44 protein-coding genes (1 of these 44 running past the window's edge) are annotated in these 57,671 nt (G+C 58.3%); 24 read left to right on the forward strand and 20 right to left on the reverse strand.

Going from position 1 to position 57,671, the window contains the following annotated elements; genetic code table 11:
- Window positions 1–330: 330 nt before the first annotated feature.
- The 4 genes from MSL71_RS25215 to MSL71_RS25230 form a co-directional block, all read right to left on the reverse strand.
- Entirely contained in the window at window positions 331–657 is a 327-nt protein-coding gene (locus tag MSL71_RS25215) for a hypothetical protein (protein ID WP_180146916.1), read from the reverse strand.
- Window positions 658–746: 89 nt separating this feature from the next.
- Window positions 747–1,202 (reverse strand): hypothetical protein, encoded by a 456-nt coding sequence (locus tag MSL71_RS25220; protein WP_180146919.1) that lies wholly within the window; start codon window positions 1,200–1,202, stop codon window positions 747–749.
- A gap of 873 nt (window positions 1,203–2,075) precedes the next feature.
- Window positions 2,076–2,930 (reverse strand): Bax inhibitor-1 family protein, encoded by an 855-nt coding sequence (locus MSL71_RS25225; protein WP_180146921.1) that lies wholly within the window; start codon window positions 2,928–2,930, stop codon window positions 2,076–2,078.
- A 621-nt stretch (window positions 2,931–3,551) separates the two neighbouring features.
- A complete protein-coding gene (locus MSL71_RS25230; protein ID WP_180146924.1) occupies window positions 3,552–4,058 on the reverse strand; it encodes an SF0329 family protein in 507 nt (168 codons plus the stop codon).
- 1,405 nt (window positions 4,059–5,463) lie between these two features.
- Here MSL71_RS25230 and MSL71_RS25235 point away from each other — a divergent pair.
- Window positions 5,464–5,790: a hypothetical protein gene (locus MSL71_RS25235; protein WP_180146928.1), complete on the forward strand. Its 327-nt coding sequence runs from the start codon at window positions 5,464–5,466 to the stop codon at window positions 5,788–5,790.
- Between the two features lie 213 nt (window positions 5,791–6,003).
- On the opposite strand, the gene MSL71_RS25240 is transcribed toward MSL71_RS25235, so the two are convergent.
- The 7 genes from MSL71_RS25240 to MSL71_RS25270 form a co-directional block, all read right to left on the reverse strand.
- Complete coding sequence (locus MSL71_RS25240) at window positions 6,004–7,944, reverse strand: hypothetical protein (RefSeq protein ID WP_180146930.1); 1,941 nt, start codon at window positions 7,942–7,944, stop codon at window positions 6,004–6,006.
- Between the two features lie 223 nt (window positions 7,945–8,167).
- Window positions 8,168–11,959 (reverse strand): DUF2339 domain-containing protein, encoded by a 3,792-nt coding sequence (locus MSL71_RS25245; protein ID WP_180146933.1) that lies wholly within the window; start codon window positions 11,957–11,959, stop codon window positions 8,168–8,170.
- A gap of 404 nt (window positions 11,960–12,363) precedes the next feature.
- Window positions 12,364–14,217 (reverse strand): bifunctional acetyl-CoA hydrolase/transferase family protein/GNAT family N-acetyltransferase, encoded by a 1,854-nt coding sequence (locus MSL71_RS25250; protein WP_180146936.1) that lies wholly within the window; start codon window positions 14,215–14,217, stop codon window positions 12,364–12,366.
- 220 nt (window positions 14,218–14,437) lie between these two features.
- Entirely contained in the window at window positions 14,438–14,722 is a 285-nt protein-coding gene (locus MSL71_RS25255) for a hypothetical protein (RefSeq protein ID WP_180146939.1), read from the reverse strand.
- Between the two features lie 210 nt (window positions 14,723–14,932).
- Complete coding sequence (locus MSL71_RS25260) at window positions 14,933–16,489, reverse strand: formylglycine-generating enzyme family protein (protein WP_180146942.1); 1,557 nt, start codon at window positions 16,487–16,489, stop codon at window positions 14,933–14,935.
- 7 nt (window positions 16,490–16,496) lie between these two features.
- A complete protein-coding gene (locus MSL71_RS25265) occupies window positions 16,497–16,853 on the reverse strand; it encodes a roadblock/LC7 domain-containing protein (protein WP_180146945.1) in 357 nt (118 codons plus the stop codon).
- On the reverse strand, window positions 16,850–17,488 hold the full coding sequence (locus tag MSL71_RS25270; protein WP_180146948.1) for a hypothetical protein: 639 nt from the start codon (window positions 17,486–17,488) through the stop codon (window positions 16,850–16,852). Before MSL71_RS25270 ends, MSL71_RS25265 begins: the two co-directional genes overlap by 4 nt.
- A gap of 370 nt (window positions 17,489–17,858) precedes the next feature.
- On the opposite strand from MSL71_RS25270, the gene MSL71_RS25275 reads away from it, so the two are divergent.
- On the forward strand, window positions 17,859–20,912 hold the full coding sequence (locus tag MSL71_RS25275; RefSeq protein WP_180146950.1) for an ATP-binding protein: 3,054 nt from the start codon (window positions 17,859–17,861) through the stop codon (window positions 20,910–20,912).
- Window positions 20,913–20,926: 14 nt separating this feature from the next.
- Window positions 20,927–23,887 (forward strand): hybrid sensor histidine kinase/response regulator, encoded by a 2,961-nt coding sequence (locus MSL71_RS25280; RefSeq protein ID WP_180146954.1) that lies wholly within the window; start codon window positions 20,927–20,929, stop codon window positions 23,885–23,887.
- A gap of 89 nt (window positions 23,888–23,976) precedes the next feature.
- Here the strand turns inward: MSL71_RS25280 and MSL71_RS25285 are convergent, their stop codons facing one another.
- The 5 genes from MSL71_RS25285 to MSL71_RS25305 form a co-directional block, all read right to left on the reverse strand.
- Entirely contained in the window at window positions 23,977–25,794 is a 1,818-nt protein-coding gene (locus MSL71_RS25285; RefSeq protein ID WP_180146958.1) for a YgiQ family radical SAM protein, read from the reverse strand.
- A gap of 249 nt (window positions 25,795–26,043) precedes the next feature.
- Window positions 26,044–26,415, reverse strand: a complete 372-nt coding sequence (locus MSL71_RS25290) for a hypothetical protein (protein ID WP_180146961.1) — start codon at window positions 26,413–26,415, stop codon at window positions 26,044–26,046.
- Window positions 26,416–26,434: 19 nt separating this feature from the next.
- Window positions 26,435–27,601, reverse strand: coding sequence for a bifunctional glutamate N-acetyltransferase/amino-acid acetyltransferase ArgJ (argJ, locus tag MSL71_RS25295; protein WP_180146965.1), 1,167 nt, complete (start codon window positions 27,599–27,601; stop codon window positions 26,435–26,437).
- Between the two features lie 173 nt (window positions 27,602–27,774).
- Window positions 27,775–28,611, reverse strand: a complete 837-nt coding sequence (locus tag MSL71_RS25300) for a glucosaminidase domain-containing protein (protein ID WP_218951141.1) — start codon at window positions 28,609–28,611, stop codon at window positions 27,775–27,777.
- Between the two features lie 356 nt (window positions 28,612–28,967).
- Window positions 28,968–30,152 (reverse strand): RtcB family protein, encoded by a 1,185-nt coding sequence (locus MSL71_RS25305; RefSeq protein ID WP_180146968.1) that lies wholly within the window; start codon window positions 30,150–30,152, stop codon window positions 28,968–28,970.
- Window positions 30,153–30,569: 417 nt separating this feature from the next.
- On the opposite strand from MSL71_RS25305, the gene MSL71_RS25310 reads away from it, so the two are divergent.
- The 8 genes from MSL71_RS25310 to MSL71_RS25345 all read left to right on the forward strand — a co-directional run bounded on the left by MSL71_RS25310 (window position 30,570) and on the right by MSL71_RS25345 (window position 41,116).
- A complete protein-coding gene (locus tag MSL71_RS25310; RefSeq protein ID WP_180146971.1) occupies window positions 30,570–31,451 on the forward strand; it encodes a DMT family transporter in 882 nt (293 codons plus the stop codon).
- A 169-nt stretch (window positions 31,452–31,620) separates the two neighbouring features.
- Window positions 31,621–33,765, forward strand: a complete 2,145-nt coding sequence (locus MSL71_RS25315; protein ID WP_180146973.1) for a response regulator — start codon at window positions 31,621–31,623, stop codon at window positions 33,763–33,765.
- Between the two features lie 736 nt (window positions 33,766–34,501).
- Window positions 34,502–35,110, forward strand: coding sequence for a TetR/AcrR family transcriptional regulator (locus MSL71_RS25320; RefSeq protein WP_180146976.1), 609 nt, complete (start codon window positions 34,502–34,504; stop codon window positions 35,108–35,110).
- Window positions 35,111–35,443: 333 nt separating this feature from the next.
- Window positions 35,444–35,971, forward strand: a complete 528-nt coding sequence (locus MSL71_RS25325; protein ID WP_180146979.1) for a hypothetical protein — start codon at window positions 35,444–35,446, stop codon at window positions 35,969–35,971.
- Window positions 35,972–35,994: 23 nt separating this feature from the next.
- On the forward strand, window positions 35,995–37,239 hold the full coding sequence (locus tag MSL71_RS25330; protein WP_180146982.1) for an iron-containing alcohol dehydrogenase: 1,245 nt from the start codon (window positions 35,995–35,997) through the stop codon (window positions 37,237–37,239).
- On the forward strand, window positions 37,239–38,486 hold the full coding sequence (locus tag MSL71_RS25335) for an iron-containing alcohol dehydrogenase (protein WP_180146985.1): 1,248 nt from the start codon (window positions 37,239–37,241) through the stop codon (window positions 38,484–38,486). The genes MSL71_RS25330 and MSL71_RS25335 overlap by 1 nt, the downstream gene beginning before the upstream one ends.
- Before the next feature lie 239 nt (window positions 38,487–38,725).
- The gene (locus MSL71_RS25340; RefSeq protein ID WP_180146987.1) at window positions 38,726–40,681 is read left to right on the forward strand and encodes an aldehyde ferredoxin oxidoreductase family protein; all 1,956 of its coding nucleotides are present in this window, start codon (window positions 38,726–38,728) and stop codon (window positions 40,679–40,681) included.
- Between the two features lie 12 nt (window positions 40,682–40,693).
- Complete coding sequence (locus MSL71_RS25345; RefSeq protein WP_180146990.1) at window positions 40,694–41,116, forward strand: 4Fe-4S binding protein; 423 nt, start codon at window positions 40,694–40,696, stop codon at window positions 41,114–41,116.
- Window positions 41,117–41,362: 246 nt separating this feature from the next.
- Here MSL71_RS25345 and MSL71_RS25350 read toward each other — a convergent pair whose 3' ends face one another.
- Window positions 41,363–41,812, reverse strand: a complete 450-nt coding sequence (locus tag MSL71_RS25350; RefSeq protein ID WP_180146993.1) for a hypothetical protein — start codon at window positions 41,810–41,812, stop codon at window positions 41,363–41,365.
- Between the two features lie 365 nt (window positions 41,813–42,177).
- On the opposite strand from MSL71_RS25350, the gene MSL71_RS25355 reads away from it, so the two are divergent.
- From MSL71_RS25355 to MSL71_RS25365, 3 genes are all read left to right on the forward strand, one after another.
- Window positions 42,178–43,992 (forward strand): ABC-F family ATP-binding cassette domain-containing protein, encoded by a 1,815-nt coding sequence (locus MSL71_RS25355; protein ID WP_180146995.1) that lies wholly within the window; start codon window positions 42,178–42,180, stop codon window positions 43,990–43,992.
- A gap of 273 nt (window positions 43,993–44,265) precedes the next feature.
- A complete protein-coding gene (locus tag MSL71_RS25360; RefSeq protein WP_180146998.1) occupies window positions 44,266–44,595 on the forward strand; it encodes a PilZ domain-containing protein in 330 nt (109 codons plus the stop codon).
- 54 nt (window positions 44,596–44,649) lie between these two features.
- Window positions 44,650–45,246, forward strand: a complete 597-nt coding sequence (locus MSL71_RS25365; protein ID WP_180147001.1) for a TetR/AcrR family transcriptional regulator — start codon at window positions 44,650–44,652, stop codon at window positions 45,244–45,246.
- Between the two features lie 164 nt (window positions 45,247–45,410).
- Here MSL71_RS25365 and MSL71_RS25370 read toward each other — a convergent pair whose 3' ends face one another.
- Entirely contained in the window at window positions 45,411–45,977 is a 567-nt protein-coding gene (locus MSL71_RS25370) for a recombinase family protein (RefSeq protein WP_180147004.1), read from the reverse strand.
- Between the two features lie 657 nt (window positions 45,978–46,634).
- On the opposite strand from MSL71_RS25370, the gene MSL71_RS25375 reads away from it, so the two are divergent.
- Window positions 46,635–46,931: a hypothetical protein gene (locus MSL71_RS25375; protein ID WP_180147007.1), complete on the forward strand. Its 297-nt coding sequence runs from the start codon at window positions 46,635–46,637 to the stop codon at window positions 46,929–46,931.
- Window positions 46,932–47,155: 224 nt separating this feature from the next.
- On the forward strand, window positions 47,156–47,833 hold the full coding sequence (locus MSL71_RS25380) for a response regulator (protein ID WP_180147010.1): 678 nt from the start codon (window positions 47,156–47,158) through the stop codon (window positions 47,831–47,833).
- A gap of 84 nt (window positions 47,834–47,917) precedes the next feature.
- On the opposite strand, the gene MSL71_RS25385 is transcribed toward MSL71_RS25380, so the two are convergent.
- Window positions 47,918–49,708, reverse strand: a complete 1,791-nt coding sequence (locus MSL71_RS25385; RefSeq protein WP_180147014.1) for an ARMT1-like domain-containing protein — start codon at window positions 49,706–49,708, stop codon at window positions 47,918–47,920.
- A gap of 147 nt (window positions 49,709–49,855) precedes the next feature.
- Entirely contained in the window at window positions 49,856–50,110 is a 255-nt protein-coding gene (locus MSL71_RS25390; RefSeq protein ID WP_180147017.1) for a cytoplasmic protein, read from the reverse strand.
- 77 nt (window positions 50,111–50,187) lie between these two features.
- On the opposite strand from MSL71_RS25390, the gene MSL71_RS25395 reads away from it, so the two are divergent.
- The 8 genes from MSL71_RS25395 to MSL71_RS25430 all read left to right on the forward strand — a co-directional run.
- Complete coding sequence (locus tag MSL71_RS25395) at window positions 50,188–50,931, forward strand: LysM peptidoglycan-binding domain-containing protein (protein WP_180147020.1); 744 nt, start codon at window positions 50,188–50,190, stop codon at window positions 50,929–50,931.
- Between the two features lie 134 nt (window positions 50,932–51,065).
- Window positions 51,066–51,449 (forward strand): hypothetical protein, encoded by a 384-nt coding sequence (locus MSL71_RS25400; RefSeq protein ID WP_180147022.1) that lies wholly within the window; start codon window positions 51,066–51,068, stop codon window positions 51,447–51,449.
- Between the two features lie 393 nt (window positions 51,450–51,842).
- Entirely contained in the window at window positions 51,843–53,003 is a 1,161-nt protein-coding gene (locus tag MSL71_RS25405; protein WP_180147025.1) for a poly(R)-hydroxyalkanoic acid synthase subunit PhaE, read from the forward strand.
- A gap of 12 nt (window positions 53,004–53,015) precedes the next feature.
- The gene (gene phaC, locus MSL71_RS25410; protein WP_246317953.1) at window positions 53,016–54,131 is read left to right on the forward strand and encodes a class III poly(R)-hydroxyalkanoic acid synthase subunit PhaC; all 1,116 of its coding nucleotides are present in this window, start codon (window positions 53,016–53,018) and stop codon (window positions 54,129–54,131) included.
- Window positions 54,132–54,222: 91 nt separating this feature from the next.
- The gene (locus tag MSL71_RS25415; RefSeq protein ID WP_180147028.1) at window positions 54,223–54,660 is read left to right on the forward strand and encodes a MaoC family dehydratase; all 438 of its coding nucleotides are present in this window, start codon (window positions 54,223–54,225) and stop codon (window positions 54,658–54,660) included.
- Window positions 54,661–54,874: 214 nt separating this feature from the next.
- Window positions 54,875–56,749 carry an ABC-F family ATP-binding cassette domain-containing protein gene (locus MSL71_RS25420; RefSeq protein WP_180147031.1) on the forward strand — a complete coding sequence of 625 codons (1,875 nt, stop codon included), beginning with the start codon at window positions 54,875–54,877 and terminating at the stop codon, window positions 56,747–56,749.
- A 121-nt stretch (window positions 56,750–56,870) separates the two neighbouring features.
- Window positions 56,871–57,077 (forward strand): hypothetical protein, encoded by a 207-nt coding sequence (locus MSL71_RS25425; RefSeq protein WP_180147034.1) that lies wholly within the window; start codon window positions 56,871–56,873, stop codon window positions 57,075–57,077.
- Window positions 57,078–57,404: 327 nt separating this feature from the next.
- On the forward strand, window positions 57,405–57,671 hold the 5' portion of the coding sequence (locus tag MSL71_RS25430) for a GspE/PulE family protein (RefSeq protein ID WP_180147037.1). 2,031 nt of this gene lie beyond the right edge of the window; the window shows 267 of its 2,298 coding nt (coding positions 1–267); it begins with the start codon at window positions 57,405–57,407; the stop codon falls past the right edge of the window.

Below are 57,671 nucleotides of genomic sequence, written 5' to 3' on the forward strand. Positions count from 1 at the left end.
AAGGATATGGAACACAAAAAACACGTTTACCTTAACCCTGAAAAGGTTGTTTCTGAGGGCCTCGGATTGGTCGCGGCTTGATGTGTATAGGCGACAACTATCTTGACAGCCACCGGTATTGAAACGACCTGAATTTATGTGTTTTATAGGCTTCCGATGCTGATGCGTGGTTTTTGTAGAGGCGGTTCAGTGCCCACCTCTCAAACACAATTAGGATTGGTATCAATTTTCTCAGCATAAAACGCTGATCAGATGGCAAGAATGTCAAATATGTAGGTTCGCCCCTTTACTGCTTGAACCCGGTTGGCGAGAAAACAATTGATCAAGTAATCAAAAGGTTATGCTTCTAAGAACGCGCTGGGCTTCTTTAATAATTTCTTCCCACTGAAGATTTATATGCATTTCAGATAGTGTTTCAGGGAGTTCACCAACACGAGACTCATAAAAAGTGTTGAAAGAATCTAAAATCTGTTGTTCATCATCTGAAAAAGCCTCTTGATGTAGCTTTGACTGTGGATGATAAAGGTCATCAAACCACGTGCAAATCAATTCGGCAGGTACATTTGCAATAGGTACCTCTTTTTCATATTTAATCTGTTCTTCTTTTGAAGAAATCAAATCAAGAATTTCTTTAATGTTTTTTCGAATTGAATTCATTGTATGTGCTTGAACGCAGCGCATGTGTTGCCGCTGAACGAATCGAGGGCACTGGCGCGGAGCGCCAGCGGTCCCTTACTATTCGTTTGTTAGATCTCTGTAATTTTGAAAGATACGTTTCTATAAGGGACGGAAATTATTAATCCTGTTTTAAGGCATTGACCAGTGACAAATGATAAACTGGTTTTCGAATATGGCTCACTTGGGTTTGCAAATTCCCGGAAGACAAACTCATTATCATCATTAAACTTATCTGTTTTCCATTCTATCATGTTTGATAATCCATTATCTGACTTATCGTTTGTACCAATGAGAACTTTCGCATCATGAGGAATTACCAAAATGATCTTACTTTTGGTCTCCTCGTTGTAAAAAGCATACCGACCAAAGTCTTTATCGAGTGGGATGCAAACCAAATTGGCAAATAGAGTTTCTGTAATATCATCCCATTCATCATCTCCAGGTGATATATTGGCGACCCTTAGATTGTCCCATATCGAATCAATGGCATTTCTAAAGTTATAAAGAGCTTTGCTTATATCCATCTTGTGGCCTACCGTTTCGCTTCAGCCGCGCGAGGAACGAGCGTCAACTGGAAGCGATGGTGTACGCGCGGCATAGGCGTAACCTTATGATGTGATCCGTAAGTTAACCGGGAAGTCCTCTGTGCGTGAATTCTGTCGACTAAACAACGGTTTAGCATAAGCACTGTCCTAAGACAAGGGCTGCATCGCGAGGCTCCGTCTGGAGGAGATGGAGCGGAGTGGAATCACGAGCGTCAGCGAGAACGACCGGAGGGCGTGGTCACTCTACGGCAAATCTATGAGCCGACGAACAGAAACAGCATACAAGGCCAAGTCTCTGGATGAGTCAGCACAACATGACGAAGCCCAGGATTCGAGGAAATATGGTAAATGCTGCGGTTGTGTAGAGACAGATCACGCAATTACACCCCTCAAGGGGGTACTGAAAAGAGTCCGGGGAGACCTGATCGACATCGCGGCTGCATAGGGCAGCAGTGCCCGTCGTAGTAATACGGGGGGGCGTTCAGGAGTCAGCAGAGGTCATAGTAGGTGTGAAATAGTGTTCAATTGTTCCGCAAACGCCAATGAAACGAGCCGTGAGACACCCCGAGGTGTCGCTGGAGGATTCACCCTGCCGAAGGACCGAACATGAAGAACTACGGCGCAACCATGTGCTCGGTTGCTACAATAAATCCGACAGGAGGAGTATGGAACAGGCGCGGCGTGGGTTATCTTGAAGGGTTAAAAGTGGAAACCGTCATCTTGGTATAAGATTCGCTTTTAACACTTTTTCCTGGCTAAGGCCCGGATATCTTAGTGAACCGCCCGGTGCGGACCCGCATGCCGGGTGGTGTGTGGGATGGGGGAGAGAGACTCCAGACTACCCGATTATAATCAATCAAACTCAGCTAATATTTCTAATAATCTTATAAATAAATTAATTACATCAAGGTAAATATTTACAGCAATATCTATAGAAGTCGACCAGGAGGAATCTTTAATCGTCATCTTTTTTTCTAAGATGTTTATGTCGTAGAGAAGATATAGAGTGAAAATGATTATCCCAAAAAATGATTGATAAACTCTTATCATCCTCGCTCTAAATATAAACGTATTTAGTAGACTGATTGTAATTAATGTGCATAAAGATATAAATAAAAAATGACCTAAAAACCCGAAGTCTAAGTCAAATAAATAATTAACTGTTCCAGCAGCAAAAACCGCCATTGTTGTGCCGAATAAAGCCAGAAAGACTATATTTTGCCATTCTTGATTATATTTATCATTTGACAAAACTTCATTGTCAAATTCAATTTCTATTGCCAAATACCTCTTGTCTTTTGAATCGAAATATTCATTTTTATTTTTTTGGGAAAAAAATACAGTTTTCTTTTCATCTTCAGCTCCGAATAGTTTCGCGATAAATGACCTTTTTTCAGTTACTATTTGTTTTGATTTTATTTCTTTTGACTTTAAAAATTTTCTGAATTTATATCTATTTCCAATGTAGCCAATTGTTGGGCCTAAAGACCAACCAATGAAACCAGAAAAAATAGCTACTGAAAATAGATTTGCAGGAAATTTTTCTGCGGTCCCCATAATAACAAATATAAAAAAGAAAGACCCTGCTATTGTAAATATCGCTTCCCCCGTTGTTTCATAGGCTTTGTTAATTCTGGCGAAAAAAGATGTTATTAATAGCATCCCACTGAGTATGAAAAAGACTTTTGATAATAGAACATTCTCCATTCCTATTTCCTGTACTTAATTACTTTTTTAAAAGAATTGTTCATTTCATCATACCATTTGATTATAACGCGTGGCTAAGCGGCCCCAAAATGCAGAATGGGACGGCGGTTGAAGTTACGGAAGACGTAGCCAGCATATTAGGGGCGGCCTTGAGCCAATTGTTATGTTTTGCAAATTTCGACACATGTATCAAAGTATATCTCCGAGTATGAATCACCTGTGAAACTAAGTGTAAAGCGGCCAAACTCTTTTTGAGATTCTACATCTTCTGTAATTTCTATGCGCCAAGCATGTAAAATTGACATAAGCTCGTCAACATCACGAGAACCGTGAAACCGAAATGATCGAGTGTCTGAGCCATCAGAGATGGCTAAAGTAACATCAATTACACCATCTCGAATTGGTTTTTTGATCAAAATTTCGGTCGTCTTCCAATCTTCATTAAAGATAATATTCATATGATTTTAGAAATATAGTGCGCGATTCATACGCCGGCAGCGCATCACCAAATCCTTTGGTAAAATTAAAAACGCCGTTAAAGAACAGTGTTTAAAAAAGAGCCGTAGTAGCGCGGTCGGCTGTGAAAGCGTATGTTGAACAAAGGATTGATGTGACCTTCGGTCACGAGCAATCCTTAATGTTAAATGGTAAGCCTTCACATTGGCACCGAATTTTAAAAAACTGGATTACTTTATCATGCTCATTAGACACATCTAATGACTTTAATTTGCGCTTACCAAGCCTGTAATCAAGCATTGCAATGCATTTTATCAGGAGGCTTTTTGATGACAGTGACTCTTCAATTGAATTATTGCAATACTCTCGAAGAGCCACATAAAAACCATACTGGTTAAACTCTCCTTTGTTGGCAAGTTCTTGGTAAGCAAGCGATTGAGCTTCATATGGAATAATTTTGTCTCTTTTTACAATTTCATCTACCTGTTTATATTCTTTTGGATAGAATGATATTGTACTCATATTCCAAATTTCTTTTTTATCGAAGGTAATATAGCCACGGCCTTCCCGATCGTGGCTTTCACGGTAGCTGGTAGAGCGTAGTTCTACACGACCTTGTATCGAATCAGAGAAAAAAGCCTCAACTTTTTTCTTTAATTTACTCCATTGCATTACGTCATTGTTTCCATTTAACAATTATTGATGTGCAAAAAAGCTTCATAAAACCCCATATCATGGGTATTAGAATGCATTAGCGCTCACTAAGATGTGAAAAATCATTTTCGTGTGCAAAAAAGCGCAATAAGTGTCTATGACGCGCCATAAACTCCATAATGGCGTGTTATTGAGCAGTAATGCACAATCAAACGATAAAGCTTGTTTTATGCGCGATTATGCATCATAAAGCCGTATATTGTCGAAAAAAGAGCATTCTGTTTTTTCAACCACGTCCTCAAACACCTTTCAGTTGAGCCATACCATGAACCCAGCGTCAGCGATTCCGCCTCCGGCTCATCAAGCCAATGTTTTAAGTCATACTCCTGACATCTCAATTTTTCAATTCAAAAAGCTGGTCAATCCCTGGGAGAGGACTTTGGACAACATTCTTAAAATGCATGGCATGTCTTGTCGTATTGTACTTCTGGCAATTGCAGCCATGGATGACGTTGAAATCATCTTGAGTCGGAGGCCGTCTTATGGAAAGGGAGTGTTGCGGCGGAGATGGGAGAGCGAAGAGTTCATGCAATTGTGGTTATTATCATAAGGGGGTATGGACGATACTTCTGCTTATTTCGAAATGAATAACCATGGGATTTGTCAGTAAAAAAGTGTTGACACATGAAAAAGATGGATTTAGGGTGGGCTGTAATAACTAGTTATTACGGAGGTCATGGAATTCATGAAGCGACCCGACAGGATGTCCTACCATCCTGCCAGGCCTGACCAAAAACAACCTTCCGAGGAGGTCGTCATGGCTACACGGTTTTTTACAACACACTCACCCCCTTTTCAAGTCGTATTTTCCTCACCACGCGCAACCTTGCGCTCCCTCAACAGGCGGTACAGCTGTTTTAAATGGCCCATGAACACAGGTGGTTCTGACTGACGGGCGGGAAAACGCCCCTTCGGATTTCTGCGTGCGTTCAAACAGCATGGGCAATAGCGGTGTTGCGTCTGGTTTCCTCCTGCGTTTTGCCGAAGGTGCGTTTTCCTTTTCCTGATGTCTGAGCAGGGCCTTTTGTTTTCGGGCAGGGCGATTTTTTTCCACAAAATCTTATGAAGATATCTATGCGTGGAATCAGGATCCGTGAATAGGGATTGATCAGCTTATAGGTGACACGGAGGCTTCGTGCTGCATGGCGTGATTTTGAAGGATCGACATTTGTGGGTTCTTCTGGTGCATGGAGTGCACCCTACGGGCTGAGGGGTATTGGAGCGCTGGGTACCATCGGGGTGACTTCTTTCACTATTTCTCTTCAGGGCCGGTGGCTTGTTGTTATTTGTCGATGGGTGAAACGGTGGCTTCACATTCTATTCACTACTCCCCAATCACTACTGACTAAAAAAGGTTTCCACCATGACCTCATCAAACAGCCACTCCCCCGGCATGTTTTCCGGGTCGGAGATTTCAGAGTTGTGTGATTCCATCAAGGATATACATCGGTTGCTGCAATCTGTGGGTGACTTTATTGCGGAGCTGGAAGGGGCCGAAGATCCTGGCGGCAACGGCCTGCAACTGGATTTCAAACGGTGGGGGATTCGTACCATCACTGAAGATCTGCTGGCCCGGCAGTATGCCAAGATCGACCGCATGGCGGCCATTTACAAAGAAGAGCAGGAGAGGATGAAAGGGCGGGGGGGCAGAGTTCGGGGTGATCATGGCTTTCGAGCGTCTGAGGGGTGAGATGCTCCGCCCGTTGTGCCGTATGGCGGTAGAGCGCCGTGAATCGTTCCCAGGCAGAGCCTGGGAACGAAAGATAGCCTGACACAATTGATTGCCCCTTGTCCTGGTCTTCATCACGGGCGCAGCCCGTCAGCACATGCGAAGGGGCGAAGCCCCGGAGCATGTGCGAACCTGGGCTCCAAGGGCTCAGCCCTTGGCTGCCGGAGGTTTTTTTTATTCGGTTTCCTTCCCTCCCTCAGCTGCCGGAAGGATCTTTGCGATAATACCGAGGAGCACCAGGGCCACGAGGCCCAGGGCGGCGTAGAGGCCCCAGCCGTTGGCCTGGAAGTGTTTGATCCAGCTGCCGGACCAGGTTGTTGTCTTGGAGGCCACGGGCTGGGCCGCAACCTGGGTGGGCAGGGTTTCCATGAGCTTTGTACGGACCAGTGAGAGGTCGTAGTCCGGGGCGGGGAGGGTCGGGTGTCCGCCGTGGAGGGTGAGGGGGCCGGGCTCATAGGCAAGAAAGCAGATGGATGGAGCGGTATAGACTGCCTCGGCTGTTGTGATGGACAGGGGCTCGTTGTCGTTGTGGTCCATGAGGATGCGGATCTTGTTCTGGCCTTCGGGGAGGCGGGCCAGGGGGATCCTGAGGGTGGTTTCGCTGTCGAGGGTGTTTCTCCAGGTGACGGTCTTCCAGGTTTCCCAGCCCACCTGCCCGGGTTTGGGAAGCTGGATGGTTACGGTGCGCCTGAAGATGCCCTCGGCCGACAGGTTGAGGGCCACCCACCAGGGGGAAGGCTGGGGCAGGGTGAGGTCCCAGGTGGTCCTGTTCTGGGCTTTGTCATAGTCCGGGGCAAGGGGCAGGGGGGTCGGCACGTTTTCAGTGCGGTCCATAAAAAAGGGCACCTGGGTCTCACCTTTTGCCAAGCGGATTCCTGCACGGTTGGGGGAAAGGCTTGCTTCCATGGGAAAGGGGAGCCGGTAGTAGCCGGGAGCACTTACGGCAACGGAGGCAGCCCAGGTAAAACCCTCGTTGGTAAAGGGCCCGCCTTTGAGTTTATAGGTGTCGGTGAGGGCCTGTTTTGTGAGATCCGGGTTTGCTTTGGCCTCTGAAAAGGAGACGATCTGATAGGGGGGGCGGTTCCTGTTTCCGAGGCTTGTTAGGATCTGGGCTTCGGAGCCGGTGCCGGAAAGGGCGGTGTAGGCCCCCTCTTTGTCTGCTGAGAAGACGATCCGGGGGAGGAAAAGCTCCACGGAAAGAGCCGATGGGCTGCCGAGGTAGCGGCCCTTGGGATCCAGTTTGATGACCAGGGACTTGCCTTTCCACCTGTCTCTGATGGGCAGGGTGAGCTCATGGATCTTGTCGGAGACGTGCCTTACCGAGCCTTCAGCTATGGGCACGAAGGTGCGCTGGCCGTTGCGGATCTCTTCCCTGCCGACCAGCCAGTCGCCCAGAAACTGGGTTTCGGTTGTGAGGCGCAGGGTGTTGATATAAAGGCCGGAGCCGGGCAACAGGGCACGAAGCTCGGTGATGTCGCCGGACTCTGATACCTGGAATTTCGGTGTGACGTTCTGCTTTGCGTAGTCCGTGCCTTTGGTGACGGAAAGGGCTGTGACGCGCTCCACAGAGATCACTTTTTTATCAAAGTCACGGTCAAAGCCTTTGAAGATCAGGTCGAACTCCTGGTACGTGTCGGGCTTGATGGGGATCTCGCTCCGGGTCTGCCTGCCGGACCTTACAAGGGCTGCGTCTTTGACCAGAATGATCCAGATGTCGTTAACCCGTGCCCTGACCTCCACCTTGCCTATTATCCTCGGATTGTCCAACGTCACATGAAGGGCGTTCACCTCATGGTCCGGGGCATTGCACCGCCAGATAAATTCCCCCCTGTTGTTGAATTTTTTGCTGTAGGCCTTTAACTCGTATCGTTCCGTGGTGTCCGGCTCCCGCCAGTACAATTCAAAGGCGCGACGGTTGCCGTCCGGGCCTTCCAGGGCAAGGTCCACGGCGTTGGAACCGTTTTTTTTCATCAACTCCGGCGGCAGGACGGCTTCGGCAATACCCGGCTCGGGCACAAGGACCGAGGCCCGGTTCTCCCATATGTCGGCAGCATGGAGGGACAGGGGCGTCCCAAGAAGGGCAACGCAGAGGATAAGGGCATGAATCGGTTTCATATCAACTCCTGAGAACGAGAAAAATCTATTTAGTTTATGCCTCCGGCGGCCCTGCCGGAGGCTAAGCTTTTAAAAAAAGTTTAACAAACAGATTATAAAAAACCGTTTGAATGAATGTCGTTTTAAGGCGGGTGTGATTTGACCCGAGGAACGAGGGGCAAAACGCATCCGCTACCTGCTTTCAAGGTGGCACACCTTGCCGCCGGAGGCTTTTTTCCCTTATTTACCCATCCCCTTTGTCTTCACCGGCCAGAAATTTCTGATAGATGACGGAGACGAGGATCATGACCACGGCCAGGCCTGCAAAGGAGCCCACCCGGTAGAGGTGGCCGAGGGACCAGAGGTCCCGGGTGAATATCTTCAGGGACGTAACGCCCAGAAGGGCGATGGCGGCCCATCGGGTCTGGTTGTTCCTGGTTCTGACGCCCACGGCCAGAAGGCCAATGGCAAAGAGCATCCATCCGATGCTGTAGGCCAGCTGTTTGGGAAGGCTTCCATTGGTGAGGAAGCTGAAGGGCTCGTCTGGTCCTCCGAACACGCTTGCGATCTCGATGTTGAGGATGGCAAAGGCCGTGACGGCAAGGGCCACACCCCAGAATGCACTTGGCTCAGGCCTGGGCAGGGGCCAGGGGGTGGGGCGGGGCTTTACGGTGAGAAAGGTCAACAGGCCCAGGGCTCCGATGTAAAGGAGGGTAGGGGTGTTGGCCAGTGGCGTCATGAGACCGAAGGCCTCGCTGAACCGCAGGGGAAAGAGAAGGGCCTTGGCCAGGCCAATGATGGCCAGGACGAGACCGGCAAGGCGAAAGGGGCGATCCAGGGCTTTGGGCCAGTGGAGCATGGCCGTGCCGTAGAGGATCCACAGGGCGGCCGAGGCCACAGCGCGGTAAGGCGTCTGGCTGAAAAAGAGGGTGAAGGGCTGTCCCGTGGCCAGGCCGGTGCTTAAGGCCAGGGCCGGGAGGGCAAACCCTGCCACGAGCAGCACGGCCAGGAGCAGGTTACGGGAATAGCCGTTGAAGGCGTCCGGGGACTCCTTTTTAAAGGTGAACCAGGCCATGACCACAAGGGCCAGGCACGCAAAGATGGCCGGGTTGGCCCAGGGGCCCATGGTGGCGATGGCCTTGGGCATGAAAATGGGCAACAGGACAAGGCCGGTGCTGCCGGAGACAAAGAGAAGGAGCCCTGCAAGGCGCATGGCGATGTGAAGCCGCGGCACGCGCCAGGTGGCGGCGCCGAACCCGGCCCAGGCCAGGGCGCAGGCTGCCCAGTGGGCATAGGAGTTGTCGGGGATGAGGCTGTGGGAGGAGCCGGACCCGGAGAAGAGGTCGGCCACGGCCAGGTTGGCCAGGTAGAATCCCGTGACAAGGCTCATCCAGAGAAAGACGTTGGGCAGGTCCATGCGGCCCAGCTTGCGCTCGGGCCAGGGGCTGAGCTTGACGGCGGCTCCCAGGGCCGCGGTGCAGGCAGCCACGGAGAAAAATGCCGGGTTGAGCAAGGGCAGGACGCCCTCTGCGCTCATCCGAGGCAGGGCTGTGTAGAGGACCAGGAGCCCGGACGGGGCCAGGCCCAGGGAGACCCATCTGAGGCCCGGGTGTTCGATGCGTCTGTTGAGCCAGAGCAAAAGGGCAGACTCAAAGACCAGGGCCACCCCGAGCCATCCGTGGGGAAGCAGGAGCACGGGCAGGGCGGAGATGTAAAAGAGAAGGACCCCGCCGTGAAACGCGAGAATGCTGTTGCGGTGGGGGCTTGCCTCCAGCCGTTTTAACAGGATGGTGACGGGTCCAATTTTAAGAAGGGCAGGGACCAGGGGCAGCCAGCCCGAGAGGTCTCCGGGCCAGAGGATCTTTGCGGCATACAGGGCAAAGAGCATTTGGGCCAGCTCAAAGAGAGCGGCCGCGTGCCAGACCACGGGCCATTTCTTTTGCTGAGAGAACAGGGGAAAGGGAAGGGCCAGGGCGGCAACAAAGAGCACCGAGGACCAGGTAACGGCGGAAAAGAGAAGGGGCGCCCCCCACTGGCTGAAGACCCAGACAGACTGGGCCGCGGTCGTGGCCACAAGGGCGATGGCCCCGGTGGGCTGAAAGCCCGTCCGTCTGCACATGAACAGGCAGAGCCCCAGAAAGGCCGTAAGGGTCACCATGCCTGCGTGGGGGTAGTGGGGATGGCGCACGGCAAAGGCGGCCCCCATGAGGAGAAAGAGCCCCACGGACGGTGCTGCGGTGAGCCACTCCTCCAGTTTGAAGAAGGGGGTGGCAAAGCCCTTGGCAGGGGGAAGGTCCAGCCGGGCCAGAAGGGCGGGCATGGACCTGATCAAAAGGATCATGGCGGCCATGAGGAGGGCGCCCGCCATGAGGGCAAAGGCGAAGAACCCAAAGCCGATGAAGGAGGTGGGGACGGCAAAGAGCCAGTAGAGACCGCCACCGACAAAAAGTCCCAGGAGGAGCAGCACCTGGAGAAAGGCGCCGACAAGAAGGCTTATGGCAATACCCGCGATCTGGAGGATCAGCAGCACGGGCCAGAAGAGGGGGCCGGCAAAGGGCGTTCCCGCAAGGGCCAGGACCGTGGCCGCCACAACAGCCGTAGGAAAGAGCTTGAGCCAGCGGAGCATCATGTCGGAGTGGCCGTGGCGCAGGATGAGGGCCACGGGCCCTAAGCCTCCGGTCACACCGTAGACAAGCAGGAGAAGGGTTCCTGCCGGGGCGGTCTCGGCACCAAACCGCATGGCGACCCAGGCCAGCACCGGAAGAAAGGTGATGGCAATGCAGGGGACAACCCGGTGGTGCCATGCGTTGTTGAAAAATCCCAGGGCCAGGGCGGCAGCCGAGGTGGCGGTGAGGATGAAAAGGGGCTCCCAGCCCGGTTTGGCAAAGGTGAGGAGCAGGGCCACGGCAATGGGCGGCAAAAAGGAGAGGAACCCCGCCCACCTGGCGGACTGGTTTGTTTCGGGGTTGAGCTGTTTCGGCGCGAGAAAAAAGGCGAACAGCCCAGGAATGGCGCCCCACATCACGGCCATGGGAAAGGCAGGGCTTGAACCAAGGGTGGCAAAGGTGGCGCATCCTGCGGTGATGAGGGTGCCTGTTGCGGCCACAAAGAGAAGGGAGGGCGCGGCAAGGAACGCCGAGACCCTCTGAAGTCCCACACCCACCACGGCCAGGTAGGCAAAGAGCAGGATGAGGCTCCCCTGGCCGCTGCCCAGGAGCAGGGGGGTGACATAGGCGCCCACGGCTCCCAGAATGGCGATGGAGATGCGCCGGTAAAAAGCGGAGAGGGCAAAGGCCGCTGCCGAGATAAGGGAGAGGATCCCGAAGCCCATGGGATTGGGGATGTAGTGATAATAGAGGGTGGCTGCAAAGACCACACTGTACAGAACCCCGATGCCCCCTGACGCCAGGGTCTGCCTGAGGATATCAAACCGCAGGCTTTTGACCCGTCCCGAGGCGATGAGCAGGGCCGTGCCCGTGGCCGCGCCGATGGCCAGGCGAAGCTGGGCCGGGATGAGGTTGTTGTCGATGGAGTACTTGACGAAGAACCCGGCGGCAATGAAGAGGGCCAGCCCCCCGAGCCAGGCAAAGAGCCGGGCGCCTGCAAAGAGTTCCCAGTCCACGTTTTCCTTGAACCGCTGCCATTGAGCGGCCCAGGTGCTGCGCAGGGTGGGGCTGGGGGCAGGGGCGGGCTTGGGCGCGGCAGGTGTTGCCTGGGGCTCCCTGATGAAGAGGGCTGGCGGCGCAAGCAGGATGCGGCCCTTTTGAAAGCGCGGGCGGGCCGGTTTCTTTTTCGATGGCGCCCTTTGGGGCTCCGGTGGAAGGTCAAGGAGCATCTCGTCCAGGATCTCGTCATGGGAAGGCGCCTGTGGGGCGGCGGTCGCCCGGGGCGTCCTTACTTCATGGGCCGCTTCTGCGGCAGACAAGTCCTTCAGGGCTGTTTCAAGGGCATCGATACGCCTGGAGAGCTGCTTGTTGACGTTATTGAGCCGTGTAAACACGCAGATCGCGAGGATGGCTAAGAGCAGGAAATACATGGGACACCGAAGTAGCAGACGTTAAACATGCGCGCCGGAATGATGGGCATGGGGTGAACCGGGCGCATGCAGTGCAAGTGTGTGAGTTACGGAGGCCGACACAAACGTGTGTGACAGATAAAATCGGCGTGGTGGCACAGACCGGGCAGATGGGCAGGTGCTGCCGGGCGTTATCACGTGGGCGTGTTCCCGGTGCTGCGACACATGGTTTGTCACTTTATGGGGTTATCAGGAACATTGCAAGATCAAAGGGATGGGCGGTTGAGGCGGGGTTGCCTATGAACGGCTTGTCAACGGGATGTCACGGCAAGCGACGCCGGAACGGACAGGGAACACTGTGCGGGGCGCCGCCTGCCCGGCAGCGCGGGGCTGTGTCGGGCAGGGCGGATAATAGCCATGTAAATTCAAAATGTCACGGCGATTTCATACACACCGTCGCTCATGGTCACCTTGCAGCTCTCTCCGAGCTTTTTGAAGACGGCGAGCATCTGGCGGTTGGAGCTGAGTACATCGGCGGTAAAGCCTTTAAGTCCCCTTTTTTTTGCGATGTCCGTGAGCATGTCCAGCATGCCGGTGGCAATGCCCATGTTCTGGAAGGCTTCGTCCACAACAAAGGCCACCTCGGCGTACCCCTCCTTCCTTCCCTTGACGAACCGGCCTTCGGCCACCAGGCGCTCCTTGTCGGCCCGGCCCGTAACGCCCACGATGGCCATGGTGTCGGTGTAGTCGATGTTGACGTACTCCTGCATCCTGGCGTGGGGCATGGCCGTTACCGGGGTGAAGTAACGGTAATAGACGGCGGTGTCCGAGAACCGGTAGAAGAGTTTTCTCATGCCCTCTTCGTCGGAGGGGCGGATGGGGCGGAAGTGGATCACCTTGCCCCCCTTGAAGGTCCGGGTGCGGTGGATCTCCGAGGGATAGGAGTGGGCGGAGTCTTCCAGGAAGATCTGGTCCGGGTAGAGGATGTGGCTCTCCCGGGCGGCGGCCACCAGGGCGGCGCGGTCGTCGGGATGGGCGATCTCGATGAGGGCCTGGGCCCGTTCCCGCACGGTGCGCCCTTTAAGGCTGGCCACCCCGTATTCGGTGATGACCAGGTCCACGGACTCATGGAGGGAGAACTGGTTGGGGTAGTTGTCCACGCTGCAGGTGACGTTGGGCTTGCCCTCCAGGTTTCGGCTGGACAGGGCAAAGATGGTGCATCCGCCCCGGGAGATCTCGGCGCCGTTGAAAAAGTCGATGACCTCCGAGGGGCCGGTGGCCACGTTGCCTTTGCCGGTGTGCAGGGCAAAGCGGCCTTTTAAGTCCACCTTCCGGGCGTGGACGATGGTGACCACCGAGGGGTTCTTGCCGATCTGCATGGGGCTGAAGACCCGGTTGATGGCCTGGAACTCCACCATGGGGTTGCCGTCGAGCCACTTTAAAAGCTCTTTGGACCCCAGGGCGTAGGAGGTCAGGGATTTTCCCTGGTAGATTTTTTTGTTCCGGTTGGTCACAGCCCCGCTGTTGATGAGGTCCATGAGGGCATCGGTGACAAAGGGGCTGTGGATGCCCAGGTTCTTTTTGCCCCGCAGGTGGCGGGGAAGGGCCTCGAAGAGGGGGCCGATGGAGTAGGAGATGCAGCTGCCGTCTTCGATGACCGAGGCCACCTTCTGGGCCACCACGTCAAAGACCTTGTCCACGGGCCAGCGGTCAAAGGTGAAGGGCGGGTCGTCGGAGAGGACAAAACAGTCGAAATCCGAGATGGGCACAAAGGTGTCCCCGAAGGTGCGGGGGACGTTTTCATTGATCTCGCCGATGACCACGGTGGCCTTGTCGATGGCCTGCCGGGCCACGTCTACGGCGGTGCCCAGGCTGCAATAACCCGAGTCGTTGGGCGGGGAGACCTGGATCATGGCCACGTGGACGTCGATGTGGTCCGAGGCAAAAAGGTTGGGGATTTCAGAATAGCGGCTGGGGATGTAGTCCACATGGCCCTTGGAGATGGCGTCGTCGGCCACCCATCCGGAGAAGAAGGTCTTCAGGCGAAAGCGGTCTGCCGAAAAATTCTTGGAGTTGACGGCATCGCCGAAGCTGATGATCTGGATCAGCTCCAGATCCTGGATGTTCGGCGCTGCAGAGGCCAGGAGGGCCCGGACCATGGTGCGGGGTTCGGCCGCACCGGTGCCGATAAAGATACTCATCCCGGGTTCGAGCTCTTCTAAGGCCACTTCCGGGGTCACGATCATCTCTTGAAGCACTGTGGAGTAGTCTCGTACCATGGGCAACGTGTCTCACTGGGAAGGGAAGGGCAACCAGCCGACACCCCGGTGACGGGGGCGGTTATCGAACGGTGACGTCCGTTTCGCCACCGTTCGGGTGATCATTGTTTTATTAAGGTAGTCGTTGCCGAGGGGAAAAGGAAGCAAAAAGTGTGGGGAAAGGGGATATTCCGTTTGACGGGTGGTGTCCCGGGACTCCGTCGGGCCGTGGGTCGAAGGATCAGGCCTGGAGGGGGTGACTGCGCTTTCGGTCGGCGGCCAGCTCTTCCAGGCGGGCCTCTACCCAGGCCCGGAGCTTGCGGGTTTTATCGAAGTTTTCCGAATGATAGTTCAGGACCCACCAGAGCTTGTTCAGGGCCTGGGGATCGGACTCAAAGTGGCTGATGGTCTCCTTGAGAGACTGGTAGCGCTTGGGGTGCCGGGAGAGTTCCTCATAAAGATCCCGGCAGGACCGGATGGTGTGGGGCGGGAGCTTGAATGAGGCGATGGCTGATTTGCTGATCATGGGGCCTCCGAAAACGTCAAAGGGTGATCCCGCGCCAAAAGGGCCTGAAAGGCCCTGGGGTGCGCCTGTGGCGCGGGAGATCCGTCTTGTTCATCTGAAGACACGGGAAAAACTCAGTGCATGGCTGAATTGTATGTCTGGGGTAGTCGGGATGTCTATAGGGGAGATTCCCGATTTTCAGATCGGTTTCCCGGGTCGATCGGGGGATGATCACGGGGTGTGGTTCAGGGCCTCGGTGGGGATCTCCAGGACCAGGCGGAAGCCGATGTATCCGCCTTTGTCCCCGGCGTTGTCGCTGTTGCGGTGGGCACCCCGGATGCTGTCGATGCCGTGGAACCAGCTGCCGCCCCGGCTGACGCGGAAGTCTCCCCGCACGGGCCCCTTGGGGTTGCGGGCCATGGGAAGTTCGGGGTAGGGGCCGTACCAGTCGCTGCACCACTCCGAGACGTTGCCGTTCATGTCGTAGATGTTCCACAGGTTGGACCGTCTGGTGGCCACCTTGTGGGGGGCGTCCCCTGAGTTGGAGCGGAACCAGGCATAGGCTCCGGCGTCTCCGCCGGGCTGGTCCCAGGGGTCTGTGGAACCTGTGCGGGCGGTGTACTCCCATTCGGCTTCCGTGGGAAGGCGGAAGCGGCCCTTGCCTTTATACCGGGCGTTGAGCCGGGTGATAAAGCGCTGGGCGTCCTGCCAGTAGATGTTCTCCACCGGGCAGTCCCCGCCGCAGTAGGGAAAGGCCGAGGGGTTCTCGCCCATGACGGTCTCCCACTGGGCCTGGGTGACCTCGGTGGTCTGCATGTAAAAGGGGCGTGTGAGCCGGACCTTGTGGAGCCGTTCGTCCGGGAGGCGGCCCGGGGTGTCCTTGGGGCTGCCCATGGTAAAGGTACGCGGAGAAATAAAGACAAAGCGCATGCCGGGCAGGGGACCTTCCACCGAGTTGCTCAGGGCCAGGAGCACCCGGGCTGCGGGGAGCTCGTCCGATCGGATGCGGGCAAGGCGTTTCACCTCGTCAAAGGGCTCAGCGGTGTCCACGGGAAAGCGCATCAGGGGGACATTGTCCGGCCCGGTAACCATAAAGGCGGTGAGGTTCAGCTCAATGCCGTCGTTTTCTGCAGGGACGGGGGTGTAGTAGGGGAACACCTTGAGGTCGTGGCGGAGGCGCCAGATGGTTTCGGCGCGGTCACGGTCCGGGTAGGTCCAGGTGTCCCGGTAGAGGGTGCCGTTGTGGTTGATGGTGACGGGAAAACGAAAGGTGTCGGCGTCGGGGCGCTGCACCGTGATGGTGGCGGAGTCCCGGGAGACGATGCACCCTTTCTCCTGGAGCAGGTCGATGGTTTCGGCCAGGGGGGCCAGGCGGGTGAGCTGGGATTCGAGCCAGTCGACCTCCACCTCGGCCACCTGGATGCGCAGAACACCCCGCTGCTCCATGTCGGCCAGGGTGTCGTGGTTGGCGGTGCGTACCTTGTCGAGCTTCTTGCGGTAACTGGCCAGGCGCTCCTTATATTCTTCGGTGGTCTCGAACATGCCCCTGGGTTTGGGGGGCTTCGGGCTCTCCAGTCTGAGGCTGTTGAGCTTCAGGTAATAGGCGCGCTCAATCTCCTGGAGCCGGGCACGGCGTGTCTCGTCAAGGGCGCGGTTCAGGTCCCGGTATCGCGTCAGGGCTTCGGTGAGGTCGGGCAGGACCCGGGAGCTGACATCGGGCAGTTCGGCGGCGAAGCAGGGGGTGACCAGCAGGAATACGGCGATAAGCGGCAGGATCAATCGGGGCATGGCAAGACTAACTCTTCTGGCTGACGGTATGTTGGTGACGGATGCGCCGGAGAAAGGCCATGACATCGTCGATGAGGGGGCCCTCCGGGGTCTTTGCCGCAGTGGTGATGCCCAGGGCGTACCCGCCCACGGGAATGACAATAAGCGAGGTCTCCGGCCCTCGGATGGAGACGCTTGCCGGAGGGGCGAAGGTCGTCTCCTCGGTAACCCGGGCACTCTCCCCTGCAAACCGGGCCAGATCCTCGCAGAAGGCGTCGCTATGGGCGGTGTTGCCCGCCATGCGGCGGCCGTCGGCGGAGACCAGGCAATAGGAGTCCACACCCTGTATCCGGGCGATTTTGATAAAGTCCAGTATGGTGGTCATGGTGTCCGGTTCCCTTTAGCCGGTTTTTCGCCGGAAGTGAAGATCTCTTTAGCTTTTTCGGCAAAAACCCGCCGCTGGCCCGGATCGGTGATGCCCTTGGCCAGAATGGCGGCAAAACGGGGCAATCCCTTAAGGTCCGGGTCCTCCCGGTCGATCCATGTGTTGAGGGCCCCGTGGAAGGGGGCCTGGGGCGGGGCGCCTGTCACCCGCTCCAGAAGCTTCATCAGGGGCAGGAGCCAGGGGCTCATGGGGCCTGCGATGAGGGCTTCGGGGGTGATGATGGACAGTGTCTCCTCCTCGAGCATCTCGGGGCTTTTGGGCAGGCTGCGGGTAGCTTCCTGGAGGGCGTCGATGGGGGCTGTTCCGCATTCGGGCTGGTGGTGTACAGCCAGGACCCAGGAGAGGGGCAGCGGTCGCAGGGTGAGTCCGGTGTCCCCCAGGGAGAGGTGGACCTCATGTCCTCCGGGGAGGAGCCGTACAGCCTCGTGGTACAACCGGTTGAGGTCTGGCAGGGGGCAGGAAGGCGCCTGATTTGTGCCACCGGACCGGGAGTGGTCCACGGTTTCGTCGGGGGTGATGACAAAGAGGCTCAGGAGGGCCGGATGTTTGCTGAAGATGGCGTTGATTGTGTCCATAATGTCCGGATCGGCCAGGGCCGCGGCGGGGTCGGGGTACAGTCGTCGGATCAGGAGAGGGGAATGTTTCCAATTTCCATCAACGGTAAACTGCAGGGGTATCCGCCCGGGAACCTCTGAGTTGAAAGCGTAAGAATGGTTGATAGCCACTCGAAAGTGTATTATCTCAAATCATCGTGAAACAGCCGTCGGCGGGCGAAAAGACGCCTGCCGGGGGCTTTTTGTTCTTTAAATATTAAATCGGCCGTCGGTTTTGCCGATGAAGGTAGTATATATGAACGCCAGGAACGAGTCAAACGAGTGATTACATGGTGGAAGGGGCACCGACGGTCAGGTCCGCGTCGGTCATGCCGCAGAAGGAGGGATGCAGATGGATCAGTTTGATGTGAGGCTGATACCGCCCCTGTTGTCTGTCTATTTTGGGGTGTGTCTCTCTTTGTTTTCACTGTTCAGGAGCCGGTTGAAAAAAGAGACCGTTCTTTTTACCATCCTGTTTTTACTGGCGTCTGTAAGGCCGATCCAATATCTCCTCCAGCACGTCGTTTCGGACACCGGGCTGCTGCTCCTCATGGAGAGGTGCATCCTGATGGCCTATGCCCTCATGCCCTATGTGGGGGTTCTTTTTTTCCATCGCATTCTCAAGGTACGCAAGCCCCTGCTGGAATATGGGGTGTGCGCACTCAGCACCCTCATGGCCTTGGCCTGCCTCGGCCCGTGGTTCCTTTCCGGGCTCCACACCCACCCCTGGGGCGTCATCGGCAAGGCCGGGCCCTTTTTCCCTGTGTATGTGGCCTATGGCGTGGTCTCCTTCGGGTACACCCTGTTCTGCATCATCTCGGTGATGAGGGGACGGCAGGACCTTGATACGCGCCGAAAGCAGCACTACCTGTTCGCCGCCCTTGTGGGGGGACCGAGCCTGATCCTGGTGACGGCCTTCTCTTTTACCGGCAGCCCCACCTACCCCGCCTCCAATTTCATGTTCGTGCCCATGGGGGTGATGGCCTACGGAGTGCTCCGCCATCGCATCCAGGATATCTTCAGCGTGGCCCGGTTTCTGTTGTACCGGGTGGTCTATGCCCTGGTGTTTCTTCTTCCCAATCTGTTTGTCTTTGTGTTGCTCAAGCCCCTGCTGTACAGCGGTGAGATGGTTCCCCTGGCCCCTGCACTGCTCTGCTGGTATGCGGCCAACCACCTGGCGGTTACCAGGCTGCACCCCAAGGTGAGCAGGCGGTTCAATCGCTACAGGCATCACCTGAAGACCGTGGAGAGCAAGTTTGCCCGTGACCTCCTGATATTGCGGGACACCCGGAGTCTGGTGGCCGAGTTCGGAGAGCTGGTGCGGTCCACCCTTCAGTTCCGGTCCATCCGGTTTTTCTTTGCCCCTGTGGAAGATCCGGGGCGGCTCATGGACATGGACGGGGAGGAGATCTTTCTGGATGAGGCCACCACGGCCTTTCTTGTGGCCGAGGACTGCCTCATCGACCACTACTTTCTGAACAACGAGATCCTTATGCCCGACGAAGGGGTGCGCGCCGATGTGGAGGCGTTGTTTCATGCCTGCAACGGGATGTGCACGGTGCCTCTGGTCCAGTACGATCAGCTCATCGGGCTGGTGGTGTTTTCCGACAAGCAGGGGAGCGCGCCCGTAACCCCTGTGGAGATTGAGTTCCTGGAGAAGGTGAGCCGGTACCTCTCCATTGCCCTGTACAACTCCCGGGTATACCAGGCCGTCACCTCGGTGAAGGACCAGCTGGAGCTCAGGCGCCGGGAGCTGTCCCGGGAGATCCTGGAGCGCCGCAGAGCCGAGGAGAGCCTCCGGCGAAGCGAGAAGCACTACAGGCTCTTGTCCGACAACATTCTCGACACCCTGGTGGTGGTGGAGGTGGAACGGGAAACCATTCAGTACGCCAGCCCCTCCTGCCTCAAGATCAGCGGGTACACCCCCAAGGAGGTTGTGGGGGCGCGTTTCAGGGATTTTCTGACCAAAAGTTCCGGCCGGGAGCTGGCCCGGGTGATTCCTCCCCCGGAGGAGGGGGCGGCTTTTCTGGTGGAGCTGGAGCACCGTCGAAAGGACGGTGAACTTGCCTGGGTGGAGGTGTCCGGCCACTTTATCGCCGCCGGAAACGGGCGCATGGAGGTGGTGGGCCTTGCCCGGGACATCTCCGAGCGCCGGGTGGCGGAGATGGAAAAAGAGGAGCTGAGCCAGAAGCTTCGGCAGGCCCAGAAGATGGAATCCATCGGGGTGCTGGCCGGGGGCATTGCCCACGACTTCAACAACATTCTCATGGCCATTTTGGGATACGCCCAGCTCGGGGCCATGTACCTGGGGGAGGCCGACGGAAAGGCCCCGGAGGTGGTGGCACAGATCGAAACCGCGGGGGTCCGGGCCAAGGAGCTGGTCTCCCAGATCCTGGCCTTCAGCCGTCAGGACGAACAGGCCCGCAAGGCCGTGGACCTGGTGGAGATCACCCGGGAATCCCTTTCCCTCATGCGGCCCGTGGTTCCCGACGGGGTCTCCATCGAAGCCGATTTTCCGGACACGCCCATGATGGTGGTGGCCGACCCCGTGCAGATTCACCAGATCGTGGTCAACCTGTTTACCAACGCCTCCCATGCCATGGAAGAGGCGGCCGGGGCGATCCGCGTGTCCGTGAGTCAGACCTCCCTGGACGCGGGGGAGGCGCGGCGTTACGGGCTGGAACCCGGCGCCTTCGTGCTTCTGCGTGTTTCGGACCCCGGGGGCGGCATGGATGACGAAGTGCGGGCCCGGATTTTTGAACCCTATTTCACCACCAAGGAGCCGGACAAAGGCACGGGCATGGGCCTGGCGGTTGTCCAGGGCATTATCCTGAGCCACAACGGGGCCGTGGTGGTGGACTCCGGCAAAGGGCGCGGGACCACCGTGGATGTATACCTTCCCAGGGCCGAAGGGGGGACCGACGTGGCCCTCCTCAGCGGGGACCCGGGGGACGTGTGCCGGGGCCGGGTGCTTTTTGTGGACGATGAGTCCATGCTGGTGGCCCTGGCTGATGAAGCCCTGGTCCGCATGGGCTTTGACGTGGTGGCTCTGGAGGACCCGGTGGAGGCTCTGGACCGTTTTGCCGAGGATCCCATGGGGTTTGACGTGGTGGTGACGGACATGACCATGCCCCGGATGTCCGGGCTGAAGCTGGCCGAAAGCGTGCGGGCCCACAATGCCGGGGTGCCGGTGATTCTCTGCACCGGATTCAGCAACGAACTGGTGGGCAGGCGCCACGAGGAGATGGGGGTGTCGGCGGTGCTGTTCAAGCCGGTGCCCATGAAGGAGCTGGCAGAGGCCATCCACGCGGTCCGCGTGGGCCAACATGCCGCGGAGAGGGAGCCGTCTGAGTATCTTCAGGCAGGGACGGTGCCGGAGTCGGCATTGCAACAGGCAGGACGATGATGAGAGATGCGCAATTGATATTTTATGTACCGGCAGTCATGACGGTGTTTTCCGGCCTTTTTCTGGCCCTGGCCTCCAGATTCAAGGGGCGGTTCCGGGTGGAAAACCCGTTTTTTCCCTTTGTCTGCCTGCTCTGGTCCTTGAACGCCCTGGTTTTTGTTCTCCAGCCCATGGTGTCGGTGACCTTGTCCGTGGCGGTGGAGCGGTTGCATTATCTCTTCCTGGCCTGGGCCTCCCTTGCCCATCTCTATTTCTTCTACAGTTGGCTTGACCTCAGGAACGAACAGCTGGAGCGCATCGGACTGGTATTGACCCTGGTGTTGTCCGGGGTGAGCCTGACCCCCTGGTATGTGCAGGGGGTGCATCGGTACTCCTGGGGGGTGGTGGCGGACGCCGGACCGCTTTTTTGCCTTCACCTGCTGGTGTGCGGCTTGACCGCCGGGTACCTGATCCGGCTCTGCAGCGGCCGCATGGGGTGGGTGTACTCCGTGGAAGAGCGACGGAACCTTCGGCTTGCCGTGGGCTCCGTGGTGTGCGCGGTGGTGCTTTGGGTCCTGAACCTGATCCCCATGTCCGGGTTTTCCTTTTATACTCCCGGGAACTGGCTCTTTTTTCCCATGGCGACCCTGGCCTGTGCCGTGTTTCGGGATCGCCTGCCGAACCTTTGCGCCGTGGTCCGTTTCCTGGTGGCAGGCGGTGCGGCAGCCGTGGTGCTCCTGGCCCCGAACCTGGGCCTGCTCTACCTGATTCACCCCTATTTCCCCTCCATCGACCCTTTGAGCCTCTTTTTCTTTCTCCTTTGCTGGTTTTATCTCAATTACCGGGTTCTGCTGGTGATGTTGCCCGTGATCCACGGGCTCCAGGGGCTGCAGCGGTTTGACCTGAAAAAGGTGGAATCCCATTTTTCCGAGAACATCCTGCTTTTACGTCGCACCGACGAGATGATCAACGAGTTCCGAAGGACCGTGGGGGAGACCCTGCGCATCCGGGGCATGGTCTTTTTCACCCGGAAAGGGGAGGGGTTTCTGGAGGAGGACACGGGGCGGGCCCTGGAGCTGTCTGAGGCAACCCATCGCTGGCTTTCGCTGCTGCAGGTGCCCCTGGACCGGCGGGAGGTGGAACGGCGCGCCGGAAATCAGGAAGTCCGACGGGAGGTGGTGGCCCTTCTGGACCAGTGCGGGTGCGGGTACATCGTCTCTCTTTCACGGTACGGGGAGCTTCTGGGGCTGGTTCTCTTTCCCCAGAAATCGGCGCGGCTGGGCCTGACCCTCGGGGAGGAGCGTTTTGTCAGCCGCATCAAGGAATTTGTCTCCATCGCCCTGTACAACTCCACGGTCTACCAGAACCTGAGCCGCCTCCAGGAGGAGCTTTCCCGGCATACCGGGGCCCTGGTGGAGGAGGCCGCCGAGAGAAAACGGACCCAGGAGGAGGCGGAGCAGAGCGAGAAACGCTCCCGGCTCCTGGCGGACAACGTCATGGAGACCATCGGCATTCTGAGCATCGATCCCCTGGAGTTTACCTACCTGAGCCCTTCGGTGGTCAAGCACCTGGGGTATGAAGGGGAAGAACTCATAGGGCAGGGGGTGGATGTGGTGCTCTCCGAGGAGTCGGAGCGGGAGATTCGCTCGGTCCTGAGCCATGCCCTTTCTGTGCGGGGCGGCCACCCCCGCAATGCCTTTATTTTTGAAACCGAGCTCACCAGAAAGGACGGCTCCCCGGTGTGGAGCGAGCTGTCGGCCCGTTTTCTCCGGGACGGGGAGGGCAAGGCGCGGGAGATCCTGCTGGTCTCCCGGGACATCACGGAACGCCGTCACCTGGAGCGGGAGCGCGAAGCCCTTCAGCGCAAGCTGAGGCAGGCCCAGAAGATGGAGTCCATCGGGGTGCTGGCAGGGGGCATCGCCCACGATTTCAACAGCATCCTCATGGCGGTGATGGGCTACACGCGCCTGGCCCTTATGTACATTTCCGAAGAGAACGTCAAGGCCCGGGAAAAGATCATGCAGATCGAGAAGGCGGGCCAGAGGGCCCGGGATCTGGTGGCCCAGATCCTTGCCTTCAGCCGGAGGAACAAGCAGAAACGGGAGCCCTGTTACCTTCGGGAACACCTCAAGGAGACGGTGGGCTTTCTCAGCGCGTCCCTGCCCTCCACCATCGATGTCCGGTTCACGGCAGGGGAGGGCAAGCTGCGGGTGGTGGCCGACGCCGTGCAGATTCATCAGATCATCATCAACCTGGCCACCAACGCCTTTCACGCCATCGGCGAGGGGGGCGGCACCATCTGGGTTCACGCCGAGGAGGTGACGGTGGAGGAGAGCCTTTCGCTGGCCCTGCACCTGCCGGAAGGGCCCTATGTGCGCTTAAGTGTTTCGGACACGGGCCACGGGGTGGACCCGGAGATTGCCTCGCGGATTTTCGAGCCCTATTACACCACCAAAGAGGTGGGCAAGGGAACGGGCATGGGGCTGGCCGTGGTGCACGGGATTGTCCTGAACCACGGCGGTGCCGTGAGCCTGGAGAGCGAGCGGGGAAAAGGGGCCACGTTTCATGTCTATCTTCCCATCACACCCCTCGGGGCCGACGGAGCCCAGGGGACCCGGGCCACGGATGAGGCCAAGGGCACGGTGCTGTTGCTGGATGAGGAGGAGATTCTCATTGACCTGGCCCGGGAGGTGCTGGGCAGGCTGGGCTATGAGGTGGAAGCCTTTACAGACGGGCAGAAGGCCCTGGAGGTGTTTGCCGGTTCACCGGATAAATACGAGGCCGTGGTGATGGATCTGTTCACGGCAGGCGTGGGCGGTGTGGACATGGTGCGCTCCGTGCGGAACCATGCCCCGGAGATGCCCCTGGTGGTGACTTCCGGGCGGCCCGAGCCCATTACCCGGAGCTCCCTGGGCCATGTGGAGGGCGCCGAGATCCTCCTTAAACCCTTTACCCTCAAGGAGCTGGCCCAGGTCCTTGACCGGGTCACCTCCTGACGTCAGCCTTCTATGGCCAGCGCCGATTCAAAAAAAAAGCCCCCGGAGGCAAGTCCGCCGGAGGCTTGTTTGAGAGGAATCGTTCCGGTTTAACGGTTTTTTTTCCGTGGCGAGCCCTTGTGCCTGCCGGGCTTTCGTCCGGGGCCCGTGGCGTGTTTTTTTCTGTCCCCTGCCGGTTTTCTGCCTTTGTCCCGCCCATGTCCCTGTCCCGTGCCTTTGAGAGCGGCTTTCTGGCGCTCCTTGGCCTCCTTTTGCTTTTCCACAAAAACAGGTTTGCCGGTCTCAGGATCCTTTTCCGTCACGTACATGAGGGTGGAGAGGGTGGACGGGGTGGGGGTGAAGATCTGGGCCTGTTCGGGGCGCGTGTGCAGTTCGGTGCGGCAGAACCGGGCCAGCTCCTCCATCTCTTTCTGGCCGCAGCCCGGGTGGGCTGCCATGAAGTAGTAGGTGAGAAACTGGGGCATGCCCGCCTGTTCGGTGAGTTCCAGGAATCGGTTCCGGAACCGGATCAGCTCGGTCTGGGGCTTGCCCATGAGGGAGAGGACCTTGTCACTGGTGTGCTCCGGTGCGATCTTCAGCTGGCCCGAGGTGTGGTGGGCCACCACCTCTTTGAGGTAGAGGTCCCCCTTTTTTTTGTCGGCCAGGACCAGGTCCGGCCGGATCCCCGAGGCGGAGAAGACTTTTTTGATGCCGGGCACCCGCTGCATCTTCTTAAGCAGGGAGATGAGTCGGGAGTGGTCCGGTTTCAGGGCGGGGCAGACGGACGGGTAGAGGCACCGCCGGTCGCTGCACGCTCCTTTTTTCAGCTTTTTCTCGCATTCAAACCCGTACATGTTGCCCGTGGGGCCCCCTGCATCGAGGATATACCCCTTGAAGCCGGGCAGGGTGGTGAGGGTTTTGGTTTCCCTCAGGATGGAGTCCTCGCTGCGGCTGGAGACCGTGCGGCCCTGGTGGAGGGCAATGGCGCAGAAGTTACAATCCCCGTAGCAGCCCCTGTGGGTGGCGATGGAAAACCGGATGGTCTCCATGGCCCGTACCTCCCCCATGCTGCTGCACAGGGGGTGGAGTTCCCGGGTGAAGGGCAGCTCGTTGACGTCGTCCAACTCCCCTTCGGAAAGGGGCGGTTGGGGCGGGTTCTGTACCAGGTAGCGGGTGTCGTGTTTCTGGACGAGGCCCCGGGCCGTGATGGCATCGGCGTTGGCCTTGAAGGCCGTGAACATCCGGGCAAAGGCCTCTTTGTCCTTTTTGACCTCTTCTAGGGGGGGCAGCTCCAGGTAACCGGGCACCGGGGCATCGGATTTTCGGCAGAGGCCGGCAATGTCATCGGGGGAGTCCCCGGAGGCCAGGGCGCGGGCCAGCTCCACCACGCTGCGTTCCCCCATGCCGTAGAGCAGGTAGTCTGCCTTGGAATCAAAAAGGATGGAGCCGCGGATGCGGTTCTGCCAGGCGTCGTAGTGGGGGACCCTTCGAAGGCTTGCCTCAATGCCCCCTAAGACAATGGGAACCGGGCTCCCCTTGTGATGGCGGCGGATGAGGTTGGTGTAGGCGATGACGGCACGGTCGGGCCTGCGGATGTTATCACCCCCCGGGGTGTAGTCGCAGCGCTTGCGCTTTTTGCCCGAGGCCGTGTAGTTGGCCACCATGGAGTCCAGGGAGCCGCCGGTGACTCCCCAGAAGAGGGCCGGTTCTCCCAGGCGGGTGATGTCCCGGTCGCTCTGGATGTCCGGCTGGGCGATGATGGCCACCTTGAATCCGGACCGTTCCAGGACCCTGCCCACCACGGCCGCACCGATGGCCGGTGCGTCGACGTAGCTGTCTCCGGTCACCAGGATGACATCGGGGCGCTCCCAGCCCAGGTCGTCCATCTCCTTGCGGGTGGCGGGTAAAAAACGGTGGGGTGTGTTCATGGGGTCCATCCTTCGTCTGGTTCTCTAACCAAAGCCTTTGGCTTGGGTCGCGTGTGTTGTGGTGCCGTGCCTTATTATTCAAGGCGAAAAAAGAGAGCTACCTTATCACAGGCAACAGCACAATGACAGGACGGAACAGGAAAGGAAAGGGGGCAAAAAGGAGGAGGTGGTCCCGGCAGGCCTAACGGAGCCTGCCGGGGTATGACGGGGGCCCTGCCGGAGGCAGGGCGACGTGCTTTTGAATAAAAATCAGACGGAGTGGTCCAGCATGGTCTCGGCCTCTTCCAGGCTCAGGGCAGAGGTCACGCTGTAAGCGGGCCAGACCAGGCTCTGGTGCTCATGGGGGAAGTGGGGCGTGGTCCGCTCCGCGGCCTTGACGCGAACCACGCGGCCGATGGCCGAGTCCCAGAGGGCCTCCTGGCAGTGGCGCATGAAGTTCTCGGAGAGACCGTCTGCCAGCATGTAGTGCCGAAGGTCTGTGATGCAGGTAAATCCCCGGGACAATTGGTGTACCGCCCGTTGCATTTTGTGGACAATCTCGGCAAGTTCATCCGCCTGATTGATCCGTCCCAGGGTGAAATAGAGCCGGTTTTTCTCGAGATCCACTCTGATTTCATGCATCGCTTCACGTCTCCCCTTGTCATGATGAATAGTAGGCTGCATTCTCTTCAATATACTTTTCGGTGAGGTCGCAGCCGTAGGCGGTGGCCGAGGCATCCCCCGTGGAAAGGGAGACAACGATGGCGACATGCTCGCCCGAAAGAAGGCTGCGGACCTTGGCTTCGTCGAAGTCCACGCGTGCCTGGTCCGCGTAGACCAGGGTGCCGTTGATGGTGATGGAGAGTGTTTCCGGTGCAACCGTGCAGTGGGTGCACTTGCCCACGGCCATAAGGATTCGGCCGATGTTGGGGTCAGCGCCGTAGGCCATGGTCTTGATCAGGGGGGAGTTGATCAGGGCTTTGGCAATGAACCGGGCTTCGGTATCGTTGACGGCCCCGTTGACGGTTGCGGTAAGGAGCTTGGTGGCCCCCTCGCCGTCCCGGGCCAGGAGTTTGGTCATTTCGACGCAGGCGGCCTTCAGGGCCTCTGCAAACAGGGTGTGGTCCACGGGGCCGGCCAGCCCGTTGGCCAGGGCCAGACAGGTGTCCGAGGTGCTGGTGTCCGAGTCCACCGAGAGCATGTTGAAGGAGTCCTTGACGGCTTCGCGGAGCATGCGGTCCAGGGCAGGGACCGGGATCTCCGCGTCGGTGAGGATGTACACCAGCATGGTGGCCATGTTGGGCTCGATCATGCCGGAGCCCTTGGCGATGATGGTGAGGGTGGCGCCCTCCACCTCAAGGGAGATGGCCTTGGCATAGGTATCCGTGGTCATGATCCCTTCGGCCCCCACCAGGGGGTCGGTGGTCAGGCCGTCCCCGATGTGGGCAATGCCTGCTTCGATTTTTTCGATGGGGAGCTGGCGTCCGATGACGCCGGTGGAGCTCATGATCACTTCCTGCTCGGGGATACCAAAGGCGTGGGCTGTGGCACGGGCCATACGGCGGGCGTTTTCAATGCCCTCCTCGCCGGTGCCGACATTGCTGACCCTGCTGTTGACCACCACGGCACGGAGCTTTCCGTTGCGGATGATCTCACGGCCCAGCACAACGGGGGCCCCGGGAAAGAGGTTGCGGGTAAAGACGCCTGCGGCGTTGGCGGTGACGTCGGAAAGAAACAGGGAGAGGTCTTTTCCCTCTTCCTTGATTCCGCAGTTCATGCTGGCGCAGCGAAACCCCTTTGCCATGACAGATGGGGTATGGAACTTCATGATCATGCTCCTGATCTGGGTGGTTGATTTATCTCATAGTATAAAACACAGTTTGCCACAATAACTGAAATAAACATTTTGACGCAAAAGTGGCCTGTGTCGCGTAATTGATGAATGAAATGAAATGTCTGGAGGTTGAACAAAGGTTTCAACGGTAAATGTTCTTCGTGTGTCTACCTTTTGCTCAGGAGAGAGTTGTTTGTGCGTATAAGTTGCTGTATCTCCCGGATGTACGCCTCACCCCGGCTGGAATAGCGTACAAGGCCCGCCGCAAGGGACTCTCCGTCCGGTTCCACCCCCATGGTCCTTTGCTCCCTTCGGATATCACGTAAGGGTTTGTAGGCCCAGAGGGTGTTGAGATTGTGGAGGTAGCTTCGCACGGACTCGGCCACGGTGTCGAATCGGGCCACCTCGTGGCTGGCGCCCTCGGTCCGGTTTTTGGGGACCATGCCTTTGCCTTTGCCGAAGACCCACTGGCCGAAGAGGTTGTTGCCTTCACGGGCAAAGCGGGAGGTGCCCCAGGCAGACTCGTTGGCGGCCTGGGCCAGGGCCAGGGAGAGGGGGATGATGTCCACGCGGGCCAGCAGGGACTCCCGGTCCTCGGGGGTTTGGGCTGAAAAGGGGGAGAGCCTGTAGAGGGTGGCCAGCTCGCTGAGCCAGGTGCTCTCCTCAGGTCCCAGGGCCTCGGCTTCGTGGAGGAGGATGAGCTGGCGGCGCAGGGTGAGAATGGCGTTGTTCTCCGCAATGACGATGGGTCGCATGTAGGAGAAGAAGGCCTCTTTTTTTTCAGCCACAACGGGGATGGCACCGAAATCGGGCAGGGACGGGGCCGTGTGTGCCACCGGGGGCGTGATCCGGGGCAGGGGCTGGACAGGGGGCGTTTTCGGCTCCATGTGCTCGGGATAAAAGACGACAAAAAGGGCTGCAAGGGCCACCAGAAACGTTAATCCGGCCCAGGGGGCCCTGTGGTGGTCGCCTGCGGAAAAGGGGGTTTCTCGTTTTTTTTCCATGATCGCTGTCCCGGGTGCCCTTTGGATAAGTACCGATAAGCAAAGGGGACCGTGCCTGTTTGCGGGTGATGTTTATCCGGCCGGTGCGCCGTCGCTCCGGTCGGTGTGCATGCCTGATTCTGGTGTATCTGTCTGGAAAGGCGCAAATTAAAAGGGCGTATACCGTTTGTCAACCCCGGGCGCCGATATTTTTTATCGGCGGGAACCCGGTGGAGGTTGAGGGCCTTTTAAAACGGAAGGGGCTGCAACGCGTCTGCATGAAAAAACGAACCGCGGGTTTGTGTGCGCTGGGGCGTTTCAGGTGGCGGATGCCGGGGGTGTCCCCGGCGGCAGGGCTGAAGGCGGTGAGTTGGGTTCTATCCCTTGACGACGCCCAGGGGAAAGAGGCGGACCACGGGCCGTGTCAGGTCGGCCTGGGCGGCCATGACAGAGTCGATGGCCTTGTAGGCCTGGGGTGCTTCCCCGAGGTCGGGGCGTCCTTTGAGCTTGCCGCGCCGGATGGTGTGCCAGCGGTCGAACACCACGTCCCCCATGGCGGCATTGCAGCGTTCGGCATCAAGGCTGCGGGATGCCTGGTTGCGGCCCATGACCCGTCCGGCGCCGTGGGAGCAGGAGCGGAAGCTTGCCGGGTTGCCGAGGCCTTCCACGATGTACGAAGCGGTGCCCATGGACCCGGGGATGATGCCTGCTTCCCCCCGGCCCGCTGAGGTGGCGCCTTTTCGGTGGACCCACACCTTTTTGCCCTGGTGGGTTTCCGGGGCGGCGTAGTTGTGGTGGATGTTTACCAGCCGTTTTTCGCTGAAGGGGAACTGGGTCTCCAGGGCGTGGGCCAGGGCCGTCATGATGCGTTTCCGGTTCTCCATGGCATAGGCCAGGGCCAGGCCCATGTCCTCGATATAGGCAAGGCCCTCCGGGGTCTCCGTGGGAAAAAAGGCCAGGTCGTCGTCGGGAAGGAGGATGCCGCTTTCCCTGCACCAGGCAAGGGCACGCCTGTGATGGTGGTCTGCGATGGTTTTTCCCAGGTTGCGGGAGCCCGTGTGAACCATGAGCCAGAGGCTGCCGTCGTCCCCTTTCTGGACCTCAATGAAGTGGTTGCCTCCCCCCAGGGTGCCCAGGCTCTCCCGGGCGGTTTTCCAGGCCCCTTCCTTGATGAACCGGGGACGATGCCGCGCAAAACCTTCCCAGGGCTGCTCTTTTTTGTGGCGGGAGAACCCCAAAGGGACCCTCTCCTTGACCCGGGTGAGGAGCTGGCGAAGTTCGCTTCGGGAGAGGGTATCCCAGGCCAGGTCCGTTTGCATGGCCACCATGCCGCAGCCGATGTCCACCCCCACGGCATTGGGGATGATGGCGTTTTCAGCCGCCACCACACCGCCGATGGGCATGCCGTAGCCCTGGTGGCAGTCGGGCATGAGGGCGATGTGCCCCACCAGGGCGGGGTGGCGCTGCAGGTTTCTGGCCTGGACCAGGGCGCCCTCTTCAAGGTCGGTGCACCAGGATTTGATGGGAAGGGGCGCTGTATCGGACGGTTGGTCCCACGGCATGGCAAAGACTCCTCTGGTGGCGGCAAAAAAGCGCACCTTTATTAAAAAAAACGACCCATGCCGTGGGGCTGGCCCCATGCATGGCCCGGGGGCCGCACAAAGGCCGCACCGGCTGCCGTGAGGGGCGGGAGCCCCGTGGAAGGAAGCCGAGTTCAGGCCTTTATCGTTGGGTCTACTATACCATTATCGAGGGTGCCGGGCCACGTGAAAACCGGGGGCGCAGGCGGGGGCGGATTCCTTGTGGTTTCCAAATTGTACAAAAAGATGATAAAGCTCCATGCGCACCCGATGCAGCACGGGGTGCCCAGGGAGGCGATGCCGTGGATAGACGGGCTGCCCGGCCCTCCCCGCAGAGATTGATGAGATGAATATCCCGCACCCCCGGGATGACTTGCAAGGGGGTGAAAGGTGAACGGTATGAAGGGTGAAAGAGGGCTTGCCGTGGCAACGCTTTTGGGGGCCATCGTGCTCTGGGCCGGGTCGTTTGTGGCCTTGAAGATTGCGTTCAGGAGCTGCGACCCCTATCTGGTTATTTTCGGTCGCATGGCGGTTGCCACCTGCTGTGCCCTGCTGTTTTTCCGACAGATCCGGCGCGCCGACTATCGGAAAGGGGACTGGTTGTACCTTCTGGCCCTGGGGCTTTTCGAGCCCTGCCTTTACTTTGTCTTTGAAGCCAAGGCCCTGATGCTCACCTCCGCCTCCCAGGCGGGGATGGTCACGGCCCTGCTCCCGGTGATGGTGGCCGTGGGGGCGTGGATGATCTTCAACGAAACCATGACGTGGCGGACCGCGTCGGGCTTTGTGGTCGCCCTGTCAGGGGTTTGCCTGCTGACCTTCACCGGAGAGGCCACGGAATCTGCGCCCAATCCCGCCCTGGGCAACTTTTATGAGTTTCTGGCCATGGTAACGGCCACCGGGTATACCCTGATTCTCAAGCGGCTCTCCTGCCGTTACACCGCGCTGTTCCTCACCTTTGTCCAGTCTGTTGTGGGGGCCCTCTTTTTTGCCCTGCTCATATGGGGGCTCAAGGTGCCCATCCCCGATTTCATTCCCATGGAGGCGGTATGGACCATTGTCTACCTCGGGGTGTTCGTGACCTTTGGGGCCTACTTCTGCTTCAGCTTTGCCATGGGCCGGATGCCTGCGGGCCAGGCCACGGCGTTCATCAACCTGATCCCGGTGCTGACCCTTTTTTTCGGGTGGCTGATGCTCGGGGAGGTGTTCAAGCCGATTCAGTTCGGCGCAGGCGCCATGGTGATTGCCGGGGTGTTTCTCAGTCAGAGACCTTCTGCCGCATAGGGCATCCGGGTCTCTTGAGTTCTGTGATTTCGGCTTGTTGACACGTGTGTCCGGCACCTGTTATGAATCGACAATCCATTCATAAACCGATTGGTTCTTATTGTGGCCGCGGCCCTGATATGCGGGCTATGTTCGGCGGCACAAGAAACAAATTTCAAAAGGCGGTTCTATGGGAAGCACCTCCATGTCATCCGGCGCCTGTGAATCCAATGATCCATCCACATCCCTGATTCCGGTTGAGGGCAGGGGCAGCCTGCTGCTCTACGACCTTGATGCCGAGGCCGAGGCGTTTGTGACTAATGCCCTGAGGGGCCGCGGGCTCGAGGACCGGATCACCACCTTGTATCGGTGCACCACGCCCAAAGAGGCCGAAGCGGCATCCTCCACCTGTGGAAACCTTGTGGCCATGGTGGCCCGGCAGGGGGCCCCGGGGAGCGAGGAGGTGGCTGCATGCCTTCGAAACGTGCCCTCCCATGCCGCAGTGCACCTGTTTTACCTTCTGGACGACCCCGGCGGCAGTGCCCCGAAGGGCCCCTTTGTCCGTTCGGTGGCGTGCTCGGGAGACGATGCCTCCGAGTCCCTTGGGATCTGGATGGAAGAGGCCCTCTGCATGGGCTTTCTCGACAGCGAAAACCGGGCCCTGTGCGAAGAGGTGGACGAAAAGGTCCGGGAACGTACCCTGGAACTGCGCCAGGCCGTGGAGCGGCTGAAGTTCTTTGCCGAACGGGCTGAGTCGGCCAACCGGGCCAAGAGCGCCTTCCTTGCCAACATGAGCCATGAGATCCGTACCCCCATGAACGGGGTGGTGGGTATGACCGAGCTGCTCCTGGGCACCCGCCTCGGGGCCGAGCAGCTGGAGTACGTCAACATCATCCGCAGCAGCGCCACCTCCCTTGTCACCATCATCAATGCCATTCTGGATTACTCCAAGGTGGAGGCGGGCAAGCTCGACCTGGAGAAGATCTCCTTTGACCTGCGAAGCGCGGTGGAGGACGTGATGGACCTCATCACCGTGCGGGCCGCCAAAAAGCATGTGGCGCTCCACGGGTCTGTGGGCGAGGAGGTTCCTTCGCTTTTGGCCGGTGACCCGGTTCGCCTGAAGCAGGTCCTGACCAACCTCATGGACAATGCCGTGAAGTTTACGGGGAAAGGGGAGGTGGGGCTTTCCATTTCACCGGTGAGCTTAGGCGCGGACCAGGTGGTGCTGAAATTCGAGGTGTCGGATACCGGCATCGGGATCTGTGAAGAAGAGGTGGAAGAGCTGTTCACCCCCTTTGCCCAGCAGGATGTCTCCGTCACCCGCAAGTACGGGGGCACGGGGCTCGGGCTCTCCATCTGCAAGCAGATCGTGGAGATGATGGGCGGAGAGATCGGCGCCAAAAGGCGCGAAGGCGGGGGCGCCCTTTTCTGGTTCACCGCCGTGTTTTCCCGTGGCCAGGCAGGAGCCCGGCCCCATGCCGTGCCCGAGAGGGTCCGGCAGGGGAAATACCTTGTGGTGGCCGAAAGCCTCCCCACCCGCAAGTCGGTGCGCAACCTGCTGGAGTCGGCGGAGCTTCGGTGTGAAGAGGCCCTCAACGGCTACCATGCCCTGGAAATTTTGCGGGCAGGCGGTGCTGTGCGAGCGGTGAGCCTGGTCATTATCGATTGCGAGCTCTCCATCATGAAGCCCGGGGAATTGGCCCGGCGGGTGAAAGAACGTTGCGGAGATGCCATTCCCCTGCTGCTTCTGACCCAGAGGGGCAAGGCGCCGGAGACCGATGGGGTCGATGGTGACGGTTATCACGCCATGGTGGCCAAGCCGGTGAAGGTCAAGGGTCTCCTGGACGGCCTTGCCGTGGCCATGGAGTCGGCGTCCCCGGGAAAAGCCGGGCAGGGCTCTGGGGGCGAAGGGGCCGCAGATGCAGAGGACGGACAGGCCCCGGACAACCCCATTCTCGTGGTGGAGGACAACCCCACCAACCGCCTCGTGGCCCAGAAATTTCTCTCCAAGCTGGGGCTCAAAGCCGATGTGGCGGAGAACGGGGCCGATGCCGTGGAGCTGCTGAAGGTAAAAAGCTACGACCTGGTGCTCATGGACGTACAGATGCCGGAAATGGACGGCCTTGCCGCCACGCGTCTGATCCGGGATCCGGCAACCGGGGTCAGCAACCCCCGGGTTCCCGTGGTGGCCATGACAGCCCACGCCATGAAAGAGGACAGCGACAGGTGTCTGGAGGCGGGCATGAACGATTACATCTCCAAGCCCATCTCCATCAACGCCCTCCGGGAGGTTATCAACCGGTTCATGGCCGACGTTGCCTACCCCGTGCCCTGAAGCGCGGGGCAGGGCCGCCGGAGGCTTTTTCCGTTGAATAGTTTCCTTTTTTTTATTTTTGGTATTGAACGATGTTTTGTGTGTGATAAGTGTATCTCGATGAACGGGTTTCCGGTTGAATGTTTGATGGCGGGCCCGTGATCTGATACACTTTTCATGACCGTTGGTGTTGCCTCAAGGTAAAAAGCCGTGCCATCCCGGCGGCTTGTGGCTGATGCCAGCGGTCCATGTGCGGGCATTGTGTTGTGAGTCCCTTGCTGGCGGTGCGAAAGGCCTGCACAGTGCTGTTTTTGCCAGGCACCGACCCTTCCCCTTAAGGGAAAATCCGTTTGACGGGTTTTTCTCCTCTTCCGTGATGAGCCGGTCTTGATGTGGCAACATGATGAAAACACACCTGAAAAACAGCGGGATGGAAAAAGGCGGTTCTTCCCTTTACTCCAGGAAGTATACCGATCGTATAAAAAAAGGGAGAAGGTGTTGCAATGCCAAATGAACAGTAGTATATATCGAAATTTGTTAAAGTAAATTTTGTTTTGTGTCGTTCAGATCAGGCTACCTCAAGGAGTCTCAAAGGTTGCGCCACCTTTGGGATGCACATCGGTGAAAACGGCCCCTCCGGGAAGGCGGTCATATCCTGTGAAGTAAAACGATGTTTCTGATGCGGCATTCCATTGCTTAAAAAAATACGAGTACCCGGCCCAACGGGCGGTACCGAGAAGTTTGGAGGGTATATAAAATGACAGACAAGTCCACGTTCATGCGTCTCAGAGAGAACGAACGAGAAGTGCGAAAGGGGCTGATCATTTCAGCCGCCATGAAGCTGTTCGAAACCAAGAATTTCCACGAGATCGGCATGAGGGACATTGCCAGCGAAGCCGGTGTTTCCGCGGCATCCATTTATCGCTATTTCCCCAGCCGCGACGACCTGTTTGTGGAGGCCCTGATCCGGGACATCAACAAGATCGAGCAGCTCCTGGAGACCCGCCTCAAGGCAGGCGGAACCATTGAGTCCCTTGCCGTGGCCGTTGTGGATTACATGATCGACAACGAAGCGACCTTTCAGATGATGTGCCATTTCCTCATGCGCGGAGAGGAAAACCCCCGTGCCCTGAAGAAGTTCAACGCGGTACTCCTCTACTTTACCAAGATGTTCGACGAGGTGGTCAAAAAGTCCGACGGCGAGACCCCCCTGCGTTTCCACAGCCAGGCCTTCTTCGCCTCCCTTGCAGGCATCGTCATGACCTTTCGCAACTACCCGGGCAGGAACGAGTCCGAGCGTCGCGAGTACATGCACAAGCTGGCTCTCCTCATCATGCGCGAAGGGGCTTCCCTGGAATCCATCTGATGCTCTGTCTCAGTTGGAGAGTCATGCCGAGGCCCTGGCCTCGGCAGGTGAGTCACCACGTGCTTATTGTATGAAGCAAAGCCGGCCATGCCGCCCGAATAAGGGCGGATGGTCGGCTTTTTTGTTTTTGGGGCATGCCGGGCTTCCTTGACAGTACTCGTTGCTTTGCTATATGTTCATGGAGTCGGCCAGCTGGCCGAGAGGTATGGAGAGGGCCGGAGAGTAAATTTTTTTAGCTAAAAAGCGAACAATGTTCTCGGCTCGGTAAGTTCGTCAGGTAGTGCGGCAGGGTGTAAGCCGGTTCAGGCAGACCACAGAATTCAAGGAGCAGGTATGGGACAATTCAGAGAGGTTAGGGCGGGGCGCAGGGTGTTTCAGAGACTCTATATCACGCTGATGCTCTGGTTCGTAGGCCGAGCCATTGTGGCGGCCTCCAAGGTGGATGAGGACGTGAAACGGGAGTTCGAGGCGTTGCCGGATGGGCTGACGTTTTCCCTGGGGGTGTTGCCCGACGGCCCCCGCATGGTGGTGCGCAAGGAGGCAGGGGGGAAGGTGCGCTACCTCGGGCAGGGCAAGGGCGAGTCCATTGATCTGGACATGACCATCAAGCACATGCAGGCCTTTTTCATGATCTTTTCGTTTCAGGAGAGCACCCCCACGGCCAATGCCAGGGCGCGGCTTTACGTGGACGGCGGGGTGCCCGAGGCCTGCGCCGTGGTCAGGGTTCTGGATATCGTTCAGGTCTACCTGCTGCCGAAGTTCATCGCAAAGCTGGCCGTCAAACGCTACCCCGCCTGGCCCTGGTCCCGACATCTTCTGGGGCGGAGCAAGGTCTATCTGAGAACCGTGACCGGGTTATAAACCTGGAGGGAGGAAGGCACGTTATGGATACGGGTGTGAGGGATTTTATATTTCCGTCGAAGATCGGGGCCGGATCACGGGCCCTGGAACACCTGCCCTTTGACCTGGGCGGGTTCGGGGCACAACGCCCCATGGTGGTGTGTGCCGAGGCCTTGGACAGCAAAGGCGGGCTCAAGCCCCTGGAATCTGCGTTCAAAGGGTCAGGGCTTACCTACGGGGTGTATGCCGTGGAGGATATGCCCACCCTTGAGACCGTCCGGGAGGTCTGGGGGCATTACAACGAAGGAGGCTTTGATGCCGTCATTGCCGTGGGGGGCGGCGCGGTGACGGATGTGGGCAAGTGCCTTGCCGTGGCCGCCCAGGGAGGGCCCGAGGCCCTGAGAGAGCTCCTGGCAGGTGGGGGAACGGCTTCGGCGACAGCTCCCTTTGCCTGGGTTCCCACCCTGGAGTTGACAGGCCGGGAAGCCGCTCCGGAAGCCGCCCTGGGGAATCAGGTGATCCGGGGAACGTCTTTGTGCCCCAATCTCATCGCCGTGGACCCGCGGATGCTTCAAGGGCAGGCCGGTGCCGGACTGGTCGAGGCAGGCCTGGGTGCCCTGGCCGCGGCCCTTTGCCTCTATGAACCGGTGGAGGCGAATCCCCTGGCCTTGCCCTATGCACGCCTTACTGCCCGGCAGGTGGTGGCAGGGCTGATGCCCCTTCTGACCCGTGCGGAAGCGCCCCGGGGACGCCTTTCCCGCTTGTTCGGCACCGGTGGGCCCCGTGAGGAGGAGGTGGCCTTTGTGACGGCCATGGCGGTTTCCGGCGGGTTGCTTCCCGAAGCACGGAAAAGCCTGACCTTTGTATTGGCGGATGTGCTCTCTCCTGCGGCCGGGGTCTCCCGTGAGGTGCTTGCCGCCGTGTTGCTGCCCACGGTTCTGGAGTACATTAGCCGGGTAAGGGGCCAGGATCTCTCCGGCCTGCTGTCCGCCCTGGCGGATCTGGACCTGCTGTGCGCCACACCCGTGAACCAGAGGGCCGAGGCCGCCCTTGCCATGGTGCGGGAGACCATCAACCGTCTCTGGATTTTTTCCGAAGCCCGGCTTCCGCGGAGCCTTGCCGAAGCAGGCCTGGAGAAGGAGACCCTGCAGGGGCTGTGCGAGCAGGCCGCGGCCATGGCCGAGGGGTGGCAGCGCCAGGAGGTGGAGAGCCTTCTCCTTTCCGCCTGGGACGGGACCCGTCCCGACCCGAACAACCAGCCCATCCGAGCCACACAGGAGGTGTCCTAATGTACAACTCAGGATATTATGAGTTTTTTTGCGGCGTAAAGACCGTGGCAGGCCATGAGGCGCTGGAGCGCATCCCCGCCCTGCTTGAGGGCCTGGGGGCTTCAAAGCCCATGATCGTCACGGACAAGGGCGTGGCGGCCGCAGGCCTTGTCTCCATCGTGGAAGAGGCCCTGGCCTCGGGCATGCCCGCCGTTGCCGTGGAGGACGATGTCCCCGTGGACTCCGACGTGGGCACCGTGCACCGCATCGCCTCAGTGTACCGTGACGCCGGGTGCGACGCCCTTATCGCCGTGGGCGGGGGGTCGGTGATGGACACGGCCAAGGGGGTTAACATCATGGTCTCCGAAGAGGCGGAGAGCCTCCTCGATTTTTCCGGGGCCGGAGTACTCAAGCGTCCCCTGAAGCCCCTGGTGGCCGTACCCACCACCGCAGGGACAGGCTCCGAGGTGACCCTGGTGGCGGTAATCAACGATCCGTCGGTGAACCGGAAGCTTTTGTTCTCCTCCCATTTTCTCCTGCCGGATATCGCGGTCCTGGACCCTCGCATGACGCTGACCCTGCCGCCCCACCTGACGGCGGCAACGGCCATGGACGCCATGACCCATGCCGTGGAGGCCTATACCTGCCTGTCAAAGAACCCCATCAGCGATGCCTTTGCCGTGGAAGCCATCTCCCTGATTTCCAGGAATCTCATGGCCGTGGTGAAACGTCCCGAGGACCAGGAGGGGCGCCTGGCCCTTGCCACGGCAGCCAACCTGGCCGGTATTGCCTTTTCCAACTCCATGGTGGGCATGGTGCATACCCTGGGCCACTCCGTGGGGGGCGTCTGCCATGTGGCCCACGGGACCTGCATGTCCATCCTGCTTCCCTACGGTCTGGAGTACAACATGCACAGGAACGGTCACTGGACAGGCGAACTCCTCTACCCCATCGCAGGGGAGGCTGTTTACGCGGCCACCGCCCCTGACAAGCGGGCGGAAAAGACCGTGGCGTGCATCCGTGAGTTTAACCAGGCTCTGTACGAGGCAACCGACGGTCGCCACAGCCGCTTCTTCAAAGAGGTGACGGACCAGAACGGCAACCCGGCGGTAACCCGGGAGCACCTGCCCGCCATCGCCCGGACAGCCCTGGGTGACGGCTCCATCTTTTACAACCCAGAGGAGGTGGACTACGACGACGCCCTCATGGTGATGGAAGCGTCCTGGGCCGGAGACCCCCTGGACCGAAGCCGTGTGAAGACGGCTTAGGGCAGATTCCTGTCGGAAAAATGCCATCTATGCTTAACGTGCATGGAAAAGCTTGCCTCCGGCGGGTCGCTTTTTTGAAAAAAAGCTCCGCAAAAAATGTTCCTGATGAGAACGTGTCTGAACTGTTTTTGCGGAGCCTCGAAATGATGGTTTAAGACCTGTTTGTCAAACTTTTCAAAAGTTTGGCCCCCGGCAGGGCCGCCGGGGGCTGTTTTTCGTAGCCTTTTTAGGGAGACATCATGGGTAAAGGATACATGGGCAAGGTCCTCATCGTGGACCTTGGGGAGAGGAGCGTCCGGGAAGAAGAGATCCCGGACCGGGTTTACCGGCAGTACCTCTCGGGCATGGGCCTGGGAGCCTACATGCTTTATAAGCACATTCCGGCAGGGGCCGATCCCCTGGGACCGGACAACATGATCGGCTTTGTCTCCGGGCTCCTCACCGGCACGGGGAGCCTGTTTACCGGCCGCTGGACCCTGGTGGGCAAATCGCCCCTCACCGGGGCCTGGGGGGACGCCAACTGCGGCGGCACCTTTTCCCCTGCCATCAAGCGCTGCGGCTACGACGGGATTTTTGTGCGCGGCATCAGCGAGACCCCGGTTTACCTCTACATCGACGACCACGGGGCTGAGCTGCGTGACGCCTCCGAGGTGTGGGGCAAGGACACCGTGGAGACGGAGACCCATTTCCGGCAGGGGAGAAAGGGCCGCAGGATCGGTGTGGCCTGCATCGGCCCGGCAGGGGAGAGCGTCTCCCTGATCTCCGGGGTGGCAACGGATTACGGGCGCATGGCGGCCCGGTCGGGCCTGGGGGCGGTGATGGGGGCCAAGCGCCTCAAGGCCCTTGTGCTGGCCGGGAACAAACGCATTGCCCCCCACAACCGCAAGGAGATGAAGCGTTTAAGCGCCATCTGCAACAAGTGGGTTCAGTTTCAGCCTCCTTTTATGTCCGCCCCCATGATGGCGGGGACCGGGGCCCTTATGCGGTGGCTTCCCAGTGTTATGGCCCAGGACGGGATCCTGTACAAGATCATGCTCAAGAAATGGGGCACCGTGGCCATGAACCAGATGTCCGTGGAGATGGGGGACTCCCCCATCAAGAACTGGAAGGGGTCGAGCAAGGACTGGGGTATGTTCAAGAGCCGCAGCTCCAGCCCTTCGGCCTTTACCAAGTGCGAACAGGTAAAGTACCACTGCTACTCCTGCCCCCTGGGATGCGGAGGCATCTGCAGCACCGACGGCAAGTACAAAGAGACCCACAAGCCGGAATACGAGACCGTGCTCTCGTTGGGGGGGCTGCTCCTCAACAAGGACATGGACTCCATCTTTTACCTCAACGAGCTGCTCAACCGTGCGGGCATGGACTCCATCAGCGCGGGGCACGCCGTGGCCTTTGCCATTGAGTGTTATGAGGAAGGGGTCTTCACCAAAAAAGACACCGGGGGCCTGGCCCTCAGCTGGGGGGACAGCGAGACCATCGTGACCCTCATCGAAAAAATGGTGGCCCGTGAAGGCATCGGCCACATCCTGGCAGACGGGGTCAAGCAGGCGGCCCACCGCATCGGCGAGGGCTCCGAGGCCTTTGCCGTCCACGCAGGGGGGCAGGAACCGGCCATGCACGACTCCCGGAACGACCCCGGTTTTGCCCTGCACTACAGCGTGGAGCCCTCACCGGGCAAGCACACCGTGGGCTCGGGGCTCTACTATGAGATGTTCAAGCTCTGGCAGGTGGTGGACGGCCTGCCCAAGGTCACCCCTCTGTACATGAAGGGAAGCAAGTACAAAGCCGATGAGGAGAAGGCCGTCATCGGGGCGGCCAACAGCCGGTTCATGAACGTGGTCAACGGCTCAGGGGCCTGCCTGTTCGGCACCTTTCTGGGGGCCCGCCGCGTGCGGCTTTTCGACTGGCTCAACGCGGCCACGGGCTGGACCCTGACCCCCAACGAGTACATGGAGGTGGGGGCCAACGTGCAGACCCTGCGCCAGGCCTTTAATGTGCGCCACGGCATCGAACCGAAGAGTTTCAAGATTTCGGACCGGGCCCTGGGGCGGCCGGTGCAGTCGCAAGGAGCCAACAAGGGACGCACCGTGGCCATTGAGGAGATGATGCGGGACTACTGGACACAGTTCGGATGGGACCCCGAAACCGGAAAACCCCTGGATGAGACCATCCGGGAACTCGAAGCGGCGATGTAAGGGGGAGAAGAGATGGCGTATACCATTACCGACAACTGTACGGGGTGCGGCTCTTGCAGCCGAATCTGCCCCACCGGTGCCATTACCGGAGAAAAGAAAGAGACGCACGAGATCAAGGCGGATCTCTGCATTGACTGCGGCAGCTGCGGACGGGTCTGCCCCGCCGGAGCCGTGGCCGATCCCTTCGGGATACCGGCCCTTCGTGTAAAAAAGAGCCAGTGGCTCGCCCCGGTCTTTGACCGGAAGCGCTGCATGGCCTGCGTGATCTGTCTGGATGCCTGTCCCACGGGCTGCCTTGCACTGGGAGCGCCCCAGGGTAAGGACCCCAACGGCTATCCTGTCATGGAGGATCTCTCCGCCTGCCTGGGCTGCGGCCTTTGCGTGGAGGATTGTCCCGCCGACGCCGTGACCCTGGCCCACCGTGACGTGGCCTGATAAACGGGCTGTCTATCAATCACCTTGCGGAAACGCAGAGTGCCATGTCGATTTACCTTTTGTACCCCGGGTAAATCGGCATGGCGGTTGCTGATTGATCGGGCGTCAAGCACGCCCTGCCTGGCAGAGGGTAGATGAACCGGGGCTCACGTATTCCCTTGACAAAGGACCTTCTTTCCAGTTTTTTCCCTTAGCCCTTAGCCCTTAGCCCTTAGCCCTTAGCCCTTAGCCCTTAGCCCTTAGCCCTTAGCCCTTAGCCCTTAGCCCCGCTTCCACCCACCCCGCCTCTTCCCACACCTTGTGGTGGCGTTTCTCCATTATATAGGCAAGCCATACCTGCTCGTTGGTTGCGAAGAGTTCTTTGGGCTGTTGTGCGGCCTCCGGGCCATAAGGGGTGTCCAGCCAGGTGTAGAAGTGGAAGGTGACGTCCCGGAAGCTGCTCGCTGAGCCCTCCTGGGCAATCTCAATGAGCTGGCTGTATCGGGGCAGCCAGGTGTAGCGGGCAAGGGTGACGACTTTATCGGTCCGCGTGACGCCGAAGCCGTTCTTGATTTCAGGGGCGCCGTACTTTCCCGGTACCCAGAAAAGCACCTCCCCTTCCTCGGTGGCAAAGATGTCCCCGGTTTTGTGTTGCCAGGTTTCCTGAATCTCCCTGGCCCCTTTGCACATGTCGATATATCTGCTACTCTTGTCCATTCCGGTCTGCCTTCTGCTGTCGGGTCCCCGCTGATGTCGCCGTGGGGGGCGGGTCCGAACCAAGTGCCCGTAAAGTCAGCGGGCTCGTGGCAGGCTGTGGGATGCGTATCGACACCGCGTCCCCCCTATAGAAGCGACAAAACCAAATGGTGAAAGCAAAAACAGTAGTACTCTTTTAAGAAAAACAAAAGGCATTTTTCAGGCATCTGGACACGGACCGGCCTGTCTTCCTTCATGCGGCAGTGGTTGACCACTGGGGAACTGCATGGGGAGACGGGATTTCTTTTTTTTAGGGCTTCCCACGTATCGGTCGTTTTTCTCAGGTGCCGGGGAGGCCGAAGGACAAAGAGAGACGCAAAAGACATATGTCCCTCATCGCACAATACAGGGGGCTGGGCAAATCCTACGGGGCCCGGACCCTTTTTTCCGACATATCCATGAATATCCACGAGGGCGACCGCATCGGCCTCATCGGCGTCAACGGCGCCGGAAAATCAACCCTGCTCAAGGTGTTTGCCGAGGTGATATCCCCGGATGCCGGAGAGGTCTCCATCAAAAAGGGCTTCCGGGCGGTTTACCTTCCCCAGGAGAGCCACTTCGAGGAGGGGAAAACCGTTTCAGCCCTCATCGACGAGACCCTGGACGCCTTTTGCGCCGAGGATACGGAGGCCTACGGCAAAGCCTGGCACCTCATCGGGCAGGTGGAGTTTCCGGACCTGTCCGCACCGGTGGAGACCCTGTCGGGGGGATGGAAAAAACGTCTTGCCGTGGTGCTGGCCCTGATCAAGATGCCGGATCTCCTTTTTCTGGATGAACCCACCAACCACCTGGATCTCTCCGGCATTCTCTGGCTTGAGGCGCTTTTGAAGCGCGCCGATTTTGCCTACGTGATGATCACCCACGACCGGGCCCTTCTCTCCAATGTCACGGGAATCACCGTGGAACTCGGTGAGCAGTACCCCGGTGGGTACTTAAAGATTGAGGGCAATTACACGGAGTTTCTGCGTCGCCGGGACGAGTTGCTGTCCAGCCAGGCAAAGCAGGAGAGCGCCCTGGCATCGGTGATGCGCAGGGAGAAGGAGTGGCTTGCCCGGAGTCCCAAAGCGCGAACCACCAAGGCCCAGTTCCGTATCGACAATGCAAAGCGCATGGAAGAGGAACTGGCCGACGTCAGGACCCGAAACCGCAGCAACCGGGAGATGGACCTGGATTTTACCTCCACCCAGCGCAAGACCAGGCAGCTGGTGGTGGCCAAGGGCCTGGCAAGGCACCTTGAAGACCGGACCCTTTTTGAGGAGCTCTCCTTTGTGCTCTCCCCCGGCACCTGCCTGGGGCTGGTGGGGAACAACGGCACGGGCAAGTCGACCCTCATGCGTCAGCTTTGCGGCAAGGAGGCCCCGGACAAGGGGCTTGTGCGCGAGGCCGAGGGACTCCGTATCGTCCATTTTGAGCAGGAACGGGACTCCCTGGACCTTGAGATGCCCCTGAGAAAGGCGCTGTCCCCGGACAGCGATTCGGTGATCTACCGGGGCCGCCCCCTGCATGTGGTGACCTGGGCCAAGAAATTCCTCTTCACCCCCGACCAGCTCGATCTGCCCCTGGGGCGTCTCTCCGGCGGAGAGAAGGCCCGGGTGCTCCTGGCGCGCCTCATGCGTCAGCCCGCTGACGTCCTGCTTCTGGACGAACCCACCAACGATCTGGACATCCCGTCCCTTGAGATGCTGGAGGAGAGCCTCCGTGAATTTCAGGGAGCCGTGGTTCTGGCCTCCCACGATCGGTACCTCATGGAGACCGTCACATCGTCCATGCTGGGATTCCTGGACACGGGGGGCGTTTTTGCCTGCAGCGGGGTGGAGCAATGGGGGCGGGAAAACCGTCCGAAGCCGGTGCAGAAAAAGGCGGCACCGGAGAAAAAGGTCCGGCAGGAGCCCAAGGCAAAGAAAAAGTTCACCTACAAGCACAAGTATGAGCTGGAGCAGATCGAGGAAAAGATCGGCGAGGTCGAGGCCCTGGCCGCGGATCTCGAAGCCCGGGTGAACGATCCTGCCATTGCCTCGGATCCGGCGGCACTGCAGGAGGCCTGCGGGGCCCTGGGCGAGGCCCAGAAAGAGGTGGAGTCACTGTACAGCCGCTGGGAAGTCCTTGAGGAGCTCAAGGCAGAGGCTGAGGCAGGTGCCTGATTCTCTGATTTGAGAGTGGACACAACAATTTGAATTCTATATACTTTTACACATAAGGCCCCAGCAGGTCGGTTTGGCGACGGACGCACCGCGATACTGCGGCGATGTCGTGCGGACCGGCCATGGTGTGGCCCGGCGATGCGCCAGATTGATGGTGCGGCCGTCAACGGCACCTGAAGCCATCGTTCCGGTGCCTTCGGGCACGGGGCGCAGCGATTTCCCTTGCGGGGCATCGCACCATAACCGTTTACCATGACAAAGCGGGGTGTTCCGATGACAACAAAAGACAGAGACGGCAGGGTTGCCAAGCGGGCCTATGACCGTAAACTTTGTTTTTTTACCGATGTGGATTATGCCCTCTCCGAAGGGGTCTATTCGGATCCGATCCGGGATATCAGCGTGGGCGGGGTCTTTATCGAATCAGATAACGGGCCGGACACGGGAGAGAGGGTCCAGATGCTCTTTTCCGACTATTCCGGTGTGGACCTTGTCAAGCTCTCCGGTGATGTTGTAAGAAAAGGGAGCAATGGATTTGCCGTTCGTTTTATGTGTGAAAACACCGTGGAAATGGACAAATTGAAATCTTATATCAACAGCCTGTAATTCCCTGGGCGGCTCCGTGTCTTCCATTCGGGGTGCAGGGTATTTCGGTGGCAGGTGAATGTGAAACAGGGCCTGAAGGAAGGCGACAGCAAAGATCGGATCATCGCGTCGGCACAGCAGTGCTTCAGTGAAAAATCCGTAGATAAGACCACCTTGTCTGAGGTTGCGCGCAGAGCCGGCATCAGCAAGGGCACTCTCTATTATTATTACCCCACGAAAAACGATCTTGTTTTTGATATCGCGGGCATCCACATGGCTCAGATCACGGAAAAAGTGTTTGCCATGATGGAGACCGGGGACGAACATCCCGTGTGGGAAGACGTCCTGGGGATTCTGTTTGAAGGGCTTTTGGGCTCCAAGACCCGAAGCCGGCTCCACCTCTACCTTATCAACGAATCCCTTTCCGGAAATCCCGCTTTAAGGGAACGCCTGGAGTCCACGTACATGCAGTGGTTTCAGCTTGTAGAAGACGGGTATCTGCGCATGGCGGGCGGCCGTCCCTTTCCCGATGGGCTGGCCCGGCTCCTGGTGGCCGTGCTCGACGGGCTGGTGATTCAGTCCGTGACCTGCGAAGACAGGCTTCGCTACCGGCAACTGGCCCAGGTGGCAGCATCGCTTGTGACGGGAATGGGGTGCGGGGGCAAGGGGTAGTTCTTCAGGCTGAAAGGGGAGAACCCCGGGCGCGTGCCCGGGGTGAGGTTGCCGGTGAAACAAAGGCCCACCAGACCGATATCCGGGGTGGGGAAACCGCAACCTCAGGGCATTGGCCGGGGCGGCCGTCTCCCTGGGGTTGGATGGTTTCTTGTTTCCAGGCCCTACTGGTTGCAGAGCCTGTGAATGGTCTGGGCGTGCCAGTGGCCCTTGTTTGAGAAGGTGGGGATCTCTTTTTCGTTGAGGAAGTGGGCGATCTCCTTGTAGGTGGCCCCTTTTTTCCTCAGCTTCTTCATGATCTTGATGGCTTCTCTGCGTTCGTCGGCAGGGGAGAGCAGCTGGTCGTCGGTGAGCTGGGTCAGGCTCACCGGTGCTGCCGTCTCCTGGGGAGCCGGCATGGGAGCCCCTTCGGTCAGTCGCTCCAGGATTTTGACGATGTCGATGAATGCTGCGGCGACCTCTTCGGATGCGATGGTCTGTCGCTCGAGAAACCCTTCCTGGATCCTCTGGTTTTCCGTGACCTGCTCAAGGAGCTGGCGTATGGGGGTCAGGAGGTCGTCCTGACGATTGTATCCCCGGTTGTCCTGGTCTCGTCCCCGTGGGGATTGTCCGCGTCTTTCGTTGCCCCGGCGGTCCTGGGAATAGTATCCGCTTCCGGCGGTATAGTTCCCGCCGCGCTTACCGGGATAACGTCCCTGTGTGTTTCTTACGGTTTTCAGGAATTCACTCATGTGTACCTCCATGTCGGTGTGTACCGTCGCCCCACCACAGGCCGGGAAAAGCCCGGGCGGACGATGAATCGATTGTAAATCGGGATGAATCGATTGATGTTGCTTATACCGTTGACGCCGGAGGAGTGTTGTTGCGAATAGCGGGAGAACCGGGCGTTTCTGGTTCGTCTGTTGAATTGGGGAGAACAATCTTCAATTCACCTGTGTCTTATGGACCCCAGATATATATCCTTTAGATTATAATGTAAAGCGGGATATTACCAGCAGTTTCGGGAGAAGGCCCCATTGAATTGATGGGGTTGTCTCATGGATAAACGTCATCATTCAATCGTATGATCGTGAACGTCAATCTCTGCTGCGAATTTCGCCCATTGATCCCTTCTCCGGGGCCGTGCCCCAACCTCTTGCTGCACGACGCCGATCACCTCAAAATTTTCTTTTGACATCACGGTACTTCGGGAAAATGGAGATTGTTGTCGCATTGGTACCTTTTTATCGTGGAGGCGGTTTTGTTATTTCGCCGATACGGAATGGTGCTGTTGTGCTTTGACGCCTGTGGCACCGAAGGACTCAGGTCAATCACGGACGATACGTTCGGATACCGTCGACGCGGGGCGGGCTGTAGACGTTTTCGCAACCGGTATGAAAGGAGCGGGTATGGGGCAGATTCCTGTGGGAAAGGGGGGGCAAGCCAAGGACGGGGCCCGTCTGTGTACCTCTCTTTTGTGGCACCTTGCTGAAAAAGGGCACTCTCCGGATGAGATTCATCGGATGGTCAAGGATGTGTTCCAGGTGATCCGGGACGGCGGGAGCTTTACCGTGGCCATCGTCAACAAGGCGATGGAGGGCCGCGGGTGGCCGCCCTCGGTTCTGGATGAGACCACCTTCGACATGATGGTGGGGCTCTTCGAAAGCGAAATGGGTTTTTCCGTCAGGTCCCATACCGTCAATTAATCCCATCCACAAAGGCGCAAGGATTGTCCTGCGGTGCCGGCTATCACAATGCAGGGCTCCGGCTCCCGATTTATTCTATTGACAGTTGCCCCCCTCTTTTTTATTACTAAACAAGTTTTTTTCAGAAGATCAAACGTTCGCAATACGCGAATTGACGGAAGACCCCACCGACTTCCCCATCTTGCAAGGGCCAACATGTCCGAACAGTCAGAGGAGATGCGTCCGTGAGTCAGACAAAACATATTTTGATTATTGATGACCATCCGTTGTTCAGGGAGGGTCTGAAGACCATTGTGGAACGGGATAAGCGTTTTAAAGTGGTGGGAGAGGCCGGAAATGGTCGACAGGGCCTGAAGATGGCCCGTCAGCTCAAGCCGGACCTGTCGGTGGTGGATATCTCGCTGCCGGACATCAACGGGGTCCAGGTGGCGACGGAGATGCGCTCCTACCTGCCGGAGACCAAGATCATGATCGTGAGCATGCACTCCAAAATCGATTACATTGCCGAGGCTTTTCAGGCCGGGGCCACGGGGTACGTGGCCAAGGATTCGGCTTCGGATCGGTTGATTCAGGGCATTGAGTCCGTGCTGAAGGGCGAATATTTCCTGGACAGCTCCGTATCCCACCAGGTGGTGGAGAAGCTCATGAAGTTTCCGGTGAAGGACGCCAAGATCACCGATGCGGATTACGGTTCCCTCACTCCCCGGGAGCAGGAGGTGATGCGGCTTCTGGCCGAAGGGTCCACCCCCAAGGAGATCGCCGACAAGCTGTGCATCAGCCCCAAGACCGTGGAGAATCACCGGGCCAACATCATGAAGAAGCTGGGCATCCATTCCACCATGGAGCTGGTGCGGTATGCAGCCCGGCTTGGCCTGATTGACGTGGAACTCTGGAAGGAGTAGGGCCCCAACATCGGGGAGAGCGAAACAGACATGCAACGGCGCGTTCGAGTCAATCGAACGCGCCGTTTTCTATTTGGGGGCGCTTTATTCGTGGGACACGTGGCCCAGGCGCTGGTCGTACATCTTCCCGATGCCGTAGTCCCGGCGCCGCATGAATTTTTCCGTGGCCGGACCGATGATCTGCATCTCCGGGTGTACCTGCTGGACCTCCATGGCGATTTTCATCTCCTTGGTGCACCCTGTGCTGTAGGTGGCGTCCTTGCCCACCCACTCGGGGGGGACCTTCTGGCCCATGAGCTGGAAGGCGGTGACGATGTCCTGATAGGTCTGGAAACGCCAGATGTCGATGCAGCCGCTCCGCTGCACGATTTCCCACATGAACATCAGGTCGTCTGCGTCCATTCCCGGTTCATAGTAGAGGGACGGGTTGATGATGTGGGTCTGGGAGAACTGCTCTTCGAGGTGGGCGATAAAGACGGTCATGATTTTTTTGGCCACATCGATTTTGCCCGGGATGGATCCGATGATGCCGCTGTAGAAAGAGACCGCCATGCCCTTCTTCTTGGCCGCTTTCATGTCGCTGATGATGGTCTGGGCTTTGCGCTCCAGGTCCTTGTGGGAAAATTTGATGGCCTGGGGGGATTTGGGGTTGAAGTCGATGGTCACCCCCCGGGTGTCGGCACAGATGCTGAAGACATCCTGGGTGAAGTGGAAGGGGGTGTCGAAGAGGCGGTTTTTTTGTTCCGGCCCGCGGGCCACGATGCAGTCCACCTCTTTGAACAGCCGGGCAAAGGTGGTGGAGGTGAGAAGCAGGTTGAGCTTTTCATGGGTCCCGTCCGAGAGGACCAGCAGGTCGCTTTCCTGGCGCAGGATATCCACGAGCTGGTTTTTGGTCAGGGTGTCGCTGCGGATGAAAAACGAGCCGTCCAGGGCCTCCATGAGGGTGGGGTCTTCCTGGGTGCCCAGGATTTCAGCCTTGGAAAAAAGGGGGCCCGCCTTGAAAGCCACGGCCACCTTGTGGCCCAGGTTGACCAGGTAGCGGATCAGGGCCAGGTCCACCATCACCTCCCCGGATTCGTCGGCAAGCCACAAGAGAGTGCGCCGTTCGGTGCCCTGGTGGCGTTCCCCGGATGCGGGGATGCCGAGAAAATCGAAGAAGGCATCGGCGGCATTGCCGGAGACAGGCTTTTGGAACAGAGCCTGAATGGCCTCTTCTGTGTCGGGGCAGGGCTGGTTGCCCGTCCAGATCTCAGGGGCGGTGAGCAGGCTCAAAAAGCGCCTGACGGCCATGTGATCGAGGCGGGTCCGCACCTGGGTCATGGCCCGGGCAGGTGTCATGTCCGCATCCCCGATATGCTGGAACGCCTCCCTGAAGAGGGGTGATGCCAGGAACGTGGCGGCCGTTTTGTTGCGCTCGATTTTGGTATCCTGAAACGGATCGGCGATGTGGGTGCGATTGAGAAAAATGCGCAGGAGCCGTTTTTCAACCCGGGAGGGGATCATGATTTCATCACGGGTCTCGTGGGCGTATTTGGTTTTGATGAGGGTCGTCAGGTAGGCCCTCTCCTTGGGGTCCTCGATGGTGGCTTCGATGAGGTCGAGGATGTGTTTCAAGGCGGTTAAGTATCGCTGCTGGAGGTAGGGAGAAGGGTCGCGGCTCATCACCTCCCGGAACGTGGCCTCCGAACAGGGAAAGTAGCGCTCCTTATCATCGAGGAACACCATGAACTTCACCTGTTCCGGGGTGGCAACCTCTCCGGGGTAGGCAAAGTAGTCCAGGTGATTTTCAAGAACAAAGGTGGTGAACCATGCATCGGTGTCCGGGTCGAGACCCGGTGTGTAGGTGCCCGTTGATGGGGTGGGGGCAGGGTGCATTGTCTTTCTCCCGTCGGTTTTTTCAGGGGGTTGGGGAAAACCGCCCGTCAACCCCGTGGGACCCCGGGCGGATCGGGATGGTCTCCCGGCCGGAAGGGGTGTTTCCATGGTGTGATTGACGGGCTTGTCGGCGGCAGCCGACCGGTGTCAATGGGTGCCGTCTTTGAGGAAATGGCGGTGGTACTCCGGTTCGGTGAGGTGTTTTTTCAGAAGGGACGTCAGGAGGCTGTAGATGGCGTCGCGGTCTTCCTGGTCCAGCTTTTTCATGATCAGATCAAGGAACGAGTCATCGGAAAACTTCTGAAGGTAGTATTTAAGGGTGTCGAGATCTCCTTCGAGATCCCATCCATACATGGCGATTCCGGTGTATTCTTCAACAAAACGGTACGTATGCTTGCTCATGGTGAAGCCGTTGCTCCTGATGGGTTGTCTGGTTTTTCATGTCTCGTTACCCGGGGTCCGGAGGGGCAGAATAAAAGATGCGTGTCGGTCCGGGCCTGCGGATCGGCTCTCTCTTCCCTTTTCAACTGGGTTTGAGGCCGGTGCTGTGCTACATATTTATCATAACCGGGGGCCTTGCCAAAATGCCAGCCCAAAGAGGCATGGTGCCCAAAATAATGATGATGTGCGGCAATGGATTGATGCTTGGTGAAGGGCGAAGAATGTTCAGATCGATCGGGGAAGTGATGGTTAAGTCTATTTCGTTGAAAACAGCGGGCCTGGTATGTGTAGGCCTCTTGTGTCTTATCGGTTCGATTTTTCTGGTATCCCGCAGCGGCGGGGAAGGCGCAGGGCCCGTGGCGTCTGGCGGGGCTTCAGAGGCGCTGGCCGCACAGGTCAGGGAGCTGGATGCCCGGCTTCTCAAGCTTGAAAGCCTCCTGGCCGAAGGGGCCCAGGGTGACCCGGGGGAGATCGCTACCCTGAAGCAGCAGATGCGCGGGCTCCAATCCCTTGTTGTGGGGGTTGCTAAGCGTTTGGAACGCCATGAAAAAAGGGTTGACAATCCCGTCAAAACGAAAGATAACGTAGTAAAAGTAGAAAAAAGGGCCCTGCCCGCCAGGCCCGTTGTTTCATCGCGCTCTTCGTATCACGTCGTAAAGAAAGGCGAGACACTTTACAGGATCAGCAAGAGATATCACATCTCCGAGCGTGAACTGATCCGTCTGAACGGCCTGAAAGACAAAACCCGTATCTATGTCGGTCAGCGATTACGGGTTAAGTGATACGACATAAAATCGAACACTTCTTCGCCTGTACCCGGTTTCATTAGAATTGCAGTTGTCAGTTTTTCCGTTCCATACCAAACAGCCGGTTGACCCCAAACCAAGGCCAGGGACTGATGGACAAGTCGCACGACATGGATGATACAACCCTTCTCTCCCGTCGGTTTCATGCGTTGATGGACACGTGCCAGCGTCTCATCAACGAATTGGATCCGGCGTGCCCGGAAAACGACGGGGAGAGGTCGGCCCGCCTGTCAGGGGGCCGTAAAGCCTACACGGTCCATGCTTCCAATCCCCTCGACGAGGGACGGCAGCAGGCGTTGATCAAAGTGATGGACGACGCCTTAAAGCAGGTCGAAAAACTCGCCGCCGACCCCTCCCCCCGCCCCGGGGCCACCCGCCCGTCAGAATATTGTCGAACCAAACAAGTGTTTACGTCGGAAGAGCTTCATTTTCTTGAAGAGACGCTCCGCACCTGCCACCCTGCGTCGGACAAGGGTCTTCGCAGCGATCGGTAGCGGGATGTGATGATTTCCCGAAGGATTTTCCCGCTTTTTTCGGGGGAATGTCCCGTGATGTCCCTTGTCTGGGAGATTTTCACGAAAAATTGATATGCGGGCCTTATGGACAGGGCTCCTGTATTTAGTGGTATAAACGGTGCACAGGTTCCCGGGGATGCTTCGCCGATTCGAACCCATAGTTGCTCCCCTTCCTTACTTTTCCCATTCCCGGCCCCGGCAACCTCCTGACCTTTACAGGCAGGTGTTTTACGAGTTTCAGCCACACAATCCGTCATTGCCACGCCCAACGATGAACACAGGAGAGCCCGAGCCTTTCTGTTCGGCTGGGCTGTTTCCTTTGCTTGGTCTCTGTACGTTAACCTGATTGCATAACGAAAGAAGGAAAAGGACATGACCCGTAAAGATTCAAAAGGAATGGATCCCTCTCAGTTCATGGATGCGGTGGTCAGGAATTCAACGCGATTTTGGGAAGGCATGGCGGGGTTTACCTGGCCCGGCCAGGAGTCTGGCGCAGGCGGCGCGGGTGCCGGTGAGTACAACCCCTGGGAACCCTGGGAGCCCGCCCTGGACGCATGGAAACAGTTTCAGGAGTCGTGTACGCCGGAGACCTTTACCGGTCAGTTCGAGAAGGTAAGGGAAGAGGGCTTCAAGCAGTTTGAGAAAATGGCCAAGAGCGGCTGGGAGAATTTTGTCTCCATGGGCGATGGATTCGGACCAACCATGGGATGGGGGCAGCAGGCCTTCGGCATGGGCGTTCCGGATATGTTCAGCGGAAAAGGCACCTTTAAAGAGATGTTCAAGATGATGTCCGGTGAGATGAACCGGTTCATCTCCATTCCTCCCCTGGGGCTTTCGCGAAATTACCAGGAGAAGGTTGTTGAAGTGGTGGAGAAGGGAAACCAGTTTCTGTTGACCCTGGGCGAGTATATGTTTCTCATGTTCTCCCCCCTGGAGCAGTCCATGCGCATGGTGCAGGTCACCATTGAGGGGCTCACCGACGAGCAGCGTCGCACCCTGACCCCTGAATCGGTTTACGAAACATGGCTCAAGGAGCTGGAGCAGGGCTATTTCACCCTGTACGGTTCCGAAGAGTACCTGGGGCTTCTGAAACGCCTGGTCTCGGCCATGGGAGAGTTCAACATGGCTCGCCAGAATTTCATCAGCGATTTTTTGAAACTGATGGGTGTTCCGTCGGAAAACGATCTGGACGATCTCTACAGGGACCTTTACAGCATCAAAAAAACGCTTTCATCCCTTGAAAACTCCGTGGAGGCACTGGCCCAGGCTGCGAAAGCCCCCCAGCCTGCCCCCAAAAAAGCGGCGAAGCCCAAAGCTGCCCCCAAGACGGCCAAGCCTGCCCCGAAAGCGGCCGTGAAGCCAAAAGAGGCTGCAAAGACGGCCAAGGCGCCGTCGGCCCAGGCCAAGCCCGGAGAGACGCCCCGCACTGCGACTCCCGCCGGGAAACCGTCTGCGCCTGTGACGGCGAAAAGTCCGGACAAGGCCTCAAAACCGACAAAACCAACGGCGAAACCAGCCGGGAAAACCCCATAGGAGGGCGCTTCCATGGAAGGTATGGCAAACCCTGTGGTGGATGCGTTCACCTCGTTGATGGCGTACGGTACCGACAGCCTGGACAGAGCACGCCGGGGGATGGAGGTTTTTGAGTCGGAGCTCGACACGACCATTGCCGATACACCCTTTGAGGTGGTGTTTGAGATCGACCGCGTGAAGCTGAAACACTACCGTGCACAGACCAAGAGGAAGGCTTTTCAGCGGCCCCTGCTGGTGGTGTATGCCTTGATCAACCGGGAAACCATGCTGGATCTTCAGCCGGGACGCAGTGTTCTGGAGATCTTCCTTGAGAGCGGCCTGGACGTTTACATGGTGGACTGGGGTTACCCCACCCGCAAGGACCAGCACCTCACCATCGACGATCATGTGAACGGGTACATGGACAAGATTGTTGACGTGGTGCTGGAAAGGGAGGAACTCTCCGCCCTGAACCTGATGGGGATCTGCATGGGGGGGACCTTCAGCACCATGTATGCGGCGCTTCACCCTGAAAAAGTCAACAGCCTCATTACCACCGTCACCCCCACAAATTTCGACACCGATGCCGGGTTTCTCCACAGCTGGATGAGGGAACTGGACGTGGACAAGCTCATCGGCGCCTGGGGGAACATGCCGGCGGATGTCATGAACCTGGGGTTTCTCCTGCTGAATCCGGCCCGTCTCATGCTGGATAAGTACAACAACTTTGCCAGGAACATGGGGGACAGGGATTTTGTCGAGAACTTCGTGCGGATGGAAAAATGGATTTTCGACAGCCCCGATGTCCCCGGGGCCACCTTCCGTCAGTTTATTACGGACTGCTACCAGAAAAACCTGTTGATCCAGAACAAGATGGTCCTGGGGGGCAAGACCGTGGATTTAAGAAACATCACCATGCCCCTTCTCAACATCTACGGAAAGAAGGACCACCTCGTGCCTCCGGAGGCCTGCAATCGGTTGATCAGTGCCGTGGGAAGCCGGGATGCCCGGGATCTCTGCATCGACACCGGGCACATCGGCATCTACGTGAGCTCCAGGTCCCAGAAGGAGTTTGCGCCGGAGATTATCCAGTGGCTGGCCGACCGGGAGACCGGACGAGGCTTGTCTGCCTGGGCGTCTGCAACCTGACACGTCAAGGTCCGAAAAGTCCCGCCAAGGCGGCTCTCCCTCGGGGAGCCCCTTGCCTGAGGTGAACCGGTAAGGCGAACAAGGAGAGGGCATGAACGGGAAAAGCATCGATGACATAGCCGTGGGGGATCACGCCGAGGTGGCCAAGACCATCTCTGAATCGGATGTCTACACCTTTGCCGGGGTGACGGGGGATTTTAACCCGGCCCACGTGAACGAGCATTATGCCAGCGGGACGTTTTTCAAGAGGCGCATCGCCCACGGCATGCTGTCGGCCGGTCTTATCTCCAATGTGCTGGGAACGCACCTGCCGGGCCCCGGGGCCGTCTACCTGAGCCAGGAACTCAAGTTCACGGCGCCGGTGTACATCGGCGATACCATCACGGCGCGGGCCGAGGTGGTGGAGGTGATGGCCGAGAAGAACCGCGTGATCCTTGAAACGGTCTGCACCAATCAGGACGGCACCGTGGTGATCACGGGGACCGCCCTGATGAGTCCCATGAAAAAAAGAGCGGCAAAGGCCTCCTGACGGATTACCGCCACAGGCCGGTGTCCATGAGAGCCCCCGGTACCCCAAGACTTAACACAGGGGAACCGGGGGCTTTTTTGCGTCATCGGGAGGTTTCACGGAACATTGGGAATCGGCCCCGGCGTTGACAAGGGAACAGCCCTCCGATATAACCCGCATATTTTCTGCGGAAGCGTTGGAATCAACCGGAACGAAAGGCAATTTTGGGACAACGATGGTCAACCTCGAAAATATCACCAAAAGTTATGGTGGGCAGCAACTCTTTGATGACGTCAGCTTCAAGGTCAACACACGGGAACGTGTGGGGCTGGTGGGCCGTAACGGCCATGGAAAAACCACCCTTTTTCGACTGATTACCGGGGAGGAAGAGCCCGATTCGGGCCAGGTGACCATTCCGAAAAACTATCGCCTCGGTTACGTAACGCAGCACATCCGCTTTACCGAAGAGACGGTCCTTGCGGAAGCAGCCCTCGGGTTGCCCGAGCACGAGGCAGACCAGCTTTGGAAGGTGGAGAAGATCCTGGCGGGCCTGGGGTTCTCCCAGGAAGCCATGGGAAAACATCCCGGATCGTTTTCCGGAGGGTTCCAGGTGCGCCTGAACCTGGCCCGCGTGCTGGTCTCCGACCCGGACCTGCTGCTCCTCGACGAACCCACCAACTACCTGGATATCACCTCTATTCGCTGGATTGAGGGCTTTTTGAGGGCCTGGCCCCGTGAGTTGCTTCTTATCACCCACGACCGGGGATTCATGGACCGTGTGGTGAGCCATACCGTGGGGATCCACAGGGGACGGGCCAGAAAGGTCACGGGCAACACCGAGGCCTGCTACACCCAGATCGCCCAGGAAGAGGAGATCTACGAGAAGACCCGCCTCAACGATGAGAAAAAGCGCAAAGAGATGGAGCTTTTCATCTCCCGGTTCCGGGCCAAGGCGCGCCTTGCCAACATGGTGCAGTCCCGTGTGAAGACCCTGAACAAAATGGAGAAAAAAGACAAGCTGGCTTCCCTGGATACCCTGGGGTTCAGTTTTCGAAGCTGCCCCATCAAGGGCAAGCAGCTCTATACGGCTGAGAACCTCTCCTTCGGGTACGACGGTGGGCCGGAGCTGATCCGCGACTTTTCCCTTACCCTGGGGGCAAGGGATCGCATCTGCGTGGTGGGGCAGAACGGTCGGGGCAAGACCACTCTGCTGAAGCTTCTTGCAGGGGAACTGGCGCCCAAAACCGGTACCATCACCCATCACCCCTCGGCAGCCCCCGGGTTTTACGAGCAGACCAACGTCAGCAGCATCAACCCCATGCGCACCGTGGAAGAAGAGATCCTCTACGCCCACCCCGATGTGGAACGCCAACAGGCGAGAAATATCTGCGGGGCCATGATGTTTGAAGGGGACAAGGCCCTGAAAAAGTGTTCGGTGCTCTCCGGCGGGGAGAAGAGCCGGGTGATGCTCGGCAAGCTCCTGGTGACCCCCTTGAACCTTCTGTTTCTGGACGAACCCACCAACCACCTGGACATGGAGTCCTGCGACAGTCTTATGGCTGCCGTGGACAACTTCGACGGCACGGTGGTGATGGTTACCCATAACGAGATGTTTCTCCACGCGGTGGCCACCCGCCTGGTGGTGTTCCGCAACGGCGGGGTGGAGGTGTTTGATGGCACCTACGCCGAGTTTCTCAATAAAGTGGGCTGGGGCGATGAGCCCGAAGGCACCGTATCGGAAACCCTTGCCATGGATGAGGCAGAGGCATCGGCCCCCAAGAAATCCGTGGGAAAAAAGGAGAGCCGCAAGTTGCGTTCCGCCATCATCTCACGGCGAAACAAAGAGACGGCCCCCCTGCGAAAGAAGATGACCGCTGCCGAGGAGGCCATCGACGCCAGTGAAAAAGAGATCGACCGGATCAACGAGGCTCTCCTGGAGGCCACCCAGGGCGGTGATTCGGCCCGGATTACCTCTTTGTCCAAGGAGTTGCACCATCACAACGCCGTCATCGACGAGGGGTTTGAGGTCCTTGAAACCCTGTCCGATGAGCTGGACCGTTTGGAGGCATCGTTCAACGCGGAGCTTGAAGAACTCGGCGGCGCTGTGTAAACTGGTGCGTCAAGAGGTTGCGGGGGGCTGCGTGACAGGGGCCTTTGTCAACGCGTTCGGTGTCGGGCCCGAAAGGGCCGTCCGGCGGGTATCTGAGTGGAGACGATAAGGGGGAGAGGCGATGAAAAAAGTCTGGGGTGCCATGCTGCTGCTGATGGGGCTGGCCATGTTTTTTACCATTCCATCCAAAGCGCGGCAAATTCAGGAAATCCGGGAGCTGTCCGGCGGGACGGTCCTGCTGATGAAATTCTGTTTTTATCTCATCAGTATCCTTCTTATGGGCGGCGGCATCCAGAAGCTCAAGGGAAATACAGACGAAGATTCCTGACCCGGTCCTGTGAAGGGTAAGGATGCGCGAAAAATAAAAAAGGTTTATATCTTCCAAGGTTTGCATTAACCTTAAACGAGTTGTTCGTACCGGCGTCACATGGAAAATCATGTGAAATGAGGGCGATACCATCCCGCCGATACCCTGCATCCGGGATCAGGGACACCTAAGACACCGGATCGGTCCCCATAAAAAAACGGTACGAACCTTCATCCACCAAATCATAGATTTTCATGTCGATGGCGACCCCCCCCAAGTGCCGTCCCCTTTTCCGTTGCGAGGGCCCTTACAGGGTCGCCCATGCGGTGATTAGCAAAGGAGTGGGCTGTGAGCGGAGCGACCAACGGGGTGAGCGAAGTCGAAAACCTTCAGCAGGAAGTGACCTACCGTACCCGTCTTCAGGACATCTGCAACAAAATTTACGCTGCGGTGAACCTGGACGACATCATCATTCATCTCAAAGATGAGATAAAGTCCCTCTTTGAAGCCGAACGCATCACCATCTACTACGTGGACGGGGTCAAACGGGAGATCGTCTCCCGGTTCAAGACCGGCACGGAGATCGACGAGATCCGCCTGTCCATCACCACCTCC

It is taken from the genome of Desulfoluna butyratoxydans (assembly GCF_900699765.1).
Classification (GTDB): Bacteria; Desulfobacterota; Desulfobacteria; order Desulfobacterales; family Desulfolunaceae; genus Desulfoluna; species Desulfoluna butyratoxydans.

Bases quoted from the DNA above. Each gene is read 5' to 3' on its own strand.
- phaC (WP_246317953.1), top strand. From the start codon at position 53,016: ATGGAAGGTATGGCAAACCCTGTGGTGGATGCGTTCACCTCGTTGATG.
- MSL71_RS25270 (WP_180146948.1), bottom strand. From the start codon at position 17,488: ATGGACACAATCAACGCCATCTTCAGCAAACATCCGGCCCTCCTGAGC.
- MSL71_RS25225 (WP_180146921.1), bottom strand. From the start codon at position 2,930: ATGGAGAATGTTCTATTATCAAAAGTCTTTTTCATACTCAGTGGGATG.
- MSL71_RS25340 (WP_180146987.1), top strand. From the start codon at position 38,726: ATGGGTAAAGGATACATGGGCAAGGTCCTCATCGTGGACCTTGGGGAG.
- MSL71_RS25390 (WP_180147017.1), bottom strand. From the start codon at position 50,110: ATGAGCAAGCATACGTACCGTTTTGTTGAAGAATACACCGGAATCGCC.
- MSL71_RS25350 (WP_180146993.1), bottom strand. From the start codon at position 41,812: ATGGACAAGAGTAGCAGATATATCGACATGTGCAAAGGGGCCAGGGAG.
- MSL71_RS25215 (WP_180146916.1), bottom strand. From the start codon at position 657: ATGAATTCAATTCGAAAAAACATTAAAGAAATTCTTGATTTGATTTCT.
- MSL71_RS25385 (WP_180147014.1), bottom strand. From the start codon at position 49,708: ATGCACCCTGCCCCCACCCCATCAACGGGCACCTACACACCGGGTCTC.
- MSL71_RS25220 (WP_180146919.1), bottom strand. From the start codon at position 1,202: ATGGATATAAGCAAAGCTCTTTATAACTTTAGAAATGCCATTGATTCG.
- MSL71_RS25315 (WP_180146973.1), top strand. From the start codon at position 31,621: ATGGGAAGCACCTCCATGTCATCCGGCGCCTGTGAATCCAATGATCCA.
- MSL71_RS25395 (WP_180147020.1), top strand. From the start codon at position 50,188: ATGCGTGTCGGTCCGGGCCTGCGGATCGGCTCTCTCTTCCCTTTTCAA.
- MSL71_RS25255 (WP_180146939.1), bottom strand. From the start codon at position 14,722: ATGATCAGCAAATCAGCCATCGCCTCATTCAAGCTCCCGCCCCACACC.
- MSL71_RS25300 (WP_218951141.1), bottom strand. From the start codon at position 28,611: ATGGAAAAAAAACGAGAAACCCCCTTTTCCGCAGGCGACCACCACAGG.
- MSL71_RS25375 (WP_180147007.1), top strand. From the start codon at position 46,635: ATGGGGCAGATTCCTGTGGGAAAGGGGGGGCAAGCCAAGGACGGGGCC.
- MSL71_RS25260 (WP_180146942.1), bottom strand. From the start codon at position 16,489: ATGCCCCGATTGATCCTGCCGCTTATCGCCGTATTCCTGCTGGTCACC.
- MSL71_RS25330 (WP_180146982.1), top strand. From the start codon at position 35,995: ATGGATACGGGTGTGAGGGATTTTATATTTCCGTCGAAGATCGGGGCC.
- MSL71_RS25405 (WP_180147025.1), top strand. From the start codon at position 51,843: ATGACCCGTAAAGATTCAAAAGGAATGGATCCCTCTCAGTTCATGGAT.
- MSL71_RS25400 (WP_180147022.1), top strand. From the start codon at position 51,066: ATGGATGATACAACCCTTCTCTCCCGTCGGTTTCATGCGTTGATGGAC.
- MSL71_RS25420 (WP_180147031.1), top strand. From the start codon at position 54,875: ATGGTCAACCTCGAAAATATCACCAAAAGTTATGGTGGGCAGCAACTC.
- MSL71_RS25415 (WP_180147028.1), top strand. From the start codon at position 54,223: ATGAACGGGAAAAGCATCGATGACATAGCCGTGGGGGATCACGCCGAG.
- MSL71_RS25305 (WP_180146968.1), bottom strand. From the start codon at position 30,152: ATGCCGTGGGACCAACCGTCCGATACAGCGCCCCTTCCCATCAAATCC.
- MSL71_RS25265 (WP_180146945.1), bottom strand. From the start codon at position 16,853: ATGACCACCATACTGGACTTTATCAAAATCGCCCGGATACAGGGTGTG.
- MSL71_RS25240 (WP_180146930.1), bottom strand. From the start codon at position 7,944: ATGAAACCGATTCATGCCCTTATCCTCTGCGTTGCCCTTCTTGGGACG.
- MSL71_RS25335 (WP_180146985.1), top strand. From the start codon at position 37,239: ATGTACAACTCAGGATATTATGAGTTTTTTTGCGGCGTAAAGACCGTG.
- MSL71_RS25370 (WP_180147004.1), bottom strand. From the start codon at position 45,977: ATGAGTGAATTCCTGAAAACCGTAAGAAACACACAGGGACGTTATCCC.
- MSL71_RS25250 (WP_180146936.1), bottom strand. From the start codon at position 14,217: ATGGTACGAGACTACTCCACAGTGCTTCAAGAGATGATCGTGACCCCG.
- MSL71_RS25230 (WP_180146924.1), bottom strand. From the start codon at position 4,058: ATGCAATGGAGTAAATTAAAGAAAAAAGTTGAGGCTTTTTTCTCTGAT.
- MSL71_RS25285 (WP_180146958.1), bottom strand. From the start codon at position 25,794: ATGAACACACCCCACCGTTTTTTACCCGCCACCCGCAAGGAGATGGAC.
- MSL71_RS25360 (WP_180146998.1), top strand. From the start codon at position 44,266: ATGACAACAAAAGACAGAGACGGCAGGGTTGCCAAGCGGGCCTATGAC.
- MSL71_RS25425 (WP_180147034.1), top strand. From the start codon at position 56,871: ATGAAAAAAGTCTGGGGTGCCATGCTGCTGCTGATGGGGCTGGCCATG.
- MSL71_RS25275 (WP_180146950.1), top strand. From the start codon at position 17,859: ATGGATCAGTTTGATGTGAGGCTGATACCGCCCCTGTTGTCTGTCTAT.
- MSL71_RS25325 (WP_180146979.1), top strand. From the start codon at position 35,444: ATGGGACAATTCAGAGAGGTTAGGGCGGGGCGCAGGGTGTTTCAGAGA.
- MSL71_RS25310 (WP_180146971.1), top strand. From the start codon at position 30,570: ATGAAGGGTGAAAGAGGGCTTGCCGTGGCAACGCTTTTGGGGGCCATC.
- MSL71_RS25290 (WP_180146961.1), bottom strand. From the start codon at position 26,415: ATGCATGAAATCAGAGTGGATCTCGAGAAAAACCGGCTCTATTTCACC.
- MSL71_RS25245 (WP_180146933.1), bottom strand. From the start codon at position 11,959: ATGTATTTCCTGCTCTTAGCCATCCTCGCGATCTGCGTGTTTACACGG.
- argJ (WP_180146965.1), bottom strand. From the start codon at position 27,601: ATGAAGTTCCATACCCCATCTGTCATGGCAAAGGGGTTTCGCTGCGCC.
- MSL71_RS25320 (WP_180146976.1), top strand. From the start codon at position 34,502: ATGACAGACAAGTCCACGTTCATGCGTCTCAGAGAGAACGAACGAGAA.
- MSL71_RS25345 (WP_180146990.1), top strand. From the start codon at position 40,694: ATGGCGTATACCATTACCGACAACTGTACGGGGTGCGGCTCTTGCAGC.
- MSL71_RS25235 (WP_180146928.1), top strand. From the start codon at position 5,464: ATGACCTCATCAAACAGCCACTCCCCCGGCATGTTTTCCGGGTCGGAG.
- MSL71_RS25355 (WP_180146995.1), top strand. From the start codon at position 42,178: ATGTCCCTCATCGCACAATACAGGGGGCTGGGCAAATCCTACGGGGCC.